The sequence below is a fragment of the Niveispirillum sp. SYP-B3756 genome (genome assembly GCF_009495745.1).
In the GTDB taxonomy this organism is placed as follows: Bacteria; Pseudomonadota; Alphaproteobacteria; order Azospirillales; family Azospirillaceae; genus Niveispirillum.
In genome coordinates this window covers 1-57,671 of sequence record NZ_WIDQ01000021.1, presented here as the reverse complement: position 1 = coordinate 57,671, position 57,671 = coordinate 1, and the positions used below count along the sequence as shown (strand labels likewise).

At 62.8% G+C, this 57,671-nt stretch carries 50 protein-coding genes and 3 pseudogenes; 20 read left to right on the top strand and 33 right to left on the bottom strand.

The annotated features are described in order from the left end of the window. Positions 1–301 precede the first annotated feature (301 nt). The 3 genes from GE253_RS23485 to GE253_RS23475 all read right to left on the bottom strand — a co-directional run bounded on the left by GE253_RS23485 (position 302) and on the right by GE253_RS23475 (position 2,866). Entirely contained in the window at positions 302–1,618 is a 1,317-nt protein-coding gene (locus GE253_RS23485) for a type II toxin-antitoxin system HipA family toxin (RefSeq protein WP_153206588.1), read from the bottom strand. Between the two features lie 3 nt (positions 1,619–1,621). Continuing rightward, positions 1,622–1,864, bottom strand: coding sequence for a helix-turn-helix domain-containing protein (locus GE253_RS23480; protein ID WP_153206587.1), 243 nt, complete (start codon positions 1,862–1,864; stop codon positions 1,622–1,624). Between the two features lie 90 nt (positions 1,865–1,954). Further along, positions 1,955–2,866, bottom strand: coding sequence for a LysR family transcriptional regulator (locus GE253_RS23475; protein ID WP_153206586.1), 912 nt, complete (start codon positions 2,864–2,866; stop codon positions 1,955–1,957). A 105-nt stretch (positions 2,867–2,971) separates the two neighbouring features. Here GE253_RS23475 and GE253_RS23470 point away from each other — a divergent pair, with 105 nt between their 5' ends. From GE253_RS23470 to GE253_RS23460, 3 genes are all read left to right on the top strand, one after another. Further along, complete coding sequence (locus tag GE253_RS23470; protein WP_153206585.1) at positions 2,972–3,883, top strand: NAD-dependent epimerase/dehydratase family protein; 912 nt, start codon at positions 2,972–2,974, stop codon at positions 3,881–3,883. Positions 3,884–4,001: 118 nt separating this feature from the next. Continuing rightward, entirely contained in the window at positions 4,002–4,286 is a 285-nt protein-coding gene (locus tag GE253_RS23465; protein ID WP_173012800.1) for a PqqD family protein, read from the top strand. A 77-nt stretch (positions 4,287–4,363) separates the two neighbouring features. Further along, positions 4,364–4,684 carry a hypothetical protein gene (locus tag GE253_RS23460; protein WP_153206583.1) on the top strand — a complete coding sequence of 107 codons (321 nt, stop codon included), beginning with the start codon at positions 4,364–4,366 and terminating at the stop codon, positions 4,682–4,684. 333 nt (positions 4,685–5,017) lie between these two features. Here the strand turns inward: GE253_RS23460 and GE253_RS23455 are convergent, their stop codons facing one another. The 5 genes and pseudogenes from GE253_RS23455 to GE253_RS23435 form a co-directional block, all read right to left on the bottom strand. Next, complete coding sequence (locus GE253_RS23455; RefSeq protein ID WP_153206581.1) at positions 5,018–5,635, bottom strand: GNAT family N-acetyltransferase; 618 nt, start codon at positions 5,633–5,635, stop codon at positions 5,018–5,020. A 22-nt stretch (positions 5,636–5,657) separates the two neighbouring features. Then, positions 5,658–6,221, bottom strand: coding sequence for a tail fiber protein (locus GE253_RS23450; protein ID WP_153206580.1), 564 nt, complete (start codon positions 6,219–6,221; stop codon positions 5,658–5,660). 12 nt (positions 6,222–6,233) lie between these two features. Further along, on the bottom strand, positions 6,234–6,764 hold the full coding sequence (locus GE253_RS23445; RefSeq protein WP_153206579.1) for a tail fiber protein: 531 nt from the start codon (positions 6,762–6,764) through the stop codon (positions 6,234–6,236). Between the two features lie 32 nt (positions 6,765–6,796). Further along, positions 6,797–7,357, bottom strand: a complete 561-nt coding sequence (locus GE253_RS23440) for a tail fiber protein (protein ID WP_173012799.1) — start codon at positions 7,355–7,357, stop codon at positions 6,797–6,799. A gap of 226 nt (positions 7,358–7,583) precedes the next feature. Further along, positions 7,584–7,733: pseudogene (locus GE253_RS23435) on the bottom strand (integrase core domain-containing protein); the annotation flags it as partial. A gap of 144 nt (positions 7,734–7,877) precedes the next feature. Between GE253_RS23435 and GE253_RS23430 the strand changes: the two are divergent. Both GE253_RS23430 and GE253_RS23425 read left to right on the top strand, forming a co-directional pair. Beyond that, complete coding sequence (locus GE253_RS23430; RefSeq protein ID WP_153206577.1) at positions 7,878–8,039, top strand: hypothetical protein; 162 nt, start codon at positions 7,878–7,880, stop codon at positions 8,037–8,039. A gap of 216 nt (positions 8,040–8,255) precedes the next feature. Beyond that, on the top strand, positions 8,256–9,959 hold the full coding sequence (locus GE253_RS23425) for an asparagine synthase-related protein (RefSeq protein ID WP_173012798.1): 1,704 nt from the start codon (positions 8,256–8,258) through the stop codon (positions 9,957–9,959). Here the strand turns inward: GE253_RS23425 and GE253_RS23420 are convergent, their stop codons facing one another. The 9 genes from GE253_RS23420 to GE253_RS23380 form a co-directional block, all read right to left on the bottom strand. Beyond that, entirely contained in the window at positions 9,960–11,144 is a 1,185-nt protein-coding gene (locus GE253_RS23420; protein WP_153206575.1) for a putative 2OG-Fe(II) oxygenase, read from the bottom strand. Positions 11,145–11,157: 13 nt separating this feature from the next. Continuing rightward, the gene (locus GE253_RS23415; RefSeq protein ID WP_153206574.1) at positions 11,158–12,351 is read right to left on the bottom strand and encodes a cupin domain-containing protein; all 1,194 of its coding nucleotides are present in this window, start codon (positions 12,349–12,351) and stop codon (positions 11,158–11,160) included. Positions 12,352–12,421: 70 nt separating this feature from the next. Continuing rightward, positions 12,422–13,357 (bottom strand): hypothetical protein, encoded by a 936-nt coding sequence (locus tag GE253_RS23410; protein ID WP_153206573.1) that lies wholly within the window; start codon positions 13,355–13,357, stop codon positions 12,422–12,424. A 379-nt stretch (positions 13,358–13,736) separates the two neighbouring features. Then, complete coding sequence (locus GE253_RS23405; protein WP_348770939.1) at positions 13,737–14,510, bottom strand: cyclase family protein; 774 nt, start codon at positions 14,508–14,510, stop codon at positions 13,737–13,739. A 5-nt stretch (positions 14,511–14,515) separates the two neighbouring features. Continuing rightward, on the bottom strand, positions 14,516–14,836 hold the full coding sequence (locus GE253_RS23400; RefSeq protein WP_153206572.1) for a 2Fe-2S iron-sulfur cluster-binding protein: 321 nt from the start codon (positions 14,834–14,836) through the stop codon (positions 14,516–14,518). A 191-nt stretch (positions 14,837–15,027) separates the two neighbouring features. Beyond that, complete coding sequence (locus GE253_RS23395; protein WP_153206571.1) at positions 15,028–16,191, bottom strand: prolyl oligopeptidase family serine peptidase; 1,164 nt, start codon at positions 16,189–16,191, stop codon at positions 15,028–15,030. 2 nt (positions 16,192–16,193) lie between these two features. Further along, positions 16,194–17,096 carry a VOC family protein gene (locus GE253_RS23390; protein WP_153206570.1) on the bottom strand — a complete coding sequence of 301 codons (903 nt, stop codon included), beginning with the start codon at positions 17,094–17,096 and terminating at the stop codon, positions 16,194–16,196. A gap of 26 nt (positions 17,097–17,122) precedes the next feature. Continuing rightward, the gene (locus GE253_RS23385) at positions 17,123–18,244 is read right to left on the bottom strand and encodes an FAD-dependent oxidoreductase (protein ID WP_211101561.1); all 1,122 of its coding nucleotides are present in this window, start codon (positions 18,242–18,244) and stop codon (positions 17,123–17,125) included. Positions 18,245–18,458: 214 nt separating this feature from the next. Further along, the gene (locus GE253_RS23380) at positions 18,459–19,436 is read right to left on the bottom strand and encodes a fumarylacetoacetate hydrolase family protein (protein ID WP_153206569.1); all 978 of its coding nucleotides are present in this window, start codon (positions 19,434–19,436) and stop codon (positions 18,459–18,461) included. 359 nt (positions 19,437–19,795) lie between these two features. On the opposite strand from GE253_RS23380, the gene GE253_RS23375 reads away from it, so the two are divergent. The 3 genes from GE253_RS23375 to GE253_RS23365 all read left to right on the top strand — a co-directional run bounded on the left by GE253_RS23375 (position 19,796) and on the right by GE253_RS23365 (position 24,518). Further along, on the top strand, positions 19,796–20,803 hold the full coding sequence (locus GE253_RS23375) for a TIM barrel protein (protein WP_153206568.1): 1,008 nt from the start codon (positions 19,796–19,798) through the stop codon (positions 20,801–20,803). Positions 20,804–20,815: 12 nt separating this feature from the next. Beyond that, positions 20,816–21,208 carry a DUF6379 domain-containing protein gene (locus GE253_RS23370; protein WP_153206567.1) on the top strand — a complete coding sequence of 131 codons (393 nt, stop codon included), beginning with the start codon at positions 20,816–20,818 and terminating at the stop codon, positions 21,206–21,208. A 349-nt stretch (positions 21,209–21,557) separates the two neighbouring features. Continuing rightward, complete coding sequence (locus GE253_RS23365) at positions 21,558–24,518, top strand: hypothetical protein (RefSeq protein ID WP_153206566.1); 2,961 nt, start codon at positions 21,558–21,560, stop codon at positions 24,516–24,518. 551 nt (positions 24,519–25,069) lie between these two features. Here the strand turns inward: GE253_RS23365 and GE253_RS26375 are convergent. Beyond that, the gene (locus tag GE253_RS26375; protein ID WP_247878836.1) at positions 25,070–25,321 is read right to left on the bottom strand and encodes a hypothetical protein; all 252 of its coding nucleotides are present in this window, start codon (positions 25,319–25,321) and stop codon (positions 25,070–25,072) included. On the opposite strand from GE253_RS26375, the gene GE253_RS23360 reads away from it, so the two are divergent. The 3 genes from GE253_RS23360 (at position 25,295) to GE253_RS23350 (ending at position 28,262) form a co-directional block, all read left to right on the top strand. Then, a complete protein-coding gene (locus GE253_RS23360; protein WP_348770938.1) occupies positions 25,295–26,734 on the top strand; it encodes a carbamoyltransferase C-terminal domain-containing protein in 1,440 nt (479 codons plus the stop codon). The genes GE253_RS26375 and GE253_RS23360 overlap by 27 nt on opposite strands. A gap of 84 nt (positions 26,735–26,818) precedes the next feature. Continuing rightward, complete coding sequence (locus GE253_RS23355) at positions 26,819–27,913, top strand: cupin domain-containing protein (RefSeq protein WP_173012797.1); 1,095 nt, start codon at positions 26,819–26,821, stop codon at positions 27,911–27,913. Positions 27,914–28,022: 109 nt separating this feature from the next. Beyond that, on the top strand, positions 28,023–28,262 hold the full coding sequence (locus tag GE253_RS23350) for a hypothetical protein (protein ID WP_153206563.1): 240 nt from the start codon (positions 28,023–28,025) through the stop codon (positions 28,260–28,262). Here GE253_RS23350 and GE253_RS23345 read toward each other — a convergent pair. Genes GE253_RS23345 through GE253_RS23315 form a run of 7 tightly spaced genes read right to left on the bottom strand, consistent with a single transcriptional unit; the run spans position 28,245 to position 36,316 of the window. Further along, positions 28,245–29,309, bottom strand: coding sequence for a cytochrome P450 (locus GE253_RS23345; RefSeq protein WP_153206562.1), 1,065 nt, complete (start codon positions 29,307–29,309; stop codon positions 28,245–28,247). The genes GE253_RS23350 and GE253_RS23345 overlap by 18 nt on opposite strands. After that, positions 29,306–30,106 (bottom strand): class I SAM-dependent methyltransferase, encoded by an 801-nt coding sequence (locus GE253_RS23340; protein WP_153206561.1) that lies wholly within the window; start codon positions 30,104–30,106, stop codon positions 29,306–29,308. The genes GE253_RS23345 and GE253_RS23340 overlap by 4 nt, the downstream gene beginning before the upstream one ends. Before the next feature lie 27 nt (positions 30,107–30,133). Then, the gene (locus GE253_RS23335; RefSeq protein ID WP_153206560.1) at positions 30,134–31,273 is read right to left on the bottom strand and encodes a cytochrome P450; all 1,140 of its coding nucleotides are present in this window, start codon (positions 31,271–31,273) and stop codon (positions 30,134–30,136) included. Beyond that, positions 31,270–33,267, bottom strand: coding sequence for a hypothetical protein (locus GE253_RS23330; RefSeq protein WP_153206559.1), 1,998 nt, complete (start codon positions 33,265–33,267; stop codon positions 31,270–31,272). Before GE253_RS23330 ends, GE253_RS23335 begins: the two co-directional genes overlap by 4 nt. Further along, positions 33,264–34,187: a hypothetical protein gene (locus GE253_RS23325; RefSeq protein ID WP_153206558.1), complete on the bottom strand. Its 924-nt coding sequence runs from the start codon at positions 34,185–34,187 to the stop codon at positions 33,264–33,266. The genes GE253_RS23330 and GE253_RS23325 overlap by 4 nt, the downstream gene beginning before the upstream one ends. Before the next feature lie 2 nt (positions 34,188–34,189). After that, complete coding sequence (locus tag GE253_RS23320) at positions 34,190–36,016, bottom strand: asparagine synthase-related protein (protein WP_173012796.1); 1,827 nt, start codon at positions 36,014–36,016, stop codon at positions 34,190–34,192. 36 nt (positions 36,017–36,052) lie between these two features. Next, positions 36,053–36,316 (bottom strand): PqqD family protein, encoded by a 264-nt coding sequence (locus tag GE253_RS23315; RefSeq protein WP_153206556.1) that lies wholly within the window; start codon positions 36,314–36,316, stop codon positions 36,053–36,055. 647 nt (positions 36,317–36,963) lie between these two features. Between GE253_RS23315 and GE253_RS26370 the strand changes: the two are divergent. After that, positions 36,964–37,113, top strand: a pseudogene (locus GE253_RS26370) (IS3 family transposase); the annotation flags it as partial. Positions 37,114–37,181: 68 nt separating this feature from the next. Here GE253_RS26370 and GE253_RS23305 read toward each other — a convergent pair. From GE253_RS23305 to GE253_RS23295, 3 genes are all read right to left on the bottom strand, one after another. Next, a complete protein-coding gene (locus GE253_RS23305; protein ID WP_153206554.1) occupies positions 37,182–38,519 on the bottom strand; it encodes a glycoside-pentoside-hexuronide (GPH):cation symporter in 1,338 nt (445 codons plus the stop codon). A gap of 236 nt (positions 38,520–38,755) precedes the next feature. Next, a complete protein-coding gene (locus GE253_RS23300) occupies positions 38,756–39,523 on the bottom strand; it encodes a TIM barrel protein (RefSeq protein WP_153206553.1) in 768 nt (255 codons plus the stop codon). Positions 39,524–39,789: 266 nt separating this feature from the next. After that, positions 39,790–41,025 carry an MFS transporter gene (locus tag GE253_RS23295; protein WP_153206552.1) on the bottom strand — a complete coding sequence of 412 codons (1,236 nt, stop codon included), beginning with the start codon at positions 41,023–41,025 and terminating at the stop codon, positions 39,790–39,792. A 279-nt stretch (positions 41,026–41,304) separates the two neighbouring features. On the opposite strand from GE253_RS23295, the gene GE253_RS23290 reads away from it, so the two are divergent. The 4 genes from GE253_RS23290 (at position 41,305) to GE253_RS23275 (ending at position 45,792) form a co-directional block, all read left to right on the top strand. Then, positions 41,305–42,414, top strand: a complete 1,110-nt coding sequence (locus GE253_RS23290) for an LLM class flavin-dependent oxidoreductase (RefSeq protein WP_348770937.1) — start codon at positions 41,305–41,307, stop codon at positions 42,412–42,414. Next, a complete protein-coding gene (locus GE253_RS23285) occupies positions 42,411–42,968 on the top strand; it encodes an NADPH-dependent FMN reductase (RefSeq protein WP_153206551.1) in 558 nt (185 codons plus the stop codon). Before GE253_RS23290 ends, GE253_RS23285 begins: the two co-directional genes overlap by 4 nt. Positions 42,969–43,198: 230 nt before the next feature. Further along, the gene (locus GE253_RS23280; protein ID WP_153206550.1) at positions 43,199–45,580 is read left to right on the top strand and encodes a glycoside hydrolase family 3 C-terminal domain-containing protein; all 2,382 of its coding nucleotides are present in this window, start codon (positions 43,199–43,201) and stop codon (positions 45,578–45,580) included. 14 nt (positions 45,581–45,594) lie between these two features. Then, on the top strand, positions 45,595–45,792 hold the full coding sequence (locus tag GE253_RS23275; RefSeq protein ID WP_153206549.1) for a type II toxin-antitoxin system ParD family antitoxin: 198 nt from the start codon (positions 45,595–45,597) through the stop codon (positions 45,790–45,792). A 235-nt stretch (positions 45,793–46,027) separates the two neighbouring features. Here GE253_RS23275 and GE253_RS23270 read toward each other — a convergent pair whose 3' ends face one another. The 4 genes from GE253_RS23270 to GE253_RS23255 all read right to left on the bottom strand — a co-directional run bounded on the left by GE253_RS23270 (position 46,028) and on the right by GE253_RS23255 (position 50,942). Further along, complete coding sequence (locus tag GE253_RS23270) at positions 46,028–47,080, bottom strand: sugar phosphate isomerase/epimerase (protein WP_153206548.1); 1,053 nt, start codon at positions 47,078–47,080, stop codon at positions 46,028–46,030. 355 nt (positions 47,081–47,435) lie between these two features. Further along, entirely contained in the window at positions 47,436–48,587 is a 1,152-nt protein-coding gene (locus GE253_RS23265) for a Gfo/Idh/MocA family oxidoreductase (protein WP_153206547.1), read from the bottom strand. A gap of 129 nt (positions 48,588–48,716) precedes the next feature. Then, positions 48,717–50,183, bottom strand: a complete 1,467-nt coding sequence (locus GE253_RS23260; protein ID WP_153206546.1) for an MFS transporter — start codon at positions 50,181–50,183, stop codon at positions 48,717–48,719. Positions 50,184–50,276: 93 nt separating this feature from the next. Beyond that, positions 50,277–50,942 carry a TetR/AcrR family transcriptional regulator gene (locus tag GE253_RS23255; protein WP_153206545.1) on the bottom strand — a complete coding sequence of 222 codons (666 nt, stop codon included), beginning with the start codon at positions 50,940–50,942 and terminating at the stop codon, positions 50,277–50,279. Between the two features lie 225 nt (positions 50,943–51,167). Between GE253_RS23255 and GE253_RS23250 the strand changes: the two genes are divergently transcribed. The 4 genes from GE253_RS23250 to GE253_RS23235 all read left to right on the top strand — a co-directional run bounded on the left by GE253_RS23250 (position 51,168) and on the right by GE253_RS23235 (position 57,433). Then, positions 51,168–53,441, top strand: a complete 2,274-nt coding sequence (locus GE253_RS23250; protein ID WP_153206544.1) for a TonB-dependent receptor — start codon at positions 51,168–51,170, stop codon at positions 53,439–53,441. An 84-nt stretch (positions 53,442–53,525) separates the two neighbouring features. After that, positions 53,526–55,097: a carboxylesterase family protein gene (locus GE253_RS23245; protein ID WP_173012795.1), complete on the top strand. Its 1,572-nt coding sequence runs from the start codon at positions 53,526–53,528 to the stop codon at positions 55,095–55,097. A 27-nt stretch (positions 55,098–55,124) separates the two neighbouring features. Next, entirely contained in the window at positions 55,125–55,751 is a 627-nt protein-coding gene (locus tag GE253_RS23240) for a gluconate 2-dehydrogenase subunit 3 family protein (protein ID WP_153206542.1), read from the top strand. Continuing rightward, entirely contained in the window at positions 55,748–57,433 is a 1,686-nt protein-coding gene (locus GE253_RS23235) for a GMC family oxidoreductase (RefSeq protein WP_153206541.1), read from the top strand. The genes GE253_RS23240 and GE253_RS23235 overlap by 4 nt, the downstream gene beginning before the upstream one ends. A gap of 59 nt (positions 57,434–57,492) precedes the next feature. Here the strand turns inward: GE253_RS23235 and GE253_RS23230 are convergent. Beyond that, positions 57,493–57,671, bottom strand: a pseudogene (locus GE253_RS23230) (IS5/IS1182 family transposase); the annotation flags it as partial.

Here is a 57,671-nt window from a genome sequence, read left to right as displayed (position 1 = left end):
TTCCGGACGTGATGCCGGATTGTTTTCGTTGCAGCCGGTGGGGGATCAGCGGGCAATCATGGCCGGATGCCGACAGGCAGGGAAAAACCCGCCATGCAGCCCCTGGTCATGGATCAGCCATCGGCGGCCCAAGGGTCGCCCGTTCTTCCGGGTTCATACCGGTCATCCTCCCCGCCGCCAGCCTTTGTTGGCTGGTCTGGTCATTTGCAGGGAAAACCATATCAGCGGCCGTACCATCGGCGTAATCGTATTTGCTGATCCGATCTATCGGTTTGGCCGATGGATGCCAGGGTTGGTACCGTTATCCAGCGTCACCAGGTAAAAGCCGCAGCCGGCGCTGGATGCCGGCGGATACCGATTCAAACAGCGCCATGGGAAAACTGGCGGGCAGGTTGGCCGCCAGCTTGTGCAGGGCCGCCGGCATATCCGCCGCCACCTGGGCCAGGGCCGTTTCCGCCAGCATCTTTGGCAGCCCGGCGCGGGCGGCTGTCTGCAGGAAATGCCGGGGGGTAATTTCATCAATGCGGTAATGTCGGTTTTCGCCGACCGACATGGCCAGCTTCATCTGCCGTCGGTCGATCCGGCCGGCATCCAGGCTGGGCTGGGCGGTCAGCACATCGTAAAGCGGGGTCAGGGCATAGCCGCCGCGCGGATGCAGGAACAGGCTGAAATTCTTGGCATGTCCATCCGTGGCGCCGATCAGCCAGAAGGCCAGTTGCGCCTTGAACAGGGTGGCCAGATCGGCCGCAGGATTATCGCCACCCTGCAGCAGGGTGGCAATCTCCACCAGCCCCGGCCCGCCATCGCTTTGATATTTGCGCGCAGGCGGCACTGACAGGGCCTGGCAGCAATCTTCCTGCGGCAGCCGGATCAGGCGGCCATTGATCCAGGCACGGTCGAACCGTTCCACCACCAGCGCGCGGGTGGAGCCAAAAGCCATGATCTCCGCCTGGGCGACCGGCAGGCCCAGATGGTGCAGCAGCCGCAGGCAAAGAAATTCATTTTCCACACTGTCCGACAGATCCAGCCCATTGGACAGATGGCCGATGGGGGGCTTCAGGATATGGGTGGTGGGGGTGGTGCCCAGGGGCTTGATCCATTGGCCTTCATGGCGCAGCAGGGCCGTTTTCTCCTGCGCGCCGGCAACGGAAATGCGAAAATCATCCTCCCGCGACAGGCCCAGCGGGGCGAGGGCCAGATTCCGCAGCAGCTTTTCAATGGCCGGCCCATCCACCCTTTCGCCCGTCAGCGGGGCGTCTGGGGCGGGCCCATCGGCATCATCGGCAATGAACTGCAGGGCGCCCACGCAATCCCGCCCGATGGCGGCCAGCAAATGATAGGCGTCATAGCCGCCCGCCCCCACGCGATCCGCCACCCGGCGGCGCAGCGCATCGGAATCCGGCAGCAGATTTTCAAACACCGCCGCCACCGGCTCCCCCTTCCAGGGATCATCGCGCAGCGGCAGCGACAGGGAGATGGGGAAGGCCCCATCCCGCCCCAGCCATTCGTCGGCGTAATGGAACAGGATGGCGCCCCCCGGCTCCCGGCGCAGATATCCGACCAGACGGTTGTTCTGATAAACACGCAGGGGCGGCGGATGGCGGGGGCGGCGTCCCATGGCTCAGATCAAATCCTCAAGCACGCGGCCTGTGCGCGGGGCCACCTGCAATTCCAGGTCAAGGGCCGCCAGCACGGCCAGCAGCGTATCCAGCCGGTTGGCGGGGTTGCCCGCCTCCATCAGTGAAATGGTTTCCTGGCGCAGGCCCGCACGCTCCCCCAACTGGCCCTGGGTCAGGCCCAGTTTGCGGCGCTGGCGGCGAATGACGGCACCCAACTGCTTGGGCGTGCGGGCAAGTTGGGACATGGGCGACCTCTCCTGCCCACAAATATGCGCTGACCCCGATAAATCGTCAATATCGGGATCAACACATAAACTCATTTTATGTGGTAAACATCATAAATCCTGTTCCGCCACGCATTCCCGCAGCAGCTGGCGGAACCAGAGCAGGGCTGGATCGCGTTGGAAATGCCGGTGCCACTGGATCATTTCCGTCAAGATCGGAAATTCGATGGGCAGCGGCAATATGCGCAGCGGCAGGCGCTGGACATATTGTTTTGCCAGCCTTGCGTGCATGGTGGCCAGCAGGTCGGTACCCACCAGCATGGCCGGCACGGTGGTGAAATCCGGCACGAAGACCGCTGCCTTGCGGGCATAGCCGAAGCGTTCCATAAACCATTGGTCGAAGGAGGGGGAACGTTTCATGCCGAAGCGTACCTGCACATGGTCCATCGCCATATATTGGTCAAAGCTGATCGCGTCGCCCACCTGCCGATTGCCGTCCCAGGCAACGACAACATGTTCGTCGGTGAAGAGTTTTTCCTTCGGATGGTCGGGATGGGTGAAATTATCCGGCGTCAGCAGGAAATCCACCTGTCCGCGCCCCAGCCGGTCCAGCACCATATCGTCCATGAAATCAATCTCCACCCGGATACCGGGGGCCAGCGCCCGCGCCTTGGCGATGGCGCGAGCCAGCAGCACCTCCGTCACATAATCGGACGCGTGCAGCCGGATGGCGCGGGTGGCGCTGGCCGGGTCGAAACTGGGCTTGGTTTCGATGGTGGACTGAATTTGCATCAGGATGTCGCGCACCGGCTGGGCCATGCTTTCGGCCAGCGGCGTCGGCACCATGGCGCGGCCGATCTGGGCCAGCAGATCGTCGTCAAAGAATTCACGCAGCCGGGCCAGATTGCCCGAGACGGCCGACTGGCTGAGGTTCAGCCGGTTGGCCGCGCGTGAGACGCTGCGCTCCTCCAGCAGCACATCCAGCACCACCAGCAGGTTCAGGTCCAGTTTCTGGAACCGCATTATTCATCCTCCCAATCCATCGGTCAGGCCGATAGTTTGGTTCAGTAAATACGATTTTGGTGATGGTGGTCGAGCCCCTATCGTGACGGCATCGGAGGAAATCCCATGCATATCCTTGTTACCGGTGCCGGTGGTTTCGTCGGTGCCGCCCTTGTCCGCCATCTGCTGGCGGGGGCGGGGCCCGCTTTCGCCCGCCTGACCCTCGTGGACCGGCAGTTCAGCGCCCTGCCCGATGATCCGCGTGTAACCCCCGTGACCGGTGATATTGCTGATGCTGGCATCTGGGCCGATGCGCTGGCCTTACCGGCCGATCTGGTCTTCCATCTCGCCTCCGTGCCCGGCGGGCTGGCGGAGCGGGATTTCGATCTGGGCATGGCGGCCAATCTCGGTGGCACGCAGGGGCTGCTGGATGCGCTGCGCCGGCAGAACAGGCCGGCCCGGCTGGTCTTTGCCAGTTCGGTGGCCGTCTATGGCGACCCGCTGCCCGATCAGGTGGATGATGCCACGCCCGCCCGGCCCGGCCTGTCCTATGGGATGCAGAAGCTGGTCGGCGAGTTGCTGGTAACGGATTACAGCCGGCGCGGCTTCATTGATGGCAGCAGCCTGCGCCTGCCCGGCATCGTCGCCCGGCCCCCTGCCCCATCGGGTCTGATCTCCGCCTTCATGAGCGAGGTGATGTGGGCGGCACGGGACCATCGCCCGGTGCGCTTGCCGGTCTCCGAGCAGGGCGTGTGCTGGTGGATGTCGGTTTCGGCTGCCGTGGATGCGCTGCTGCACGCGGCCTCTCTGCCCGGTCAGGGCCGCGTCTGGCTGCCGCCCGTGCTGCGCCTGACCCTGGGGGAACTGGTGTCAGCCCTGACCGACCGGTTCGGCGCATTTGATGTGACCTATGCCCCCGACCCGGCGGTGGAGGCCAAATTCGCCAGCCAGCCGCCCCTGATCGCCACCGCCGCACGGGCAGCAGGGTTCCGCGATGATGGCGACGTGGCGGGGCTGATCAAGGCGGCGGTGGGGTAAGGGGGGATGCTCGTCATCATAAGCGAGTTGCTACTTTCCCGGGCGTGTCGCAAAACGATTGTCATGTATGCTCAGAAAATGATAGTATTGAATGTTTTTGTTGCAAACCGGGGCCATCATGACCATCACGTCCGAGACTCGTATCAGCCAAGCGAGTCCGCCTCCTTTGTTTTCCGAAGTCGATGACGAAGTGGTGATGCTGGATGTCATATCCGGCTGCTATTACAATCTCGACCCGGTTGGCTCGGACATTTGGAAACGTTTGCAGAACGTGATGTCGGTTGGTGAATTATGTGCGGCGCTTCAGCGGGATTATAACGCCGACGCAGAAACCATCCAGCATGACGTCATCCCGTGGCTTGATCAGATGCTGGAGAGGGATTTGATCATTATTATTAATTAGCGTGGTGTCTTTTGTATCTGTGGCGGACTTTCGTAAAAGTTGATATTATCCTATTATCATGATGCGCGAGGATAGTGATGTCTGAAGCAGAATTGCAGGTTGCCGATCTTCGGCTGGAGCATTTTTCCCCGTTGGTCGGCGACACCTTTACCGTTACCCATCCGGATGTGACAGAGGCATTGCGCCTGGATAGTGTTGTTGCCGGCAAGGCGGATACCGATTCGCGCCGGCTGCGTTTGCCGTTTTCGTTGTTTCTTCACGGAACGACTCCGAATTTGGTGCTCAACCAACAGACCCATCCCCTGACTCACGATACGCTGGGGACGTTCGACCTGTTTATGGTACCGGTAGGGCACAATGCCGATGGGACCATCCGTTATCAGGTGGGATTCAACTGATACCAAGCCGCCGAGGGTTTGACCCTTGGCGGACTGGAGACCGGCGACCGCGGGCTCAGCACCTCGCGGCTTGTCAAGCCAAGGGCGCGGAAGCGCCCGCCCGGCGCATGAGGGAACACGAACTCTCCCTGGATCGGTCACGATCAAGGGAGATTGATATGATAACGTCTTGAGCCACTCCGGTTAACCGCACCCGGCTCTAAAAAGCACCATATACTTTCCGGATAAACACATCCGTGAATGTCTTCGTACTTCATGAAGAAGGCGCCGGGACTTTGGTCCACGGCGCCTTGCTTTTTCGGTATTCAGGAAGGTGTTCTCGGGTATGGCTATTCAGATGGCCAGTCGCAAACCTTGCTCCAGGGGGCCATTGTTCCAGCGCATCATCATCATTCCACCTTTCGCCTCTGCACCGACAGGCAGAAAGCCGAAACGGGCGTAAAGCCGCCTTGCTCCATTGATCGGTTCAACGTGCAGACTGACCGACCGTTTCAGCGTTTGGGCCTGCCGCAGCAGTGCGGACAGCAGGGCGCTGCCGATGCCCCGGTTGCGGACGGTAGGGACGAGCTGGAATTCGAACAGCCGGCAGTCACGCCCGCCATCATTGTCCCAGAACAGATAGATCCGGCCGATGGGGCGGTCCGCCATGGTGATGACGGTGAAATCGGCGTTCGTGTAATAGCGGGAGTGATGCAAATATTGATAGCTGAACTGCTTTTCGAGAAAGTCCTTTTTCATGTCTCCGTCCCACGTGTCCAGCATCAGCATCTCAGCCGACCGCGACCGGGCATAGAGTTGAATCAGGAACGGTATGTCGTCAGGCGTTTCAGGCCGCAATTTTACGTTCAGTTGTTGCAATTCGGGCGTTTCGGGCAGTGGAATGCGCAGCGGGCGGGCGGGCCGCCGCGCATTCTGAACGCCCGGCAGGCGAAATGGTGCCTCAGCGGTCATTTCGTCTTCCTTCGGCCAAAGGTTATGGATGCTGAGGCCAAACCGCATCGCTGACGCACATGCACCAGCTCAACGGCAAGACTGGCTGGCGGTTTTCGTGTGCCTGGCCGCCGCCCATACTGGGCGAAAGCGAGGTGGCTGCCATCGGCATCAGATCTCCTTGCGCAACAGGACTAATGTCGAAGGTTTTCTGGTTGGTTGTACCGTCGTTCAGAAGGCTGAGGCACGACAGTGGCGCCGCCGTGTTTGGAGACGCAGTACGCGATGCAGAGGCACCCGACATCGCGGTCACGGCGTGAGTGTGGGACGGGTACATGCTTGAGACGATCGTAACCTGCTCCGACCCCGCAGTCGTTCCCCAAGCCCACGTTGTCAACCCCGGACCTGCGCCGACACCGGCAACGATCAAGCCGTTGAGATTAGGCAGCCCGATTGTCGTCTTGCCGTCACCACCGAACCTGGTGCCCAATATGGCGGCAATAGCTTGATATTGCGCGAAAGACAGAAGGTTACCGTTGCAATAGGCCCAGTTTTCAGGGCAAAAGGAAAAAGGAAAGGCGCGGATCTCGCCATAAAACGCATCCATGATCGTCTCTCCTTAATTATGCATCGGAAAAATGCCGGTTAGGCAGAAAATGTAGTTAAGCCCCATCGTCGGCATGATATTGAGGTGAGGCTGATTTCCGGTGGTCGTACTCACCATGTTGGCGGACATGGGAAAGCTGAACAGGTTGGGCGCATTTCCGGTGATGAACTGCGTGCCCTTGTCCACAGTGGCCAATTGGGCATTGTTCGGCAGTTCGGAATTGGCTTGCGAGGTGGTGGCATTCATCGCATGGGTATGTGCCGGAACCTGGGCGATCGTCAAAGTCACCGTTTCGACACCGCCAATGCTGGCGAGTCCGTGATTGATGGTCAGCCCTGGCCCCTGTCCCATATGAATGGGCACTCGGCTCCGCAAATCGGGAATTTTGAAATCAGTAACAGCATTACCACCATAAGTGGCCCCGATAAGGGCATACAGCGCCTCGTATTGCTTGATCGCAAGTGTGCTCCCGTTACAGAAGCTCCAATCAATTGGCGCGTACGAACCGGCGAAGATCCGGATTTCTCCAAGGAAAGGATCCATTATCGTGCTCCCTCTTTAATCCGGTATACGTTTTATTGACGGGACGGAAAGACGCCGGACGTTGCAATGCAGAAATTAAGCGTCAGGTAAGGCTGCTGGTTTTCATGTGCGCCCCCTCCGCCGACGGTGTCGATGGTTCTGCTATCCAGGGGAGCCGCCGGTGTCGCGGACGTTGACGCTATGAAGTAGTTTGCGATTGAGCCGGCGACGTTGGCATACAGCCCTGACTTTGGCGAAGCGGACTCTGCCGCGCCTTTCGAGGCGTAGACGGTGTGGATGTGTGGAGGAACCTGGGCGGCGGTCAGCTTCACGCTTTCGACACCCGCCTGGCCGGTGATCCCCTGGGGGTACTTGGTGTTCACGTTGACCGGAAGATGCCCGCCGGTATAGGTGCCAACGATGGCGCGTCCGCGCAGATCGGGCACATTGAATTTGGTCCTGGCATCGCCACCGAACTGAACACCGAGCAGTGCATAAAGGGCCGTGTATTGCGCGATGGTCAGTTCCTGGCCATTGCATTGCATCCAGCCAGTCGGAACAGACGTCGGTTGGAAACTGAATATCCTGATCTCGCCGATAAAATAGTCGCCCACGCTTGATGCCCCCCTTGCTGACGCGACATCTATTATCCGATGTACGCGCAATGAAGCGTGAATGAGCATATGACATGTGCACGGATACCGTGTCAATTAAGAATCGATCGAATTTAAAATTCGATCGATTCTTAATATATTGTTTCTCATCCGCAAACTGTCTCCGGCTGTGATCAGGGATATATGGTTTTGCATTGAAATTATCGGATTGAATATTGTTGTATTCTCTATAACAGTCGACCAGAACTTGGCAGGCGCACCGCAGGGCATGAAAGAGGGTTTCAGTCAGGCAATTATGTCGCAAGCCTTCGTTGAAGCTTTCCACGAAGGCGTTCTGGATCGGCTTGCCGAGTTGTACGTAGTGCCACGTAACCCGATCGGGAAATCCAGGCTCCTGCGCTGATTTGGCCCCGATAGCGCTGCAAGCATCGCGTTTTCGATCCCGCTTGCAAACGGATAGGGGCCTGGATACAATTTGACCTCACAAGAGTAATGATATTTACGGCTAAAAAGGGGGGTGATGATGGAGCGAGGTGAGACGAACCGGCTGTCGGCTGACGAGAATTTTTCCGCCCGCAAACCGTGGAACGCACCGGTTTTGAATCAGGTTGATATCGCGGACAATACCTATGGTCCCACCAACAACTCCACGGATGATGATGGTCTGAGCAGCCCTTCCTAAGGGCTGGCGGTGTGTATGATCCATTTTCTGGGTATCCTCCCTTTTGGGGAAGATGCCGTGCTTACGTCGGCGGCTCTGGGGGCGGCCCTTGCGCCGTGGTGTGGTGGGGCGCCCCGCATTGAGCGGTACGCGGGACTGACCATTGCCGCAGCGTCAGTCCGGCTTGCGCAGCGGACTCCGGCTCAACGATTCGTCAGAACGCTTTCGTCAGGGGTGGTGATCGGCGGCGAATGCCGTTTCGCCAACATCGACGACCTGGCCGTTCAGCTGGATTTGCCGCAAGGCCACCGCCGGTCCGAGGATGTTCTGGCTGCGGCCTGGCTGCGGTGGGGTGCCGAGGCGGCAGGTCACCTGCACGGGGAATTCACATTCTTCGCCTATGATCCCACATGTGCAACCGTGTGGCTGTGCCGTGACCAAACCCCGTCCCGGCCCCTGTTCTTTGTCCATTACCCTGGCCGCTTCATCGCTTTTTGCAATCACCCCCGGCCTTTGCTGGCCTTGCCCGGTGTCGATCCGGGCCTGGATGACGTGGCGTTTGCCGCTGCGGTGACCATGACGGCCATGGACGCAACGGAAACCGGCTATAAAGACCTGCGGCGTGTACCGCGCGCCCATGTCCTGACCCTGACCCGCGATGCGATTGTTGACTGCCGGCGCTGGTGGGTTCCCACGGTCCGGGACGCGCCAACGGGATGGTCGGATGATGATTACGTTGAGGCTGCCCGCAACCTTTTCGATCGTGTGGTCAGGGATCATTATGGCGGCGACGGGGAGCGCACCGGCATCCTGCTCAGCGGTGGCCTTGACAGTCTGGCGGTGGCGGAAAGCGTGTTGCGGCAGAAGCTGGGGCCGCTGATCGGCTATGCCGTGTTCGACCCACCGGACCTTTGCGTCTGGCGCCGCCGGGACAAGATCGCCGATCAACGGCCGGTGGTTGACGCTTTTTTGCAGAACCATCCTGATTTCACCGTCAGGTTCATCCCCTACAGGACGGCCCCCGGTGACATGGCCACCATGGACCGGCAGCGCCAGACGGGGCTGTTTTCCACCACCCCTCACCTGTCGGGACTGCTGGAGGATGCCCGCCGGATGATGAAGGCCGACGGCATCACCACCGTGCTGGGCGGCCAGGGCGGCAATCAAACCTTATCGGCTGACGGCTGGCATCATCTCGATGATTTGCGCAATTCCGGGCGCTGGTTCGCGCTGGCCTGGAACATGCTGCATTTTGTCCGGCGGCGGGGGCCGTCCATGATGCGCGCGCTGGCCGGTACGGCGGTGCCGGATTGGGTCTGGCGGCTGCGGCGCCGGCCCCTGGTATGGACAGATCCCCACGGTTCCACGGCTTTTCTGTCGCCGGAGACAGCGAAGGCGACGGCTGAGCGATATGGCTGGAACAGGGCCTGGGCCGTCGCCCGTGACAAGCGGTCGAATATGCTGGAGCCGATGGGGCGTGACCACCCCTATCTTGATGGCCTGTATCTGCCCTGGCGTGCCCATGGCATGAGCCTGCGGACTCCGTTCGCTGACCGCCGGATTGTCGATTTTGCCTTGTCGGTTCCGGCCAGCCAATATTTGCGCCGTGGGCGGACCCGGTGGTTAATGCGCCGGATGCTGGCCGGGCGGCTTCCCGAGGCGATTGTGAACGATCATCGCTTTGGCGACGATTTCTCCAGCTTCCCCATCCGTGCCGAGACTTGGCGGGAGAGTATGCGTGCCGCCTTGCCGGGTCTGCAAAGCTCTGCGTCGGCGCGGCGGATTTTCGATCTGGAAGCAATGGAACGTTTTTTGGGCGATGATTGGCCGGCCATCGACACAGCGTGCTCTACGCTGGATCAATTTATCCGCATTTCCGACTGTGCTCAGGCCTTCATGGCGGCGCGATTCCTTCAGATGACCGACGGCGGAAACGGGTGATCAGCGCAGCGTCATCTCGTTTTCCCCCCGCGGCAGCACATCGAACGCCACGCAGACCCGCTGCTGTTCGCTGCGGTGCGGCAGGGTGTGATGCATGAAATAGGACGGGAAAAGCACCAGCTTACCCGATTCCGGCACCAGGGTGTGGACCGGCCAGACAGGATTCTTGTCATAGGGGATGACCAGAGCACCCGCTGTTTCATCGACGCCCGGCGCTGAAATGTAATAAACACCGCTGAGCCAGCCTGACGGGTGCAGGTGCGCAGCCTGCCGGCCGCCGGGTCCAAGACGGACCATCCAGGCATCCAGCGCCCCGGCTTTCGGTATGCTCCGTGTGAACGGGGAATCAGGCAGCAATCGTGCCACATAACGGTCAATGGCACCGCGGATCGCCGACAACAGAACCGGCATACTGGTGGTGCCATTCAGCAGAACGCTGGTCTGCTGGCCCTTGCGCGTTGCCAGATCGAGCGGTTCGTAACGGAACGATCCGCTCTCGGTGGTTTCCTGCATCAGTGCGTTGTGAAAGGCATCCCTGTCGGTGATATCCGGCAGCGGCAGCACTTCCTGATGCAGAAGGTTGTCCACATCCATCCATTCCAGTGCCTCCGTCCGCCGGTCGAGCGCCAGCAGAGACTGCACCCGCAGCCACGGCGCGATACCGGGTTGAACACGGCCAGGCCAACGGTCGAGAAGTTCCAGCAACTGGGCCGGCTCCTTGCTCCGTTTGAGATGCATACTCATCTGCGGGGTCAGGGACAGGTGGCTTTGCTCCAGCAGCGCCACGATATCCGCTTCCGCCTCGGCGCCCCGGCCCAAGCGGAGCAGAAGCTCGGCCCGCTCATGCACGATCGGCCAGCATCCGGGGGCCATCTTCAACGCCGCGTTGGCATGGGCCAGGGCCTTTTCCTTTTGACCGCTGCCAAGCAGATTATGGATGAGGGCGGCATCCCATGCCGGATCGCAGCCTGGAGGCCGCGGGTTCTCTTCGGAAAAGGCGATGGCCTCGTCGAAATGTGCCATGCGGAACAAGGCTTCCAGGAAAAGCACTCCCGTTGCCGGCGTGGCTCGTCCCGAGGCGAAAGCGGCACGGCAGGCCGCCACCCGCGCTTCAGGAGGCAGGGTCATGGCCAAGGGCGTTTTCCGCCACTGGAACGCCCGCACGGGCATGTTTGTGGTGTTCATGGCGACCCCCTCCCTAATCGCCCATGGGGGGCAAAAGCCAGACCAGGGACTTGTCAGCGAGTGCAGAAACGACCGGAATGATGCCGCCCTGAACCAGCGATGACCATTCCTTGCGAAGATCGCCAAGGCGCGCACCGTCCCGGGCCAAAAGCCAGGACAGAACCCGGCATTCCGCTGCGGTCAGCCGGACCCTGACGGTACCCGCCATGAAATCCGCGGGTCCATCCGCAGGCAGGGACGGGTGACGGCGCAAGGCCGGCAGCACCTCCCAATCGGCGGTCTCCAGATCCTGGCTGAAGCCGAGGTTGCAGGGACGATAGGGTTGCTGGACGGTATCCTCATCGGCAAGAAACGCGTCGAGGCTGGTATTTTCCAAGACTTTCCGCAGCAAGCCACCGATGTCCATCTGCTGATGGGCGCGGGCGTCGGGTGTGGCAAAGGAAGCGATAGGCTGCCGACCCACCTCATGTTCCTCCAGCCGCTCGGCCAGCCAGCGGGCAAAGCTCTGGCCACGCGGACGGTTCAACGCAACGGTCAGATGCAGCGAGGCGCCCTGGGTAACATTGGTTCGGTGAATGTCGCCATTGGGAACGTATAATATATCGCCCGGCTGCAACGTTCCTTCCCATTCCACCGGACCCAGTTCGTCCACATGGTCGAAGACGCGCGAGGTCACAGGATGACGCTGCTTATGATCCCCGTAACACCACCAATGTTTCGTTCCGTGAATTTGCAGCACCAGAACGTCGTGACTGTCCCAGTGCGGCTTGAAGGCGTTTCCCCGCTCAAAAGTGGCGTAGCCGTTGACCGCAATCGGAACACGGTATCGGCGTTCGAGGGCGGCGGCTAGGGCCCCGATCCGCGGCACGTCCAGATTGACGCTGTTGAAGGCGATGCTGACGCCTTGGCGACACAATGCCTGCAACGCCGCCGGTTCCAGCTTGCGGCCGCCGGGTTCCACCCTGTCCGCCTTTCTCATGACCATATACATGTCGGCAGGCAGATCCTGGCTGTTGCGCACGACCCTGCCCTGACCTGTGGCGAACCGTTGCGATGAGAGCAGCCCGTTGAAGGTGGTCCACGGCATCAGCGCGGCGAAGTCGGCACTGCGTCCGGTCCGCAGATGCAGGCGCTTCTCTTCCACGAACGCCCGGTCCAGGTCTGCCGGATCATGGGGATGAATCAGTGCGCGCAATCCGCCGATCATTGATTTGTCCTTTATCCGTCCGTGAACCCGGCGTGAGGGATTGAGGGAAAAATGCGGGCAGACCCTGTGCCTATGGCCCAGCCTCTCTCTGCGCCGTTTCGGCGAGCGCCTCAATGGTAGCGCAAATGTCGTCAAGACCGGCTACGTCATCCGGGCGGCGCAGCACGAAGAATGGGACGGCCCGTGCGATGGCTACGGTCAGATCGAAGGCCGTCCGCGCGCCGTCCAGGGCAAGACCGATCCGGCGCCCCTGGACATGGTTCTGCAATTGTGCGGCGGCTATGGGGGGAGGAACGCGGTGCACGGCCGGTCGGCTGATGCCCAGGTCTTTTTGCAGGGCGATGACCAGACCAAGAGGCAGGGGGGACGTTTGGAAACGGTCAGGCACGGGGACGAAGAACTTGTCCTTATGGGGCGACGACCGCAGATGGGGGTCGAAGGATAGCCCCGGTGCCGCCGCTGTCCAGAGTTTAACCGATGGAAAAGCGGGCCGGACCATCATCGTCTCCGGGTCGATGACGGCCAGATCGTCGCTCATAAGCCGGTGGCCGCGTTGCAGCATCGCCCAGGTGGTCGTCGATTTTCCATTCCCGCTGTTGCCGGCCAGAACCACCGCCCGTCCGCCGACAGCGACGACCGCACCGTGCAAGGGAGGACGGCCCCGGTGATGGCAGACCGAGGCGATTGCCATGTTGAACAGCCAGCTCTGAAGCTCGGTATCCGTATAACCGCCGGGTTCCACGATGATCTGGCTGCCGCTTTCGACCAGAATACGCGGTCCGGCGACAGGCCGGAACACGACGCGGCCACCGGAATGGAGATCGGCGTGATCGGTGGAATACACCGGAACCCCGCCGGGGAACGGAACCGAACCGTAAGCGACCGTGATGGGGGAGGTGGTGTCCTGCCCGTCCCAGTCTGGCAGTAAGGGAAGCGGTCGCCGGCTGCGGATCCGCCAGCCGAAAATCATGGGATCGTCAGCCGTGAGCCTCACGTTCATTTCCATGGTAACCGCGTGTATTCCCCATCTCGTGCCGGCGGCGGAAGCCAACGCCTTCGGACATTGGACCGACCCCAGAACCACTTGCGTTTAGTCGAATGCAAGTGGTTCTGGATGAATCCGCTCTAGCCAATACGCCACAATCCAAGCCCTGTCGAGCATGGGGTCTGCGGCGGATCACCCCGGCTTTGGCCGGTCGCAATTGCTCCACCGCCTTGGCCGGCGACTGCCAGGCTTCCGCGCGGATGGCGCGGCTGATCCGCCCCTGCCCCGACGCCGTGCGCTGGGCAAATGGCGGCGTGACTTAGAACTTTTACCGCCGACAACCCCGGTGCGTGTGTGGAGGCCCCCCAATCGCTTTCCGGACAGACAATCTTCTTCCCCTTCAATCCGGCATGATCGCCACGGCGCGCGTCCAGCCGGCGCTGGCTGCGCGCACCTTCACCGGGAAGCAGGCGACGGTGAAGCCTTGCGGCGGCAGGCTTTCCAGGTTGGAGAGCTTTTCCATGTGACAGTAACCGACATCCTTGCCGACATAATGGCCCTCCCAGATCAGCGACGCGTCGCCGGTCTCCTTGAACTTGGCCGCCGTGAAGGGGAACGGGGCATCCCAGCTCCACCCGTCAATGCCGGTGACGCGCACGCCGCGTTCCACCAGATAGAGCGTCGCTTCCCGCCCCATGCCGCAGCCCTTGGCCAGGAAATTCGGTTGGCCATAGGCGGCACCGGCCGCCGTGTTCACCAGCACGATATCCAGCGGCTGCAGTACATGGCCGATGCGGGCCAGCTCGGCCTCCACCTCTGCCGCCGTGACGACATGGCCGTCGGGCAGATGACGGAAATCCAGTTTCACACCGGGGCGGAAACACCAGTCCAGCGGCACCTCGTCGATGGTGATGGCGCGTTTGCCGCCATCCATCGTGGAATGGTAATGCCAGGGCGCATCCATATGGGTGCCGTTATGGGTGGTCAGCTCCACCCATTCCGCCGCCGGGCCTTCACCATCGGGCAGCTGGTCGACCGTCAGGCCGGGGAACATCTGGCAATATTCCGCCGCCCCCTCGGCATGGCTGGCATAGCGGATCTTGGGCCGCATGAAAGGCGGGTCCGCCGGTACGTCATTTTCCAGATGCACGGAAAGATCGATGATACGGGGCACGGTTTTCACCTTGGTTTGAGGATGGCGACCGACAGGGCGCCGGGCGGATGGGTCTGGCAGGCCAGCCGGATGGCAGGATCGGTGATGGCAAGCTGACGGCGCAACTGCGCTTCCCGTTCCCCCATCGGACCGGGATCGCCATCCACCACCCGCACCCGGCAGGTGCCGCAAATGCAGCAGCCCCCGCACAGGGCGGTGATTATATCACGACCGGCGGGGGTGATGGCGTTGAGCAGGTTCTGGCCGGGGGAAAGCGGCAGGGTCTGCGGCGGGCCGGTATCGGGGAGGATGGTCAGGGTGGGCATGGGGGGAGTAGGGGTTTCCATGGCCTGCCCTTCTCAGGTTTTCATTGCAAACAGCGCCACCCCTTCTACCGTCACCCCGGCGCAGGCCGGGGTCCAGTTTCGTAGAGCAAAGCGTTTGTGGCCCCTGGACCCCGGCCTTCGCCGGGGTGACGGTGGTGAAGCGGCTATGAAACACAAACATTAAGCCTGGAGACATTCAGGAAGACACCCCCCTACCCCAGCCGTCCCCCCAGCGTGTCGGCGAACCAGTCGGCGATGTAATCACGCCCGAACGACATATTGTCCGCCCCGACATGCTCCACCCCGCCTTCACGCTCGGTGAAGATTTTCAGCTCCCGCCGGGGGGAATTGACCAGCTGGTCATAGGTCTGGTGAGCGTAATCAAGGGCGATCTGCCGGTCCTTGGCACCATGCGTCACCAGGAATGGCACCTTGATCCGGTCCAGCACGCCATTCAGATGCATGCCTTCCGCCTTGGCCAGGAAATCATCCATATCCTGGGCACCAAATACCCAACGCACATGGCCCCAGTAATGCGGCACCGGGTTTTCGCCTTCCCGCTTCAGGCGCTTCTGCTGGACTTCGCGCCAATCATGGTTGGCCCCCCAGACAGCGCCTGAGGCAAAGCGCGGTTCAAAGGCCACGGCGCGCGGGGTGAAATAACCACCCAGCGAAATGCCGACCATGCCAATCTTGTCGGCAATCACATCGGGCCGGGCCGCCAGATAATCAAACACCGGCGTCGCCCAGCGTTCGGTTTCATGCGTGGCATACAGGTTGTTGGCGCGCAGCGCCTCACCCGTGCCCGGCTGGTCGATACAGAGCGTGGAAATGCCGCGCTTGGCCAGCGCGTGCGGCAGCCAGGACCAGAATAGCAGCTCCTTGCAGCTATCCAGGCCATTCACATACAGCACGCAGGGGGCGGGACCATCAACGCCCTCAGCCTTGGTGAACAAGGCCGGGATGAAGCTGTCACCAAAGGGGATTTCCACCCGCGTGCAGTTCTCCCGCGCCAGCGCCGTGCCTTTACGGAAAGCGTTCTGGCCCTTGGCAAAGGTCTCCGCCCGGCCGGGATGGCCATGGCCCTGCATCCGCTCTGCGGTGATGTAGTAAAGCGAGGCGCGCTGCAGCTTGGCCCCGGCGGAAAAGGCGCGGCCGCGCGCCTCATCTTCTTCCGCCAGCCCCACCAGTTTGTCGGCCATGGAAACCCACTGGGCCAGGAACTGGCCGGTGCCGGCATCTTCGCCACGGGCCGCCGCATCCAGCAGCGGGCGGCACATATCCTCGATCTCCCCGATCCGCCCACCGCTTTCCAGCGCGATATTGACCGAGAGATTCCAGATGTAATTATTGGGGAAATACTGGAACAACGCCATGATCAGACCTCCACCGCCTGGAACAGGCCGGCATCCGGGGCGGGGTGCGGCATGGTCTGCGGGCCGCCGCTGCCGGCACCCCATTGATCCATCACATCCGGGCTGGGCGCATGGACGGTGGCGACCCAGGTTTCCTCATCCACCCGTTCCAGCTCGGCCGTATATTCCACGGCGAAGCCGGCCGGCGTGGTGAAATAGCTGAAGGTATTGTTGCCGGCCGTGTGGCGGCCGGGGCCCCAGCGCAGATCCACCTCTTTGCGCTTCAGCTTGCCAACGCCGCGCATCATCGCATCCATGTCGGCCATGTCATAGGCGACATGGTTCAGGCAGGGCGGGCCGGGCAGAATGGCGATGCGGTGATGCCATTCATTGCAGCGCAGGAAACACATGAAATCGCCCAGCCAGTCCGACACGCGGAAGCCCAGCACATCGCAGAAGAACTTCACCATCCCGTTATGGTCAGGCGAATGCATGACGATGTGGCTGATCTTCTCCGGCAGCGCCTCCTTGGCGGCGACGGGGCGGAACGGCCCGCGCTCCACCCCGGCGGACACTTCGAACGTCATGCCATCCTTGCCGAAGAAGCGGAAGCCATAGCCGCCGCCGAAGGAGGTCAGGGCACGCGGGGTGAAGATGATGCGGCAACCGGCGGCGGCCACCTTCTCATACAGCGCGTCCACATCATCATTGCTGTCAGCAGCCAGGGCGATGACATCGATGCGGGTGACATCGGCCGGGCGCAGCCGCACAACATACAGTTCCGGATGGCCTTCGGTGGCGAAATAGACCAGGCCATCCTTCTCGGCCACTTCGCGCAGGCCCCACTTGTCGCGGTAAAAGGCGCGCTCGGCCTCCAGATCGGAAACGGCATAGCCGACATAGCGGATATCGGTAACGCGGGTCATGGGGGCTTCTCCCGGTAAATTCTGGTTTAGAGAGGTTGGGCCAAAGCGGCCATGGTGCTGTGCATCAGGCGGGGATGTTCATCGCTGTGAACCCCGCTCTGTTCGATCTCACCCAAGCGGATGGAATTATTCACCACCAGGGCGGCACGGTCGGCACGGCGGGCCATGAAGCCAGCGAAGGCAGCGCCCAGGCTGTCATTCTTGGCCAGCTCATCCCCCAGCACCACGGCATCTTCCATCGCCATGCCGGCACCGCTCGCCAGATGCGGGGTGGTGGCGTGGGCGGCATCGCCAATCAGGATGGCGCGGCCCGTGTGCCAGGGGCCGGGCAGGAGTAGTGCCTCCAGCGGGCGGAAATTCACCACCGACTGGTCGGTGATGGCATCGCGGACATAGCCGATGGCACCCGCAAAGCCGGCCAGCCGCTGGCGCAGCAGATCGGGCAGGTCGGCTTCGTCATGGCGGGTATTGGGGGCGATGGTTTCCAGCGCGAACAGATACATCTGGTCGGGCGAGCAGGGGTTGACCCCCGCCTTGATCGGCGCGCCCAGATACATTTCCACGCCCGTCACATTGTCCGGCCGGGCGGTGGTGACGCGCCAGCAGGCCTGACCGGTGAAGCGCGGCTTGGGCGCATCGGGGAACAGCAGGGTGCGGGTGCGGGAATAGATGCCATCGGCCCCGATCAGCAGATCATAGCGGCCCTGGCTGCCATCGCTGAAGCGGACATCCACCCCCTCGGCATCCTGCGTGATGGCATCCACCATCACGCCCAGCCGCACATTGGCGGCGGCGGTGCGGGTGCGGCTGGCCAGAATTTCATGCAGCACCGGGCGCATGATGCCGCCATCCGACGGCAGGCCAGGGGCGACCGGCGGGCTTGTCACGTCCCCGATCAGGTGACCGGTGGGGGTGAACAGCCGCGTGCTGCCGGCGCAATAACCGACGCGGCGGAAATCCTCCAGAATGCCCAGATGCTGGAAAACGCGCATGGTGGGGCCGGTGATGGAAATGCCGGCGCCATAGACGCGCCAGGCCGGATCCCGATCAATCACATCCACAGCGATACCCAGGCGCGACAGCACCAGGGTAGCCGACATGCCGGCGATACCGCCGCCGATAACAAGCGCATTGCGGATCAAAGCCACAGCTATTTTCCTCCCGGAACAGGCCGGTTCCTTGGCGGCGGAACGGGCTGCCCGTCTGCTGCCCGCCGGTGGCGGCGGGTCATTATTGTGGGGGTGGTTTATCGGGGTACCCCGCGACGGAACCCCATGGCACCAACCATACGGCCTGCAAACCAATCACCAAAACCGTTTGTACGGATACAAGGGATCGGTTTCACCGATACATCACCTCCCCTTAACCTTGCACCACCGGCTGGTCGATGGCGCCGAACAGGCTGCTGCCATCGGCTGCCGTCACCTCCATCCGCACCCGATCACCGAAGCGGATGAAACCGGTACGGGCGGCCCCTTCATCAACAATTTCAATGCCCCGCCGCTCGGCAATGCAACTCGACCCCACCTCGCGGAAATTCTCGTTCGACACGGTGCCGGACCCGACAATGGTGCCGGCGCACAGGCTGCGGGTGCGGGCGGCGTGGGCAATCAGTTCACCAAAGCAGAAGCCCATGGCCCCGCCATTGGCCGCGCCAAAGCGCTTGCCGTTCCAATCCACCAGCAAATCCAGATGCACGCGCCCATCCTTCCAGGCATCGCCCAATTCATCCGGGGTGACGGCGATAGGGGCGGCGGAACAGGCGGGCTTGGCCTGCACCCAGCCGAACCCGGTCAACATTTCCGGCCGGGCCAGGGTGCGCAGCGACCAGTCATTGACCAGCAGCACCAGCCGGATCAGCCCGCGCGCCGTGGCCGCATCGGTGCCCATCAGCACGTCGTCGGTGACGACGGCATATTCACCTTCGAAATCAATGCCATCCGCCTCGCTGGGCAGCTTCACCGGCGCGGTCGGCGCGATGAACTGGTGCGACATGCCCTGATACATCAACGGCTTGTCATGCGGCTGCGGGTTGGTGATGTTGAATACCTTGGCCATCAGCTCCCCATGCGCATGGAAGGCCGAGCCGTCCAGCCATTGCCAGGCGCGCGGCAGCGGGGCCAGCGCCTGGGCCGGATCGAAGGGGAAGCTGCCAGCGGCCGTGCCGGCATTCAGCGCCTCCGACAGGGAGGCCAGCCGGGGGGCGGCGTCGGCCCACTGGTCGAGCGCCTGTTGCAGCGTATCGGCGATGCCCTCGGCCAGCACGGCGCGCGACAGATCGCGCGATACCAGCGCCAACCTGCCATCCCGCCCGCCCAGATCAAGACTTGCCAGCTTCATGATTGCGTTTCCGTATCATTATGGGTTGATCCCGCCTTCAGGCGGTTACTGTTGGTATAGGCCCCGCCGGCAGCCGGGTTTAAGCCGGCAATGCCGATGCCTCCTATCGGCCCCGCCGATGCATCGGCGGTACGGCCCTACCCTCCCCGTGATGCCCAGAAAAAAACTTCTGCTGCCGATTGATTGTCCCATAAAAGAATGATAATTCCAATTATGATTTAACGGCCATCGCGGCCCTGTTGCGGCATCAAGGCCGCCGGGGCCGATGGCCGCCCACCCATCGGGCAATGCCCCGAGACCGCCGCTATCCACCGGCTCCCGGCGGGGCCGTCGCTTGAGCCCAAGAACAGGATAGTTCCATGTCAAATTACGAAATCAAAAGAGGTGTAAGCCTCTACAGCTACCAGGAGGAATATTTCCTTGGCACCAAGTCGCTGGAAGACCTGATCAAGGTCTCCGCCGAGATGGGCGCCAAGGGGATAGAGCTGATTTCAGAGCAGACCTTCCCCCATTACCCCAACCCGCTGGACCAGTCCGTCTATGACAATTGGCACGCGCTGATGGCCAAATATGGCACCACGCCTGTCTGCCATGATTTCATGCTGGATTATAAGAAGTACAAAGACCGGCCGATGCCGTTCGATGAACAGGTGGCCAGTTGCAAGATTGATATTGACCATGCTGCCCGGCTGGGCTGCCCTTATACCCGCGCGCTGGTGTCGATTGACCCCAATGTGCTGGTTGCCTGCGCCGATTATGCGGAAAGCAAGAATGTCCGCATCCTGATCGAGGTGCACGCGCCCCTGCATTTCGACCATCCCTGGATCATCCGCCATGCCGAGGCGTTTGAGAAATCCGGGTCGAAATATCTGGGCTTCCTGCCCGATATGGGCATGTTCCTGTTCAAGTTCCCGCCGGTCTGGAAGGCGAAATTCATCCGCGACGGCGTGCCGCCGCATATCGCCGATTATATCTGCAAGGCCTACGAGGATCGCACGCTCAGCGAATATGTGATCCTGGAGGTGGAGAAGATGGGCGGGGTCGGCCCCGCCATCGGCATGGCCATCACGCTGCGCCACAATGCAGCGTTTGAGCCCAAGCGGATGCTGGACCATATGGACCGCATCTGGAACATCCATGCCAAATTCTATGAAATGACGGAGGATCTGGTTGAGCCCTCCATCCCCTATGATGAGATCATCAAGGTGCTGAAGCAGGGCGGCTACAAGGGCTATATCTGCTCTGAATATGAAGGTAATCGCTGGATTCAGGATGCCTTCCCGGTGGACAGCATCGAACAGGTGCGCCGCCAGCAGGAAATGTTCAAGAAGCTGATCGGCGAAACCGCCACCGCCCCCGCCGCCTGAGGAGCCGCACCCATGTTCGACAAATATATGATCTGTGAGGATGGTTTCGGTAACGTGACCGAGGGTGGCGACACCATCGGTTTCGCCTTCCAGGCCCGCCTGCCCTATTATCGTGGCATTGGCCTGTCCATGGTGGAAGACATCGCCGTCACCATCGACGGGGAGGCCGTGCCGCGTGAGCAGGTCCGGTTCAGCGTGCGCGGCCGCACCTGGACGCTGGAGGAGATGGAAACCGAATATAGCGACCGCTGGAATTTCGGTGAAAAGGCCCTGATCACTGTGCTGCGGGCGGGCGGCCTGCCGCCCGGCAAACATAAGGTGCAGTTGGCCGAACGTATCCGTGTCTCCTACCTGCCCTTTGTGCCGACCACACGCGACACCAAGGAACTGGAGATTGCCGCCTGATCATCCTTCCCCGATCAGTTGGCACTTCGGGCATGGCGGCAGCAGCTGCCATGCCCTTTTTTTGCGCGGGTTAAATGGGGTCGTTCTCTCGTCCCGCATCCCCTCAAGAAGAACTTTGTTCAAGATACGCCAATCCTTTCGGTGTAGCATGGAGATTTTCTTTACCTTAAAGAGAAAAAATGTAATTTTAATTCAATCTATGATCCGTATCGCCTCATGAGGTACAAGGCCAGCGCAGACATGATACCGCAATTTTTGCTGACGCCTGGCAATTCTTGGCCTCAGCAGCGGGGTCTGTCCCGGCCTGAAAACCTCTTAACGACCGATTTGGGGCGCCAGGGAGGTGTATATGGAGATGGCGAAGCAACAACAACGCCCTGCACAGCCCCCAGCGGTGTCGGTTCAAGCTGCGGGGATGAGCCTCCGGTCCCCTCACACGGAACGGATCGTACAACTGGCGGAGGCTGCCAATACTGGCGCGGCGACGAACAGGCTGGCGGGCTTGGCGGTGGCGGCCAATGGCGGCGGAGGGGCCGTCAACCGGGTCATTGTACAGCGGATGCAAACGGGAGACGACCTGGATTCGGTGGGTGCCGGAGAGCAAGTCAGCAACACGATGGCGAGCACGCGTGGCGCGGAGCATGTCGACAATAGTTGCTATGTGGCATCCATCCTCAATCTCGTCGCCGCCACACCGGGGTATCGAGACCTGTTTGATCCTTTAATCACGCCGGTTGCGGAAGATTCCCCCGGCCATCGCCTGCAGGCGGCAATCTCGCCCTTGGTTCAGGTCATCGCCGGTGGTGGCACTGTACGCGCCGAACCCATGCGAGCGGTCATTGGGCTTCTCGCCGAGATGGGCATTATCCAAGGCGCAGAAACGGAACAGCAGGATGCCACGCAAATTTTGATGGGAATTTTGGCCCGGCTCCCGTCATTGGACCAAAGGCTGCGGACGCGCGAAAGCCGGCAATATGATAATGGTGAGACGACTGCGGATGACCAGTCGCACGATATATTGCAGATATTCGCCCACGGGCAACGGACGCTGGAAGAAGCACTGGCGGCAGAATTCGTCTCCAACCGCCCGGTCGTCGATGGCGTCGAGAACCCGCACAATGTGACGCGGCGGGCCATGTCATTCCCACCCGTCCTTTCCATCGCCGTGGGGCGGGCCTCACCCAACGACGCCATCGACATGCCGATGACTTTCACGGTCCCGGCGGAAATCATGCATGATGGACAGCCGGGGCCCCGATACCAGCTTCAGGGATTCATCGCCCGCAATACATTCTCGCACCTGAGCGGCGGGCACTATGTCGCCATTGTGCGCGGTGATCAGGAAAAATGGTTTGAATCAGACGATATGGGGCAGGCGAAGGGAGAGACGGAGCCCGGTATCTTCACCCCCCAGACCCGTGAAATCGATCTGCCCACCCATACGGTAGGTGGGAACCGGGGGGCTGCCTGGACCATGGCCACCCTCTACACCTATGTTCGTGTTGAGGATCAGGATACTGCGCGCGTCAATATCGGCCAATTGCCCCCGCCTATCGTCGACCATCTCGACGCTGATCTTGATTCCGGTAAACAGATTCCGTCCTACATGAAAGACCAGATCAAGGAACTCATGGTGTTCAGCAGCGGGTCAACACGACCGGCCAAAGTGGAGATGCCAGATCATAGCCTGAAGGTAATGAAATACGGTAAGGATGAGGATCACCTCCTCACCGAAGTGCTGTCAAACAAGCTGTACCAGGCTGCCGGTATTGGCACGCTTAAGACCGAGTTGATCCGTGTCTATGAAGACCAGAATGACACGGTGGGCAAGCTTGCCCAGATCACCGACTATGTCGAAAATGTTCAGGCACCCGACATGGTGGATTTGATGCAGTCCCCTGATTTTGCGCGCCATGTCGGCACTGACATGGTGTTCGCGAACTGGGATCTGTTCAAAACCGACAACTGGATGAAGGTCGGTGGGCGCATGGTGCGCTCGGACAATGGCGGCGCGCTGGACCGCCGCGCGCAGGGAGACCTTAAGAGCAAGGAGGAGTGGAGCGGAGAAGACGTGAAGGAATTCAGCTCCATGCGCCAGAAGGAAAATAGCCCCTACCGCAATCTCACAGACAAGGAAATCGCTGATTCAATCCGCACGCTGGCCTTCACCCTAACCCCCGATCGGATTGATCGTGCCATGGCGGCCGCGCATTTCCCGGAAAAGAAACGGGAGGAACTCAAAAAGATCCTGCTCGACCGGATTGATCGCGCCATTGCCTATGCTGATCGGATCTATCCCATGGCCAAGACGATCACGGTGGACAAGGGCTGGAGCATGGTACCGAAACCAAAAGAAGCGGAAACGGATGAGCCCCTCGACCCGATTGAGGAATTGCGCAAGCTGGGTTGGACAAACTTGCCTGGCTTTCCGCTCCTGGAAGGAGAGGCCAAGGGACTTTTCCGGCGTGCGCCATCTTTCGATGCCCCGCATTTCATGTCGTTCGAGCCGTCGGAAACACTCTTCAAGCCACCAGAGGTCAACGGCCGTACCAACAATCCAAACGAGAGATTGCCGCTTGTCGGCCCGGAGGAGTTGTTGAATAAACGTCAGTTCGGGGGTGGCGTACGCGAGAGCCTGGTGAACAGCCTGCCGCGCATCCGCACCGGACGTCTCGTGCGCCGCATGTCGGATGGGGAGAAGGCTGCCTTTGAGAAAGCCGCCAGCGCCAAATCTATTGAAGAGATTGTGGCCCTGCTGTTCCCAACAACCGGAAAGGGGCTCCGGGGTGAGATGGTGCTGTCGGTGAACGAGCCTTACGTATTCGAACGGGAAAAAGCCGCAATGCTGGGCAAGGACTATACCGGGAACGAAGAAAAGCACGACCCCAAGGATTACCACTGGGTGATGGAGATCCCGGTAACAGAGGAGATGTTGCGCTTCCTCACCGATTATTGCCATGTTCAGGCACCCTATGAGGGCGGCAAGCCCGCAGCGTTCATGGGCAACCCCAACCTGAAGAATGAGGGCCAAGCGGGCGGGCGCGGGGGTGAAGGCGGCATTCCCAATGTGGTGCTGAAGCGTGAAGGCTTCGCCAGTTTCTGGCACACAGTGAGCGAAGTCCGCTTCGTTGAAGCCGAGGACCACCTGTGGAAATCACGGAGCAACAATGATGAACTGGTCAGGGCCCGCGAGTCACAAGAACGTCAAAGAAAGATAGAGGAAGCTAAGAAAAATAAAGAAGATAAAAAGAAATTCCAGGAAAACACGGATCCGTACGAGGGTGGACTTGGGTTATTCGGTGACGACTAGTCGTATAATGCCAAAGGTCAGGGTCTGTTGAAAAAGCCGATTGAAGATTTCTGGATTTTCGGGTTTTTCACGCGGCCTGGATGTTCGGCGTGATGTTTGGTTGGAGCAAACATCGCAAGATCAGCAGCAGATTTGATGGTTCGGGTAAAGCAAGGTAAGATTACGGTGGAATTCAAACGTGCGGGAAAGTGGGCAAGTGGCGCTGATTCGCACCGGTTGCGTCTGGCGGGTCGCGCCCCCAATTTTCCGGCTTCAAACGCGGTCATTGCCAACGCTATATTGCCCCTGTTTTGAACTGCAATTGTGATGCTGGTGCCCCATGTTATAATAAATGCCCGTGGGTGTGCAGTTGGTGAATTATTTGGCTTATGTCCAACCCAGATCAGTGACCTCCAATCTCACGAAAGTAGAGCAATGGTTTGCCAATACCGCGCATTATCCCGCACAGGCGGGCTTGTACGCCCGGAGCGCTCCAGCCCTGATCAGGACTGACAATGCCCAAAGCGACTTATGTCTTAGGAACCGGTCTTTCCCATAACGGGTCCGCCTGTCTACTGCGCGACGGTCAGATCATTGCTGCCGTCGAAAAGGAAAGGGTCACCGGCAAGAAAAATGACGGAGGCAATGACCTTGTCACCATCGCTCACTGCTTGGAGACGGCAGGGATTGGCCCGGAAGATCTGGATCTGATCGTACAGAACGCGAATTTCGGCGACTTTCATTACGGCAACAACTGGTACAGGGGTGCCCGACAGTTGCCCGCGGGCGTACCGGTGGTGACCATATCCCATCACCTTGCCCATGCCACGGCAGCCTATTTCCTCAGCCCCTTCGACAATGCTTCCGTCCTGGTCGTCGACGGATGCGGCAGCCCCTATGATGAATGCACCGACCTGGCCGGCAGCTTCATTGCAGAACGCCCGCCAGAAGAGGTTCCCTGGCTTTGGTGCGAAAAGGACAGTTTCTATTCCGCAGCCGGGGGGCGGCTGCGGGCTCTTTATAAGGATTTTTCCCCCTGGGGGCGGCCTTATCAATCCCGTCACCTGCTTCATCCCCCGACCACCCGCCATTCTATTGGCGGGCAGTATATGAGTGCCAGCCACTATTGCCTTGGCGGCACGTCCGACATGGGCAAGCTGATGGGATTGGCGCCTTATGGAAAGGCAAACCCAGGCGAACCGCCAATCTTTCGGTCCCAGGATGGGCGCGTCTTCGTCGATGAGGAATGGGTTCGGGACTATGGGGCGCCCTTCACCGGTGAAGGCGACTTCAAGAATCGCTTCCAATACTTTGCTGACCTGGCGCGCCGGGTGCAGACGCAGGTGGAGGAGTCCCTGCTATATCTGGTCCGCCACCGGCATAGGCTGGCGGATCACCCTGACCTGTGTTTTGCCGGCGGGGTGGCCCTGAACGCCGTGGCAAACCGGCGCATTCTGGAGGAAACCCCCATTTGCCGCCTGTTCGTGCCGCCGGCTGCCGATGATTCCGGACTGGCGATCGGCTGTGCCTTCCATGGTTGGGCCCAGGTGCTGGGCGGCCCCCGGGTTCGCCATGATGGCGGCACCTTCTTCGGTCGGGCCTATGGCGAGCCGGCAATCCTGCGGGCCCTGTCCGGCCTTGGCGATGGGGTGTCGGTGCGACGTCCCACCGATCTGGTGGGAGATGTCGCGGATTTGCTGGCGGGCGGAAGCGCGGTCGCCTGGTTCCAGGGGGGGGCCGAGTTCGGGCCCCGCGCCCTTGGCCACCGGAGCATTCTGGGCGATCCGCGACGGGCCGACCTGCGGGATTATATCAACCTGAAGGTAAAGTTCCGCGAGGATTTTCGTCCCTTCGCGCCGTCCGTCCTGGCAGAGGAAGCGGGCCGCTATTTCGAACTGGAGGGGGAAAGTCCCTACATGCTGCTGGTTGTTCGGGTCCGTGAAGAATGGCATAGCCGTATTCCGGCCGTAACGCATGTGGATGGGACCGCCCGGGTGCAGACGGTCACGCCACGGACCGATGCCCGATACCACGCCCTTTTGACCGAATTTGGCCGACGCACCGGCCTTGGTATGCTACTCAACACGTCGCTCAACCGCCGGGGCAGCCCGATGGTGGAGACACCAGCCCAGGCTGTCACGATGTTCCGTGAGACCGGGCTGCACGCGCTGGCCATCGGCGACTGGCTGGTGACCAAAACGGGGGTGGGAACCGGCAATCCCGCCCCGCAATCCTGAGTGACTGGCAAGACCAAGGGCTGGAAGACGATGCTGGACCGGATAATGGGCAAGACCGATGAAGCCCGGCTGCGGCAGGCCTGGTTGGGCAACACCCGCTGCCACCTGCCCGGCAGGGCCGGCCGATTTCCAGACCTGCTGCCTGCACTTCTGATCCCGCATCTGATCACAGCCGAACGGTTGCTGCGCGGCACCACCCGCGCCAACCAGCAGGGGCGCGAAGTTCCCATGGACATGCTGTTGATGCGAAGGGGGGAGCGGTGGCATCTGCGTACCGATACGCTGGGCTCCCTGTGCGCCCGCGGCCTGAGTTTTGTGCTGAACGGCGTTGACGAGGACGTGCCGGCGATCGGCGCCTTGAATGCCGCCATCGAGCGGGATTGGCGGGTTGACTGCTGGACAAATGCTTATTGGAGCCATGGCAGGGCCAGTGCTTTTGCCCCCCACGCCGATGACCACAACGTCCTCATTCTCCAGCTTTCCGGCGCCAAGCACTGGCGGTGCTGGGGCCCGCTGGAGCCATTTCCGGTCAAGGCGCGCCGCTATGGCCCGGACCAGCTTCAGCAGCCAGAATGGGAGGGTATCCTTCAGCCCGGGGACGTTTTGTTCGTACCCCGGGGGGATGTGCATGTGGCCGAACTGGTGGGACCGTCATCGCTGCATCTGACTGTGGCGGTTCGGCCGCCCTGGGTGCGGGAGCTGCCGGCGATGCTGTGGGCCGGGAAACAGGAGGATGAGTTCAGCCGGCACGACGTTCCTGTCCAGCCCGGTGCAGATTTTACCGCTGTTGAATCCTGGGTCCGGGCGGTTGCGGATACGCTGGATACGGCCGCAGCCCTGGACCGCTGGGACCGGACGCGCGTGCCTTACACCCCCCTTAATCTGGGGGTCGTTGTCCGCGAGGGCACCCTTCTTGCTTCCCCATTCCGACGGCGCATCCCGGCGGAGCGGCAAGAAGACGGCAGTTACCAGATCACGCCGGCAGGCTGGCCCCTGGTCCTTGCGGCTGGGGAATGGCAGGTGTTGGCGTTTCTGCACACCGCTGGCGCCATGACATCAGGACAACTGACCCAGGCGCTTGCGGGGATCGACGCGCGGGCGGCGGTAGACGCGCTGATCCAGAGGGGCCTGCTGTTCGCGCTTGAACCATCCGATTATGGTGTGGCGAGCTGGCAGTAATACCATCGGCACAAAATCATGACCGATGGTCACGCTTTCGTGCCCCTCAATCGCCGGCGCCAGCGGATGCTGGCGCCGGCGATTGAGGCAACTGAGGATAAGGGGCGTGATGATGCAACGGTCCGGCCGCGCGCAGGCGCTGGAATTTCTTCATCGCCTGTTTGCCGACGACGATCTGCGGCGGCCCCTGGGGCACTGCCCGGTGGGGTTGGCGGATCTGGTGGCCTGGGGCGAGAGGCTGGGGCTGGTCTTCACGCCGGCGGACCTGCAGGCGGTCTACAAACAGGAATTCGCCCTTCGATGGGCCATCGCGGAGATGTCGCGCACACCGTCAGCGAAAACGGATTAAGGCCTGCTGCCGACCGCGCAGCACCCGGCTGGTCCCCCAGGCCGGTGTTGCCTGCAACTCCATCCGGGACAGATGGGGCAGGAAAGCCTGCAGCACCGCCATCGCTTCCAGCCGTGCCAACTGTGCGCCCAGGCAAAAGGTGACGCCGGTGCCGAAGGCCAGGTGCGGGTTGGGGGATCTGGCTAAGTCGAGGGTCAAGGGGTTGGCGAACTGGGCCGCGTCGCGGTTCGCTTCTTCCAGGTTCAGATAGACCGCAGCGCCGGCGGGCAGCGCCCGGCCGTCCAGCACCATGGGTTCCCTCAGAACCCGTCCAACCATGCGGACCGGTCCTTCCAGGCGCAGCAACTCTTCCAGTGCGATCTTCAGCGCGGTGGGGCTGGCACCCACCAGACCTGACGCCGCATCCGGGTTCTCCAGCAATCCGACCAGGAGGTTGACCAGAAAGTCCCGCGTGGTCGTGCTGCCGGCATAGAGCAACATGCATAGCCAATAGGTGACCATCGGTGCGGGGATTCCCTCCGCCCTGGCGCAGGCGGCGATCGCCCCTTGCAAGGCCGACGGCGGTCCTTCGGCCCTCCTTGCCTCTACCCAGGTACCGATGGCGTGCAAGGCGAAATGGGCCTTCATCCGGTCCCGGTCGCTATTGCCGACATCATGCCCGGCGGTGATCGCGTCGAATAACGGGGCGAGCGGCGCAATGTCTGCCTCCGGCAAGCCCAGCAACGCCATCATCACGAGCACCGGGACCGGGCCGGCCAGGTCGGCCACCAGTTCCATGCCGCCCCGCCCCAGCCCGTCGGCCAGCCGCTGCCCGACCAGCCGGGTGACCAGGTCCGAAAGCTGGCGGACGTGAGAGGCCGACAGGTGGGTGGCCAAGACCCCGGACAGGGGCGCTATCCGCCGCGACCGCTCGGCCTGCCCTGCCGGCAGGACCGCCTGGCCGTCGGTGCCCATCAGGGGTTTGTGAATGGCGAACCGGGAATCCATCAGCACGGCGCGGACCTGCGCATAGCCGTTCAGGACCGGCGGCCCCTCTGGCGTCATCATGACATTGCTCCGGGCTTCCTGGCCGCGACCAGCAGATATGCCAGTGCTGGCAACTGATCGATCTTGTCGATCCGACGCAGATACTGCGCAAATCCGTCCCCGTCGAGCTGCCCGCTCAGACGGTGGTGCAGCGCCTTGTTTCGGCTGTGGCGGACGAAGCCGCGCCAGACCGGCTCGGTAACGTCCCGCGCGGTCAGGTCTGTGAAGCCGCAAGCGCGCCACAGGCTGCAATACTCCTCCACCGTGCCATAGATCTCCTGGTCAGACAGCACCGCCGTGAAACTCTCCGGCTCCCCATGGAAGGGCATGTCGGCCACCAGTAATTCGCCGCCCGGCTTCAGCACGCGAAACGCTTCCGACAGAAACGCGCGGCGTCCCTTGAAATGCATCGCGGCCTCGATGCAAACCACCACGTCAAACGTCGCATCGGCAAAGGTCATCCGCTCCGCCGGCATCTGCTGAAAGTGGGCGGCGGGCAATCTGCCGCGACAATCCTGCAACTGCATTTCCGACAAGTTGATCCCGTGGATCTGTTCTTGCGCGAAATATTTGGCCAGGCATCGGGTGGTGCCGCCAAGGCCGCAGGCCACATCCAGCAGCTTTCCCCTCGGATGCGCCAGCATTCCCACCATCTGATCAACCAACTGTTCACAGGCTTGGCCGTGGGTCTGGGTCTGCGGGGTAAAATAACCAAGGTTTCTGAACCCGTCCTCGGGACGGCTGTCGGGGGAAAACGCCATCCCGGAGAACTGGGCATCATAGGATGCGATCAGGCGGCTTTGGAATTCTCCGGGCACGGGCAAGTTCCTCGGGTGATGGGCGCGTCAGACGCCTGGGCTGATGGAAACCGGGATGGCGGTGACGTCATGGATCAGCCATCCCTGGGTGCGGGTGGGCGCGGCAGACGCGTGGAACCGGTGCAGACAGGGGGCCAGCGCCTGGAGCAGGCAGGTGATCTCCAGCCGTGCCAGATGTGCCCCAAGGCAGTAGAAAGCGCCGTGTCCGAAGGACAGGTGGGCCATGTTCGGCCGGTCGGGCCAGAAGCGATGCGGGTCTGCAAACCGGTCGGGGTCGCGGTTGGCAGCGGCCGTCAATAACAGCAGTTCCTGTCCCCGGCGCATCTGGTATCCGTCAATCTCAAGATCAGCGTCGATCTTGCGACGAATGCCCAGAATCGGGCTGTCCAGGCGGAGGAATTCATCGGCCCACATGGCCATCGGCCCAACCGGGGCAGGCCCGACACCGCTGGTGTTGTTGGACAGCAGGCGGACCAGGATATTGGCCAGGGCACTGGCAGTGGTCGTCACCCCCGCCGTGACCAACGTTCCAAAAGCATCATGCAGGCTTGCCTCGGGCAATGCATGTTGCACGGCGCACGCGATCATGGCCTGCCGAAGGGGCGGACCTTCGTCGCTGTTACGGGCCGTCAGTTGCTGGCGGAAATAGGCACGGATGAGGGCGCGTGCCACCCTGGCTGCCGATGGCAGCCGCCCCGGCCAGGAAAGGTCATAGCCGCTCAGCACAGCCCGTCCCAATTCAGTCAGCATCGGCAAATCGGCGGTCGGAATCCCCAGCAGCGCTGCCATGACCCGCATCGGGATCCGGTGTGCCAGTGCCGGCACAAGGTCGGCTTCATCGCCTTCCAGGACGGCGGCGACCGCGTCAGCCACGGCCGGAGATACGGCCAGTTGGATGTCATCGGAAAAGGGCGGTTTCAACCAGAGGCGGATTTGGTGGGCAAGGCTGGCCCGGAAGGCCGGTGATCGGTCGGCAAAGCTGGTGGCTCCACCCGGTACGACACTTGGCGACCGCAACAACCGGGACAGTGGCTCGTATCCTGAGACGACCCACATGTTGCGGTCTTCGACGAACCCGATCCCCCCGCGCCGTTGCAGATCGGCCAGGAACGCATGGGGATTGCTGACATAGTCTTCCGGCGGGGCGGTGTTGCCAAACAGGTTCATGGGCGTCCTCCCGGACCTGTGAGTTCGCCCAGGGCGGACAACACTGTGGCGGTGGTGAAAATGCCAGCCCTATCAGTAGCCGGAACCCGTTCCCGTTGCGCGTTGGGGATCAGCATCCGCGCGCTGCCAGGCCAGGAGCCGTCCGGCCGCTGCAGGCGGGCCAGCCTGGCGAGGCCGTCCGCCTGATGCGAGGGCGTGAAGTCAGGGGCCAGACGCGCGGTGCGCAACAGCAGGGCCAGCGTGAAGGCATCCTCCAGCTTTTCCGCCGTCAGGCGCCGAAGGGCCTGGGCCGCCGCGCGATGGGTGGCCTGGAGGGCGGCCGGCTCTGCCCGACCAGCCAGCGCGGCCGTTGCCAGGGCGGTCGGGTATGCGGGGTCCGCCCACCAATATCCCGCCCAGCACCCATCAGCCTGCTGGGCGGCAAGCAACGCCGGCAGCACACTCTCTGCCAGATGGGGCAGGCCAGCGGCCGCGGCCGTCACGCAATCATGCGGCTGCGACCAGTCCGGGTTGACGGCTGTATGATGGCTGCTTTCCAGGTACGTACGGACGGCGCCGTCGGTGCCCACATGCCGGCCCAGGAAGGCCAGGCCCCTGCAGGCAGCCGGGTCATGCGACCGTCCCAACCCTTCTGCCAGCCGCAGGGCCCAGATGGTGCTGTCGGCGTCGGCCGGTTGCAGCAGGTTCCACCCCCATCCCCCGCGTCCCTCATCGGTGCGCGCCGACAAGATCGTCCAGGCACGGCTGGCGGCGGGAACGACACCAGCCGCCAGCAGGGCGCAGCCGACATAGGCCGTCACCCATTCGTCGCTGATTCCTTCACGGAAACCATCGTAATCCAGCCACCAGCCGGTGTGGGTCCGTTGACCCAGCAGGAAATCCAGTGCCCCCTGCCCCATGCCGCCCTGCGGCGACGGTCCCGCCGTGGCAGGTGCCAATGGGGGGACGGGGGCGGCCGATGCGGGGAGGGGGTCGACAGGTGTGGCCCGCCGTTCCTGTTCCACGAACCCGACATAGGCCTTCACCTGACCGCCCTGGTTCACCTTCACATGGCTGATCCTGCAGTCAAGCCAGCCAAGCCGGTCCCGCCCCTTTGCCAGGGCTTGAGCGATCAACGGGCCCGGCCAGCCGCTTTCTACCTGGAAGGGCAGCAGGGGGCCTGGCCAATCCGCCAGCCGGTCCGGGTATTCCGGCAGGCACCGGCCCTGTTCGGCCAGCCGGCGAAAGACGGCCCGCCAGCGCGGATCATCACTGACACTTCTCCCGACGAAGCACTCGAACCCGATCTGGTCTTCCAGGCGGTCGCCCAGGGTCAGCGCCAGCCGGAACCGGTCCACCAGACCGGACAGGATGTCGGCCTGGTGTTGGCGCGCGATGGCGATGTCGTGCCGGCCGACAACGGTCAGGAACGCCCCCACGCTGTCCGCCGGCAGGGCATCGATGATCAGGCGCAGGGGCCGCCCCGGCCGGCCCAGCATCAGGCCCAGATGGGACAGGCGCGATGGCGCAGGCAGGGCCAGCAGGCAACGGTCCAGCGCCTGCAACCTGTCAGCCGTTAAGGCAAGGCCGAAAGCCGCAGCCAATGCCTGAACCGTCTCCGCCGGGTCCAAGCCACCATCTCGCAAGCGCAGGAACACGGACAGGCATGGGGGAGGACTCTCCGCCGACCACTGCGTCAAGGCATCCAGTTCAACCCACAGTTCGTCGGACGCCGTCGTGACGCATTCCGTGTCCAGGGCGGCGCGCAACCCTGACCAGGATGAACCGTCAGGAAGCGACAATCTGTCCAGCCATGTCCGCAGCATGACCATCTCGTCCCCCGGACGGATGCGTTGCTGAAGGTCGGTCGGGCCTTCGGCCCCGAGGGGAAATTCCAGGCCGGCGGAGGCCACCGGCGGTAACTGCCGGGCCAGCGCCGCCAACGGGGCCGGCAAGGGCCAGTGCCGTTGCTGCATCACCATGGACAGGATCGGCAGGAGGCTGGCGTCGGTCATCGCGCCAATATCCGTTCGATGATGGGCAGTTGTTCCCATGCCTGCTCGTAGCGGACCACCCGAACCGGAACCGTCTCCGCCAGACGGGCCATGCCCCCCAACACGCCGCTGGAGATCATCCGGCGCATCATGGGCGGATATGACGCTTCCATCAGCTTTCCCAGCGCAGCCGTCCCCGCCAAGGGGGCGCTGACACAGACACCTTCGCCGGGATTTCCCGGCACCAGCCAGTAAAGTGCCGACAAGGCGCGTCCGGTCCGGGCATATCGATCGTGGCAAGGTGCGTCCACCCGGGACAGATCCCACAAGTATTTATCGGGATAAGGGATATTCGCCAGTCCCTCCGTGTTGGGAAGCAACGCCGCCGCCGTGTCCCGGCACAGCCTGATGCCGGTGGGGCCGGGCTGCACCACCGGCAGGCCGGCGGCGTCGGGCATGATGGCTGTCACGTCATCGGCATAGAGCGTGGCACCGCGCAGCAGCAGCCAGGCGGCCAGCGTCGATTTGCCGGCCCCGCTGTCCCCGATGAGGCCGACCAGCCGGCCATCCACCTCCAGTGTGGCCGCGTGCAGGCATAGGGTGCCGCGCAGGTGCAGTGCTATCCCCAGGATCATGCCGACAGCCAGGGCAGGCAGGAATACCAGCTTCTCTGGCCGGGATTGAAGGTGCACCGCCCGGCCATCACCGGAAATGTCCGCCGTGATTTCTCCGGGCCAGACCAGCCGCACCGCCCCGTCGGGCTGGTGGGACAGCAGCGGCTCCCCAGCCCCTGCCTGGATGCCTTCCGCCTGCCCTGGGGTGGGGGACGCGGCCCAGTTGATCACCAGGTCAGCCGCCAGTCCGACCGGCGCGGGCCTTGCCGCCGGCAGGGGAAAATCACAGCGTATGGTGCAGCCATAGAGCCGATAGAAACTGGACAAGGTCAGGGTGTCCCCGGTTCTTGGTCGGGCCACCGTTCGCTGTGCCATTGGATGAAATGGGCGATCATGCCCCCCAGCAGCACGGAGGCGAACATACCCTGCCTCCAGCCCTCCCGGTTGGTCGGGCTGATCTTGGATAGTTCCGCCAGGAAATCCTCCCGGTCCACCATCTCCCAGCATCGGTGCCCGGCAGTGGCTGTTGCCCAGGCCATAAGTTCACTGCGGGCGGCGGCCAGGCGGGCCGCAATCAGCGGGTCAAAGGCAGGCCCCTTGTCCGGGCGCTGCCGAATGGTCTCTGGCAGGATGCCGGCCATGGCTTGACGGAACAAGGATCGGGGTATCCCATCCTGCCGCATCTGCCGCCCCGGCAGCGACAGCATGAATTCCAGCAACCGGCGGTCCAGCATCGGGAATACCAGCGTCTGACTAAAGGCCTTGGCCGAAACCTGCGTGGCGCCGTTGACGGTCAATTCGATCCGGCTCGGCTCCAGCAGGAACGCCATCTGGCGTCTTGCCGTGGCGATGATTGGGATGCCCTGCCCGAACAGCCGTCGTCGCCGGGTCAGGAAGGGGCGCAATGACGGTCCGACGATGGACGGCACCTGCACGCGCTGGCGGCCGGTTTGCGCCAGCGGGCCCAGTAGTTCCCGGCGCGCCAGAGCCGTCCAACTGGCCCCGTTGCGTCGCATCGCGGCCAGTTCCCGCCATGCGGCCTGCCAATCCCCTTCGCAGGCCAGGGCCAGGGGAAAGGTATTGGGCCGGGAGGAAGCAAAGAAGTCACCCCCGAACCCGCTCAAAACGCGGTCGGCCCCATGCTGCTGGCCTGCTGCCGACAGTGCCGCTTCCATATGCGTGACCGCGGAGTAGGGGGGGCAATTCAAGAGCTCAAAGGTTCGGGAGAGCGCGCCAAAGGGCTGCGTCTGCGGATTTTCGCGCACCCAGTGGATGTCGATATTATCCTCTTGGGCGCGCACCGCTTCGATGTGGTGGCGCTCATCGGTTTCAGGGCCGGTCCAGCCGTCTGGAAGGACAGAACTGATCGCCAGCAACCGGCGACCATCCTGCCGCAACCGCCGGGCGGCCAAACAGGCGATGGCAGAGGAATCGAGCCCGCCGCTTAGCAGGACGGCGCATTGCCTTCCCCCGCGAAGGCGTTCCTCCACCGCAGCGGTCAGCAGGTGGCGAAGCTCGGCAGCCGGCTGCTCGCGGACACGCACGGGCGGCGGACGCCACCAGCGGTGCACCGACATCACCCCGCTGTCCAGCCGCAGCAGGTGGCCAGCCGGCAACAGATCGACGTCCCGATAGAATGAACCGATGCCCGTGAGGCCGGGTGCTCGGCCTAAGATGCCGGCAAGCATCTCTGGCCGCAACCGCGCCCTGCCGGGCTTGCCAACCAGCAGGGCGGCCAGATCGGTGGCAAAGGCGATGCCCGTCCCGTCCTTATCCTTGTGGTAGAAAATCGGGTAGCCGCCGACGGGGTCGCGGGCCAAAATCAAGATGTCGGCGGCGGCATCCCAGGCCATGAAAGCGTAGCTTCCGGTGATGTGCCATGGGAAGGCGGGCCCCCATTGGGCAAACGCGGCTGCCAGCAGTTCCTCGTCACTTGCCGTTTCCGGTTGGCAGAGACCGGTTGCCAGGCGGTCGCGGTCATCCAGGCGACCATCGGAGACGATATGCCAGATGCGGCCCGCAGGATCACGAACCTGCAGCATCCGGGCGGCAGCGCCCTCCACGAACAGGGCTGCCGCTCCGACGGTCTTGGCGGCATTATGGCCCGCATATATCCGGCTATAATGGTCGCTAACGGGGGCAGCGTCCCCACGCACTATGCCGGCGAATGCTGACATCGGTGGCACTGGATGTCAGCATTCGATTTTCTGAACGAGATGGGCCGCCTCAAGGGCGGCGATGAAGTCCCGCACGTCACGCTCGCACTCCGCTGGCTCCACCTCATGCTCGGCAACAATGGCTTCAACAAGTTCAGAGAACGAACGCTGCTGCTCCAACAGTTCCCAGATCAGCCGACCAACCCCTTCGATCTCGAAATATTTGCCGCTACCAATTCCCATGGCAACAACAGCGCCATTGAGCTTGGTCCAGATAACGTCCGGCTCCCGAATGTACACTTTGTTCCTCCACACAGCAGTCCGACGCCAGACACCGGATCCAAATCCCTGCTGCCGCGTATCGAATAAAATTGAAAACACCCCTGGCTTTTAAGGGGCAAGGGTTGAGGTTTGGGGGGCCGCCAAGGGCATGAAACAACCACTTAAGGCTTAATCATAAGGCGGAGATTTCACGTAAAACGCGAATTTGAAAAAATAATAATGACACTAAACATCCGCAATTCAGGAATACATGCTATCACTCCCATCATCATTGCCGTTACTTTGCGTCAAGTCGGACACTTGACCAACCTCAACCAGTCTTGGGGGCACATATTTTTGACGCTTCACCAGCTTTACGCTATTATCGTCTTCTTTTGGTGTGATTTGCATTTCTTTGTATCCAACTTAAAGAGCTTTAGCCACAGTATAGTCTGCGTTATATGCCGTGTCAATTACGTTCAACCGCCTTCGAAAGGCGCTGAAATCCTGATATCGCACAAAAAAGTTGCAAAAAATCGTCGACGGACCGCGCCCTCCCGGCTGGTCGACGCTGGTGCAGGGTGGCCGGTTCACATTGAAGTGGGGCGCGGTTGATTTTTCCCCTACCACGTTCTCGTGTTGGCCGCCAACTTTCTGGTGAAGGTCTCTTGAGGTATGACCCAGTCCAAGCGCTTGCGGGCAGATGGCGGTGGAGTCTGGCCGGCATCCAACCATCGGTCGGCAGCGTCGGCGATTAATACGACAACGTCTTGGCCGCGTCCGTCAACGGCCCCTACAAGGCCGAGGTCATCCACAGGCGAGGGCCATGGAAATCCTGGACTTGCCCTGGAAAAGTGGAGAGCCACTTGCTGGCTATCAGGCGACGGCCTCGAACCGGCCCCCTTTATGCCCGCCGCACCGGACTGCCAGGATAGAAGCCGATGCAGAGGATCTGCGCCAGCAGCACCAGCAGGGCCGGCGCGTAATAGAGCCAATGCACCATCTGCCGTGCCCCGTCGCTGACAGAAGCCGCATCATAGCCGGCCAGCGCCAGCCCATAGGCGACGACCGCCCCGCCGAGGGCCATGCCGATCTTGGTGGCCAGGCTGATACCGGCGGAAAGCAGCCCTTCATGGCGCACGCCGAATTGCGCCTCGTGATGGTCTACCACCTCCGCCGCCATGGCGAAAATCGCCGTCATGGTGACAGAAATCAGGATGGAGGCCAGGATATAGACGGCCAGGAACAGGGCCGGTTGCGCCTCGGTCAGCGGCAGCAGCGCGTAAAGCAGAAGGGCCGCCGCCAGGGCCAGCCGGTTGCCATTGCGCATCCCCAGCCGCTCCAGATAGGGTGGCGCGATGACGGCCCCCAGCAACAGCGTGCCGGAAATGGCCGGCAGCAGGATGGAGATCATCCAGGGCTGCTTCAGCACATTGATGGCGAAATAGGCGGTGACCGACAACACTGCGCCGAAACGAATGAAATTCAGCGTGGTGAACAGGAACACCACCAGCCAGGCCCGGTTGCGCAGCATATTGGCCACAGCCCCCAGCGTGGTCCGCTCCCCGCTGCTGCTGGTGGTTTCCTCGTGAATCTGCTCCCGGCACTGGGCGAACAGGTTCCAGATCAGGGCAACGGAGATCACGGCGGCCAGGATCGCCACCAGCAGGAACCCCTTGGCCTGATCGCCCCCACCCAGCCAGCCGACCAGCGGCATGGTGGCTGCCGTGGCGGCGATGACGGACAGGGCGGTGCCAGCCGATCGCAGGCTGCCCAACTGCACCCGTTCATCCCGGCGCCCCGTCATCATCGGCATCAGCGCGCTGTAGGGGATATTCACGACTGAAAACAGCAGCCCCAGCAGCACGAAGCTGACACAGGCCCATATCAGCTTGCCCGACGCCCCCAGCGGCGGCATCCAGAAGGTGGCAACGACCAGCAGGCCGAAGGGCAGCGCACCAAACAGAAACCAGGGCCGCGCCCGGCCCCAGCGGGACCGGGTACGGTCGACCAGCAATCCCACCACCGGGTCAAACCCGGCATCCAGCAGGCGCGACAGCAGGAACAAAGTGCCGACAATGCCCACCGGCAGCATCGCCACATCGGTATAAAAATACAGCAGAAAGGCCCCGACCATGTTCCAGGACAGGCCAAAGGCGAAATCACCGGCACCATAGCTGAGCTTGGCACGCAGCGGCAGCGGGGCGGCACTGGGGCCGCCCGTTGGGGCAGAATGGGACATGGAAGGCGGCTCCGGTCGTGGGGGGAGGCGGGATTCGGGGGTGGCTTGGCCTTTTAACCAAGGGCCGTTCGCCTTCCGCCCCTCTCCACCGTCACCCCGGCGCAGGCCGGGGTCCAGTTTCGTAGAGCGAAACGCCTGTGGCCCCTGGACCCCGGCCTGCGCCGGGGTGACGGTGAGAAAAACGGCTCTGGAACAAATTCCTTTAAACCGTTGTCCCCAGCCCTCACGGCCCCCTCTTAAACCCCCAACGCCGTGCGCGTTGTCGCCAATGTCTCCAGCGTCGGGCCGGTGGGCTTGTATTCCAGGCCGATGGCGCCGTCATAGCCCAGCTCACGCAGCAGCCCGATATAGCGGCTCCAATCGATAGTGCCACTGCCGGGCTGGTTGCGGCCCGGCACGTCGGCCACCTGCACATGCCCCACCAGATGGAAGCGGCCTGCCAGCACCTGGGCCGGATCTTCGCCCATCACCGTGGAATGGTACATATCGTACAGCAGGCGCAGGTTGGGGCTGTTCACCGCCTCCACCATATCCAGCCCCTCAACGGTGCTGACCAAATACATGCCGGGATGTTCCACCCGGTCATTCAGCGGTTCCAGCAACAAGGTGATGCCGGCTTCTTCTGCCAGTGTGGCGGCCTGGCGCAGAATGCCGACGGCGCAATCATGCTGTTCCTGGCGCGGCACATCGGGCCGGGTGAAGCCTGATGCCACCACCAGGGCCGGCGATCCGGCCTGTTTGGCGGCGACCAGACTGTCGCGCACGGCGGCCAGGAATTCATCGTGTTGGGCCGGATCGACCAGGGAACGGCGGGGCTCCACCACGAAGCTGGCAAGTTGCACCCCGGTTTCATCCAGGGTGCGGCGGATATCGGCCAGCGGCTTTTCCCGCCAGAGATGGAATTCCACCGCCGTCAAACCTGCTGCCTTGGCGGCGCGGATACGGTCGGTGAAATCGGGGTTCTCGGCGGCGAACAGCCATTCAATACAGGCGGCGAGATGCATCACGGTTCTCCCGGTTGCAGCAATCGGACCGGCGGCCATGCAGGATGGCCATCGGCGGCCCGCACCGGCGGACCTGGCGCCGAAGCGCTGAAAGGGAATGGGGGACTTTGCTTGCTCGCTAAACTAAACCGTCACCCCGGCGCAGGCCGGGGTCCAGTATCGTAGAGCGAAGCGCCTGTGGCTCCTGGACCCCGGCCTGCGCCGGGGTGACGGTTGAGAGAGTGGCGATAGCGCGGAAAATCGCTCAAGTCAGCGCAACGCCCCCCTCAATACTTCACCCCCGTATCCGGCTTGACCTTCACCAAAGCCACCAGCGCAACAGCAGCGGCAACCAGGGCGGCGATGCCCATGGTCAGGAAGGCCGCCTGCACCGTGCCGCCCGTGGCCGATTTGGCACCGGCGACAAAGAACGGGCTGGTGAACTGGCCCAGGAAGAAGCAGGAGGCCCAGATGCCCATGCCGCGACCGCGATGGGCAAAGGGCAGCTTGCTCTGCGCCCAGGCGATCAGGATCGGGATGGTCATGCCGGCCCCCATTTGCTGGATCACCAGCAGCGCCATCATGGATTTATATTCCGTTGCCAGCCCGATCCCGGCCAGCCCCACGCCCAGGAAGGCGAAGAAGCAGAAGATCTGCAGCGCGGTGGCCTTCTTGCCAATCCAGCCGAAGATCAACGCGCCCACCGGCACGCCCAAACTGGCCAGCGCGATCAGCGATCCGACATGTTTGGGATCATTCACCCCGACCTCGCGGAAGGCCAGACCGCCCTGGATGATGAACACGTAATAGAGCGTGGAGGCGAACAGGGTGACAGCACCATAAAGCGCCACCGCACGGGTGGGAAAAGGCGGGGTGGGGCCGCGATCGGCCTGCGGGGCGACGGGCGCCCCCTGCTTGGTCCGGCCCGGTTCAAAAATCATGAAATGGGTGCCGACGAAAATCGGCAGCGCGATCAGATAGATCAGAAACACGCCGTTCCAGCTGACCGCCGTCAACATGCCCGACGCGGCGATGACGCCTGACGCCATGGCCGGCCCGGCCAATCCCTGCGCCATCAACAGCTTACGCCGCCCTGCCGCATCATAATAATCGGCGATCAGCGTATTGATGATGGTCAGGATGGCCGCCTCCGTCACCCCCAGCAGCAGGCGGGACGCGATCACCGCGTAAAGGCTGTCCAGGAAGAAGGGCAGCGACCCGGCAATACCATAGAAGAAGGTGGCCCAGACCAGCAGCGGCCGACGGCCGAACCGGTCCACCAATATGCCGGCAAAAGGGGCCAGGATGGCGATGGCCAGACCGGGGGCCGACACCAGAACCGGCACCAGCAGAGAGGCATTGGCGACATCGCGGAAATGGTCCAGGATTGTCGGCACCGCCGGCGTCAGCGAGACAATTGCCAGAATCGGCAGGAAACCGCTGATCACCAGGATGATGCCCTGGGCGAGCCCTGCCCTTCGCGCGCCGCCTGCAATCGGCGACGCCACGGCCTGATCCACCATCGAACGTTACTCCCGTTTCAGCGCTGGGAAGCGCCATATAAGAATTATTATTCTAATTATGATGATCGGGATGGGCGGGTTTTGTCAATGCGGTAAACGCACTATCCAGCGCGGAAATTGCTTGGCGAAAAATCGGATGGCTCACCACTGCTTTCGGTTGACACCCGGCGGTTCGCTCCGTTAGCTATTCAGAATAGCAATTCTAATTCGAAAGCCAAGGCCGGGCGATTGCCGGGGGCATCGCATCAGGACCGGGGCGGCGAGCAAGGAGGAATCCCCGTGCGTTTTTCAACTTTTCTGAATTCCCGCACCATGGGTGAGGAACAGGACCGCGACCTGATGCTGGACCTGATCGATCATGTCGATCGGGCGGAAGCCGCCGGTCTGGACGCGGTTTTCCTGCCCGACCATCATTTCACAGGCTATATGCCGATCGCATCCGACCCGATGATGTTCGCGGCCTATCTGGCGGCCCGGGTGAAGCGGATGCATTTCGGCTTTTCCGTCACCACGGTGCCGCTGCACCACCCGGTTCGGTTCGTGGAACGCATCAATATCCTGGATCAATTGACCGAAGGCCGCCTGCTGGTCGGCGTGGGCAGCGGCACCACGCCAGAGGAGATGATCGGCTTCGGGGTCAATTACAAGGAAGCCTCCCGTCTGGCGGAAGAGAATCTGGCCATTGCCGAACAGCTTTGGGCCAAGAAGCCGGAAGACCCGACCATCCGTTTCGACAATGGCCATTATAAGGGTGAGGTGGTGCAGCGCATAGCACCCGTCGCCTATACGCCGGGCCACGCAAAGTTGATGCCGGTGGCGATGAAGGAAAGCAGCGCCCGCCGCGCGGCGGAATTCGGCTGGCCCGCCTTCATCCCCGCCTTCACCCCGCCGCAGATCGGCGGGACGGAACCGTTCAAGCATGTGGAAAAGTTCTTCACAATTTACCGCGACCTGCTGCTGGCCGCCGGCCATTCGGCGGAACGCGTGGCCGACGCCCTGTCCTGGACCACCCATACTTATCAGTGCGTGCATATTGCCGAAACCGATGCGCAGGCGCGGGCGGAACTGGAAGATATCCTGACCGATTATCAGGCCGCCGTGGAACGCGAAGCCGCCTTCGCCGCCAAGGCGGAATCCAACGAAGCCAACACGAAAACCGACCGTACGCCTAACGCCCTGACGGAGGACTGGATCGGCACCTGGTGCCTGTATGGCAGCCCGGAAACGGTGATCGAGCATCTGAAGCCCTATGCCGAGCTGGGCATCGGCAATGTGCTGTGCGGTATGTTGACCGGTCCGCTGACGGCCAAGCGCAAGGCCTATGCCAACCAGACGCTGGACCTGCTGGCCCGCCATGTCATCCCCGCCTTCAAGGACAAGACGGCATGAGCCGGCCGCTGATCGTCGGGTTCGGCGGCACCACCCGGCCGGGGTCATCGGGTGAACGCATGGTGGCGGCTGTTCTGGCCGCCACCGCCGAACTGGGGGCGCAAACGACGCTGTTTGGTGGGGCGGCACTCGCCGCTCTGCCGCATTTCGCCCCGGAAAATCCCGACCGCACGCCCGAACAGCGCGAATTTGTCGAGGCGGTGCGCGCAGCGGACGGGCTGGTCATCGGCTCCCCCGGCTATCATGGCGGGGTGTCGGGGCTGGTGAAGAACGCCATCGATCTGCTGGAAGATCTGCGCAGCGACGCCCGCGTCTATTTCGATGGGCGCGCGGTGGGACTGGTGGTGACGGCGGCAGGTTGGCAGGCCGGTGGCGTGACGCTCTCCGCCCTGCGCGGCATTGTGCACGCCATGCGCGGCTGGCCGACCCCGTTGGGCATCGCCGTCAATACGGTGGCGCAAAAGCCGTTTGATGCGGAAGGAAGGCTGGTGGATGCCGACATTGCCGCCCAGGTAAAGGCGCAAGCCGAACAGGTGATGCGGCTGGCGCGGTGAGGGGTTTTGCTCCACCAGCGTGTTCATCTGTACCGTAGTGCCCTTCTTCCACCGTCACCCATGCTGCGGCCGGGGTCCAGTTTCGTAGAGCGAAGCGCCTGTGGCCCCTGGACCCCGGCCTACGCCGGGGTGACGGTTGAGGGGGCGGTGATGGCGGAACAAACCCGATCGCGCCGCCTCTCGTAAATCTCTCCAAAACCAACCAAAAACCAACCCCAGGGAGTACCCCCATGTCCCTCACGCTTTCCCAACAGGCAACCCTGACCTCTGGCCGTGACATGTGGTCAACGGCGGAACTGCCAGGCGTCCGGTCCATTCAGATGGCCGATGGGCCGATGGGCATTGCGTCCGGCCGGGTGGATGAACGGGATGTGGCGGTGCTCACCCCCTGCGGCACGGCGCTCGGTGCCAGTTTCGACCCGGCCCTGGTGGCGCAGGTGGGGGCCATTGTGGGGATGGAGGCGCGGCGGCTGGGCGTGGATGCCGTGCTGGCCCCGAACCTGAACCTGCAGCGAAGCCCGCTTTGTGGCCGGGGGTTTGAGCTTTATGGCGAAGACCCGTATCTGGCCGGCACGCTGGGGGCCGCCTGGATCAGCGGCTTGCAGGGCCAGGGTGTTGGCTCCGTCGCCAAGCATCTGGTCTGCAATGACAGCGAAACCGCCCGCGACAGCATGAACGCCGTGGCCAGCGACCGCGCCCTGCGCGAGACCTATCTGCTGCCATTTGAAATGGCAGCCGCTGCAGGTTGCGTCGGCATCCTGGCCGCCTATAACCGGCTGAACGGGGATTATTGCGTTGAACATCAGGGGCTGCTGACCGGCATCGTCAAGGGCGACTGGGCCTTCCCCGGCTTCATCGTGTCCGACTGGTTCGGCGCCCACAATACACTGCGCTCGGCCAATGCGGGGCTGGACCTGGATATGCCGGGGCCGGACCGGGTGCTGGGGAAGAAATTCGCCGCTGCCGTGGAAGCCGGCGAGGTGCCGGCGGCCCGGCTGCAAGATGCGGCGGGCCGCGTGGCCAAGGCCGTGGCCCGCATCGACGCAATGCCCCGCCAGCCCGCCCCGACCGATGTGGATGGCACGCTGGCGGAGGCAGCCGCCGCGGGCTTTGTGCTGTTGAAAAACAGCCAGGATATCCTGCCCATTCTGCCAACCCGCGCCCGACGCATCGCCGTGATCGGCCCCAATGCCACGGCCCCCTGCCTGCAAGGCGGCACCTTCGCCAAGATTGCCGTGCGGTCAGATTTCATCAATCCGCTGCAGGCCATCCGTGACCAGTTCGGCGATCGGTTTGAGGTGGGGTATGAACAGGGCGTGGAGCCAGAGTACCGCCTGCCGCCCCTGTCCGCCCGCCCCGCCCGCGATCTGGGCGATGGGGCCACGCGCGGCCTGACGGTGGAATGGCTGGCCGGACACGAGGGGGAAACGGAACCCGTTCATGCCGAAACCCGCGACACCAATTCCCTGACCTGGTTTGTCGGCCTGCCCGGCACCGATGCGCTGAAACAGGCAGGCCGCATCCGCGCCACCGGCTGGTTCACCCCGGAACGTGACGGGCCGCACCGCGTGCATATCGGTGGTACGGGGGCCGTCACGCTGTATATCGATGGCAAGCCAGCCTTCCAGGGTGGCGGGCCAGTTTCCCCGTCCGACCTGATGGGCATCCTGAAGGGCGGCGACAGCGAAAGCGTGCTGGTGGAGATGCAGGCGGGCAAGCCGGTGCTGCTTTGCTTTGAACTGGCCTATACGCCCGCCCGCGCCCAGGGCCTGTGGTACGGGATGCGCGGTCCCGACCGCCCGGCGGACATGCTGGACCGCGCGGTTGCCCTGGCGGCCCAGGCTGATCTGGTGCTGCTGATGCTGGGGGAAACGGCGGATTCCGGCGTGGAAAGCAAGGACCGCCAAGGCACCCGCCTGCCGGAAGCACAGTTGGAATTGCTGCGCCGGGTGCGGCATGTGAATGCCAATCTGGTGGCCATCTGCAATGTTGCCCATGCCTTTGATATTTCCTGGCACGATCAGGTGCGCGGCCTGCTGATCACCTGGTTCCCCGGTGAACAATATGGCCCCGCCCTGGCCCAGGTGCTGGCCGGCGACCGCGAACCGGGCGGGCGCCTGCCGGTCAGCGTCGCCGCCCAGGATGCGGATTACCCCGCCTTCGGCCTGACGCCGGATGAAAAGGGCGACCTGCCCTACCGTGAAGGCCATCTGATCGGTTACAAGGGGATGCAAGCGGCGGGCACCGCCCCGCTTTACCCGTTCGGGGCCGGTTTCGGCTATGCCCGGTTCGGGCTTTCCGATGCGCGTCTGACGCCAACCGCCGATGGCGGGGCAGACGTGACGGTGACGGTACGCAACCTGTCCGACCGCGCCGGCAAGGTGGTGCCGCAGCTTTATGTGGCCGGGCCGGATGGCATCCGCCACCTGCGGGGCTTTACAGCATTGACCATCGCGGCCGGGGCAGAACAGCAGGCCCGCTTCACCCTCCCCCCTCGCGCCTTCCAGCATTGGGATGAACAGGCCGGCGGCTGGCAACGCGCCGCCGGCCCCCATCAGCTGCTGCTGGGCTGGAACAGCGCCGACCTGCCGGTAACCCTGTCGGTGGGCTGAGGGCAAAGGGGGCCATGAGCAGGAATAACGGACCTATCCCCAGCGAAAATTCCAGCGCGCCCATAAAGAATTCAGCCGTCACCAGGCACTACAACAGCGCCCGTGACGATATGCGGGCCGCCCTCATTGCCGGTGAGGTAAGCGGCAATGCTGACGGCTTCGATATTGAGGCCTTCATTGCCCGAAAGCGTGCCGAATACCCGACCGCATGACCTGATGATCGCTTATCTCTCAGTGTCTGTCTGGAAAGTTATCCCGCCTTTCGAAGCCTTGCCCTTTCTCTACCGTCATTCCCGCGAAGGCGGGAATGACGGTTAAGATATTGACAAATAATTGAAAATTCTTGGACGGACTCTCACCGACCTGACAATCGTTGGTCACGCCCATATGGTGTTGTACAAACGGCTGACCCTTGGCCATGTAGCCCAAGGATCAGCTGTATCCTCCTCAAATCCCCAGCAACCGCCGGTTCAGCCCTGCATCCACGCCCGCATCGGCGAAATCGTCGAAGGCGCGGTCGGTGACGCGGATGATATGGTCGCGGATGAAGGGGGCCCCTTCGCGCGCGCCATCTTCGGGGTGCTTCAGGGCACATTCCCATTCCAGCACGGCCCAGCCGGGATAATCATACTGCGCCAGTTTGGCGAAGATCGCCTTGAAATCGACCTGCCCGTCGCCCAGCGAGCGGAAGCGGCCCGGCCGGTCCACCCAGCCCTGATAGCCACCATAAACACCCGACCGACCATCGGGCCGGAACTCCGCGTCCTTCACATGGAAGGCGCGGATGCGATCATGATAGCGGTCGATGAAGGCCAGATAATCCAGCTGCTGCAACACGAAATGGCTGGGATCGAACAGGATATTGGCGCGGACATGGCCGTCCACCGCCTCCAGAAACCGTTCGAAACTGGCCCCGTCATGCAGGTCTTCGCCTGGATGCAGTTCGAAGCAGAGATCGACACCAGCCTCCTCAAACGCATCCAGAATCGGGCGCCAGCGCCGGGCCAGCTCGGCAAACGCCTCTTCCACCAGCCCGGCGGGGCGCTGCGGCCAGGGATAGATATAGGGCCAGGCCAAAGCGCCGGAGAAGCTGGCATGGGCCGTCAGCCCCAGATTGGCGCTGGCGCGTGCCGCCAGATGCAACTGCTCCACCGCCCATTGCTGGCGCGCCGCCGGGTTGCCGCGCACCGATGGATCGGCGAACCCGTCAAACAGCGGATCATAGGCCGGGTGGACGGCCACCAGCTGGCCCTGCAGATGGGTGGAAAGCTCCGTCACCGCCAGTCCCTTGGCGGCCAGCATCCCCTGTATCTGCTGGGCATAGTCGCGGCTTTCGGCGGCCAGCCGCAGGTTGAACAGGCGGGCATCCCAGCTGGGGATCTGCACGCCCTTGTAACCCAGGCCCGCCGCCCAATCGGCAATGCTTTCCAGGCTGTTGAAGGGGGCGGCATCACCGGCAAACTGCGCCAGGAAGATGCCGGGGCCTTTGATGGTGCGCATGGTTGGGTTCCTCCGGATGGTCTTGTGTTTTAACGTTCATTGGTGATGAGAAACGCTGCCTCAATCAATAGATTGCCTCCCCCGCGTGAAGCGGGGGTCCAGGGGTGCCAAGAACCACGCCTTAGCGTTTGTCGGATTTAGGTTTCAGCCTCTTTTCCCGTCATTCCCGCGAAGGCGGGAATCCATAACCCGTTGCGTTGCTTGGATTCCCGCCTTCGCGGGAATGACGGTAGAGAAGGCCCACCCGCTTCCATTTCCCCTAATCCCTTGGCCCTGGTTCCCCGCGTGAAGCGGGGGAGGCAATGAAGGGGCGCGCGCCCTTGTTCGCCTTCGTCGCTGAGCGCCTTCCTCCGCGCTACACCCCCAGCCGGCTCCACCCCGCCCGCGCCTGGCTGTTGGCTACAGCGGTTTCAATAAACGCCATGCCGCGCAGGCCCGCCTCCACCCCCGGCAGGCAGCCATCCGCCGGCATCGCGCCCGCCCGGATGGCGGCGGCGAAATCGCGGTAGAGATTGGCGAATGCCTCAATATAGCCCTCCGGGTGGCCGGTGGGCAGGCGGGTGGCGCCGCGCGCCGCCGGGCCCAGATTGCCGGCCCCGGTATGCAGAACCTCCGTGCGGCCATCCAGCCCATGGATGGTCAGGATGTTGGGCACTTCCTGCGACCAGTCCAGCCCGGCCTCTGTGCCGAACACCCGCAGGCGCAGCCCGTTGCGGTCGCCCGCGGCAATCTGGGAGGCGTGCAGCACACCCGGCACGCCCTGCGCCGTGCCGTCATCGAAGCGCAGCAGGATGTTGCAATCATCATCCAGCCGCCGCCCCGGCACCATGATGGAGAGATCGGCGCACAGTTCCCGCACCGGTGCCCCGGCAACATATTCGGCCAGATTGAAGGCGTGAACACCGATATCCCCGATGCAGCCGCCCAGTCCGGACAAGGCGGGATCGGTGCGCCAGCCAGCCTGCTTGCTGCCCGTCTGTTCCAGCGCGGTGGATAGCCAGCCCTGGCTATATTCCACCACCACCTTGCGCAGGCGGCCCAAGCGTCCAGCGGCCACCAGGGCGCGGGCTTCGCGCACCAGCGGATAGCCGGTATAGGTGTGGGTCAGCGCATAAAGCCCCCTGGCATCGGCCACCACCCCGGCCAGCCCCTGCATTTCCGCCAGCGACAAGGCCGCCGGCTTGTCGCACATCACATGCAGACCGGCGTTCAGCGCGTCCAGGCTGGCCGGCACATGCAGATGGTTGGGCGTAACGATGGCCACCAGATCAATGCCATCCGCCCGCTGGCGCTCGGCGGCGATCATCGCCTGATGGCTGGGATAGGCGCGGGCGGGATCGATGCCGTAACCGGCCCCGGCCTGGCGCGAGCGCTCGGCATCGCTGCTGAAGGCCCCGGCCACCAGCCGGATGCGCCCGTCCAGCTCCGCCGCCATGCGGTGGACGGGCCCGATGAAACTGCCCGGCCCGCCGCCAATCATGCCCAGACGCAGAATAGGGTCGCTCATACTGTCCTCCCGTTGGTTTTTCTGAGTGCTGGTTGGTGTAAAGGCAGCGGATTTCACGGTTTCACCACCGTCATTCCCGCCTTCGCGGGAATGACGGTATGAGAGGCTTTGACGAAAAGCCCCGCCCCCTCACTTCCGAAAAATCCGCAGATCACGCGGCAGGCGCGTCACCAGGAACGCCACCATCAGCAACATGGCCGCCAGCAGAGGCAGGGTCAGCAGAAAGGCCGACCGCGCCGCGCCATTCGCCAGATCGCCCGCCAGCATGAAGAACACACCGCCGATCAGCGCCGCGCCGCCGGCAGCGCCCAGCTGCTGCACCGCCTTCATGCTGCCCGATGCTGAACCGGCATGGGCGACATCGACATCCGACAAGGTGACCGGCCCCAGCGGCCCGCCCACCATGCCCATGCCCGTGCCGGTCAGCAGCAGGGCCGCCCCCAACGGCACCAGCCCGCCCCCGCCGGCCACCAGCGCGGCCAAGGCCGCCAAGCCGGCCAGCATCAGCACCACGCCGATCAGGATCAGCGGCAAGCCGATGCGCGGCAGCGCCCGCCTTGCCACAAAGCCGATGGCCACCGACGCCCCCAGCGCATAGGGAATATGGACCAGCGCAGTTTCCAGCGGCGTGCAGCCCAGCCCATATTGCAGCGTCAGCGTCAGGATGAACAGCAGCCCCGCCGTGGTGGCCTGAAAGCAGAGCGACAGGGACAGGCCGACGCTGAACCCCCGGTTGGCGAACAGTACCGGGTCCACCAACGCCCTGCCGTGCGGGGCCTGCCGGCGGATATGGGCGATGAAGGCCCAGGCCAGCAGCGGCGAGGCCGCCAGCAGCGCCAGACACCAGAGCGGCCAGCCCGCCTCCCGCCCCTGCAGCAGCGGCAGCAGCAGGGCCAGCAGGGTGGCGGCGATCAGGCCCGTACCGACCAGATCGACCGCGCCGCCATGGGCCGACCGGCCCGGCGGCAGCAGGCGCCAGGCGGCGATCAACCCCACCACGCCCAACGGCCCATTGATCAGGAAAATCGGCCGCCAGCCCAGGCCGAACAGGTTGGCCTCGATCAGAATGCCACCGATCACCGGCCCCAGCACGGCAGCAATGCCGCCCAGCACCCCAAACACGGCCAGCGCGCCGATCCGTTCGGCAGGCGGATACATCACCTGGATCAGCGACATGACCTGCGGCAGCATCATGGCCGCCGTCGCTCCCTGGGCCAGCCGCGCCAGCACCAGCATTTCCGCACTGACCGCCGCCCCGCAGAGCAGCGAGGTGGCAGTAAAGCCGGCCATACCCAGCATGAACAGCCGGCGATAGCCCTTGGTGTCTCCCAGCCGGCCGCCGGTGATCAGCAGCACGGCAAAGGCCACCGCATAGCCCGCCACCATCCATTGCATCGCCGCCGTATCGGCCCCCAAATCGCGCTGGATGGAGGGCAAGGCGACATTGACGATGGTGAGGTCGATCAAATCCATCATGAAGGCGCCGGCAACCACCACCAGCGCCTGTTTGCGCCGCTGCGGCGTCATGGCGGCGGCATGGTCGATGGCGTGCACGCTGGCGGCCCGCCCGCTGGCGGGGGCAGCATCGGATGCCATGGCGGCAGACCTTTCCGTTTGGAGATTCGGTCAGCATCGACCGAATAAGAATAATAATTCTATTTATAAACGGAAAGGCGCGCCGTCAATGTCTCATCGATGGGCGTTGCGCAGATATGTCGAACACATCACCCCCACCTCCGTCTTCAGGTTCTTCCAGTCGGCCTTGTTATAATTACCGCCGGTCATGCCGAAGCCCAGATGGCGGGCGAAGGTGGAATAGGCGACGCGCAGGATGGTATCGATGGCCAGTTCGGGCAGATTGTGGCCAATCTCCTCCCGCCGGGCCAGCAAGGCCGTCTGCACCTTGTCGGCCAGATCCTGATAGCCGCGCTGCCCCAGCGCGCTGACCACCGGGTCGCTGGCGGCGCGCTGCATCATCGGGCGCATCACCGGGGCATTGCGCTTCAGGAACTCGGCCAGTTCCTCCACAAAGGAACGGACCAGGCTGTCCAGGTCGCCGGCCTTCGCCGTCATCCTCTCCACCATGTCGGTCTGTTCCAGGATCATCCTGTCGATGAAGCGGTGCTGCACCACCTGGATCAGATCATCCTTGCTGTCGAATCGGCAATAGATCGATCCGATGGAGACTTTTCCCCGCTTCGCCACGTCGGTCAGGGCGAAATCATCATTGCCGCGTTCCATCAACAGATCGGTGGCGGCGGCCAGCATCCGCTCAAAAGAAGCACGGCTGCGCCCCTGTTTGGGCTCCCGCCCCGCGGGGTTCAACAACGGCTCGCTCTCCGGCGCCTCATCCATGCTCGACACTTCCACGCCCTTAAAAAATTAAAACCCTGATTCTATTGACATCATTCTAATCCGTGGTGCCCACCGAGCCAACCCCTATTACCATTGTATTTCCATGTGTCACGGAACGGCTTGACGCCCGAACCATCCGGGGGTTAAATGTTTTCAGAATTAGGGTTCTAGTTTTAGAAAAAGAGCCCAGGCCCTGACCAATCGGGCTCTCAAGGGAGGACATCAATGCGTACCCGTTCCAAGCTCCTGCTGGCCGCAGGAGCGGTCGCCCTTTTTGCGACCTCCGCCCAGGCGGCTGACAGCGACTTTACGCTGGATGAAATCGTGGTGACCGCGACCAAGCGCGCCACCAACCTGCAGGACACGCCGATTGCGCTGCGGGCGTTCAGCGCCGATGATCTGATCAAATCCGGTGTGACCGATGTGAACGGGCTGACCCGGCTGGCACCCGACCTGAACATCACCAGCGACACGATCTTCACCAAAATCAGCGTGCGCGGCGTTTCCAGCCAGGATGTCTCGGAAGCCTCCGACCCCGCCCTGACCATCGGCATCGATGGCGAATATATCAACCGCCCGGTGGCCTTGAATGCCAGCTTCTTCGATCTGGAACGGATTGAGGTGCTGCGCGGCCCGCAGGGCACGCTTTATGGTCGCAACGCCACGGCGGGCGCCATCAACATCATCGCCGCCAAGCCCATCCTGGGCAAGACCACCGGTTTTGCCACCCTGGGCTATGGCAATTTCGACGCCAAGAAGGCCGAGGGTGCGATCAATGTGCCGCTGGGCGACACGGTGGCCGTGCGTCTGGCCGGGATGCACACCTCCCATGATGGCTACCGCAAGCATGGTGCCGTCGGTCGCGGCGAGGACCAGAATGTCGATGCCGCCCGCCTGTCGCTGGCCTGGGAACCGACGGAGAATATCCGCACCTATATTGCCGGCGAGTATGTCAATGTCGACCAGTTGCCGCCCTCGCAGTACGGTGTATTGGTCGCCCAGAATGGCGTGCTGACCAACCCGGCCTATGCGGCGGGCATTGTGGATGCCATCCCCTCCACCCCGGCCATGGAAAATAACGGCATCCCGTCCAATCTGACCTTCAGCGGCATCAACCCGCATCGTTTCCCGCTGGGCGATCTGGGCAATTTCGATAGCGAGCAATTCGCCCTGCGCGGCCGGATCGAGGTGGATTTCGATCTCGGCACCCTGGCCTATCTGGGTGGCTACCGCGACAATAAGACGGACAGTGTGCTGCCGCTGAACGGCTATCTGCCGGCCACCTTCACCTTCCGCAACAACAAGCTGAATTCGCAGACGCAGAGCCATGAAATCCGCCTGTCCAAGACGCTGGACAGCGGCCTGTTCTATCAGCTGGGCGGTTTCTATTTCCGCGAAAAGGTGGATCTGTCGCGCGGGCTTTATCTGGAACTGCCCAAGGCCTATCTGAATTATTTCTACCGCCCCGACATCCTCTCCACCTCCAAGGCTGCCTTCGGTCAGGTGAGTGTACCGCTGATGGGGCCGGAACTGATGGTGACCGGCGGCCTTCGCTATACCGATGATGCCAAAAGCGGCACCTTCTATAATTATGGCCCGCGTTTCGGTCGTGGTGAGGGTCCGACCCCGCCGGCATTCGGTTCGCCCGGTGCCAGCATCCTGACGCCGCGCTCCTCCTCCGATCAGGTCACCGGCAATATCGGTATCGACTGGAAGCCGGCGCGCGACAGCCTGGTCTATGCCAAGGCTAGCACCGGCTATAAGAGCGGCGGCTTTGACAGTGTCGGCTCCTATGAACCGGAAAAGCTGACCGCCTATGAAATCGGCACCAAGAACCGTTTCAATAACGGTCGCGTGCAGTTCAATGCCTCCGGCTTCTATTATGATTACAAGGACCAGCAGATCCAGGTCTTCGTTGATAATAATGTCGGCGCCCGTACCCTGAATGCCGGTAAGTCGCGCGTCTGGGGTATTGAAACTGATACAAGGCTGTTGTTGAGCACGGTGGATGAGCTGTCCTTCACCATCAATTACCTGGATGCCAAGGTGCAGGACTTTGCCACCTCGCTGGTGGGCGTCAATGGCAATCCCATCAATGACAGCGACCCGGCAACACCCGGTGCCCAACCCTTCAATCTGGCCGGCAACCGCCCGCCGCAGGCCCCGAAATGGACGCTTTCGGCCGGTTACAGCCACACGTTTGAAATCGGCGATGGCTCCAACATCGTGGCCGGTGCCTTCAGCCGTTACAAATCCGCCCATTACCTGTCGGTGGTGAACTGGGCCGGGATGCGGCAGAAGGGCTACATCATGACCGATCTGTCGCTGGAATATAATTCGGCGGAGGGCGACTATTCCATCCAGGCCTATGTGCGCAACCTGGAAAACAAGCAGCCGCTGGCCTTTGCCAACTTCAACGCCGCCGGCGGCTCGCTGATCTATAACGCCATCTATGCCCCGCCGCGTACCTTCGGCATCCAGGGCACCTACCGCTTCTGATGCAAAGCCCTTATGACAGCCGGGACCTGCTTTGCCGGTGCCGGCTGTCGTCAAGGACATGATTTCAGAATAGGGAGAGCTGGGATGGGCCGACAATTCCGTTTATTGGCGCAGGCTGCCTGCCTGTTATCGCTGCTGGCCGGCGTGGCCACGGTGCAGGCGGCGGCACCGCTGGTCGACACGAATGCCGGCCCGATCACCGGCAAATCCACCGATGGGGTGGATGCCTTCCTGGGCATTCCCTATGCCGGCGACACAGGTAGGGCCAACCGCTGGCGGGCCCCACAGCCGGTGCCGGCCTGGACAGTCGTGCGGCAGGCCACGGATTTTGGGGCTGATTGTTTACAGGAACCACCGCACAATCCGCCCGGCGGCTCTCCCTGGACGGCAGAATATTTCCCCATCGGCAAGGCGAGTGAGAACTGCCTGTTTGTGAATGTCTGGCGACCGGCGGGGGCTGCGACGGCCGGAGGTTTGCCAGTCATGGTCTGGATCCATGGCGGGGCCTTTGTTGGCGGATCCGGCGCTGTGCCGCTTTATGATGGCACGGCCCTGGCCCGTCAGGGCATCATCGTTGTCTCGTTGAACTATCGCCTCGGAATCTTCGGTTTCCTCGCCCACCCTGCCCTGTCGCGGGAGGCGGGTTCATCGGGCAATTACGGGCTGATGGACCAGATCGCCGCGCTGCGCTGGGTAAAGGAGAATATCGCCCGGTTCGGGGGCGACCCGACGCGTGTGACCGTGGCTGGTCAGTCGGCGGGGGCTGCGTCTGTCCATGCCCTGCTGGCCGCCCCTTCAGCCGCCGGCCTGTTCAGGCAGGCTATCGCGCAGAGCGGTTCCGGCATGGGCATCCCCATCATGCCCCATGCCGCAGCGGAGGCCATGGGCGAAAAGCTGCTGGCCGCTGCTGGCGTTGAGAGCATTGAAGCCCTGCGCGCCTTGCCGGCGGATGCCGTTGCCAAGGCCGGCAAAGACCCGTCCCTGGGACCGCCCGGCCTGCGCTTCGCCCCGATTACGGAGCCGGCCATCCTGCCGGACCCGGCAAAACAGCGGTCGAATGTGCCGGTGCTGACCGGGCTGACCGCCGATGAAGGCAGCACCGGGCGGGACTGGTCACTGGCCAGCGTGGCGCAGTTGGAAGATCTGCTGGTCCGCCGTTTTGGCGACAAGGCCGTTCATTTCCGCCCCTTTTACACGGCGTCGGACGATGCAACGGCGTCGGTTGCCGTAAAGCGGCTGCTGCGCGAACAGGCCATAGCCTCCATGCTGGCCTGGGCGCAGACACGGCCAGCAGATGCCGCCCCGGTTCACGCCTATCTGTTCAACCACACCCAGACCGGCACGCCGGCGGAACGGTTCGGCAGCTTCCACAGTGTCGAACTGGCATATGTGTTCGGCACGCTGGATAAATCGGGCCGCGCCATTCAGGAAGCCGACCGGGCGATTGCCGCCAGCATGATGGGCTATTGGGTGAGTTTCGTGCGCGATGGTGATCCCAATGCGAAGGGCTCTCCAGCCCCACTCTGGCCCCGCCTGTCCAGCGGCAAGATCATGGGCCTGGGCGATAAGACGGAACCGGTGGAATCGTTGCAACCAGACACATGGCGCGCCTACCGGGACTTTGCGGCCAGCGGCGGCAAGCTGGGCCTCTTCTGACACCGTCAGATCACAAGGATAGTGCAGATGCCAAACATCGATAGTCCTCCTATTGCCAGTCGCCGCCATTTGCTGCGCGCCGGTCTGGCGCTGGCCGGGGCGGCGGTGACACCGGCCCAGGTTTGGGCGCAACTGGCCCAGGCCGGCGCGCCGCCCCCCCTGCCCGCCCGGATGCGGCAATTGCTGGAACGCGTCTGCGACCTGACCATTCCTGATACGGCCACGCCAGGGGCGGTGAAGGCCGGGGTGCCGGATTTCATCATCCTGGCGCTGCAGCATGGGCTTTCCCACACCGACCGGCCGCCGCCGGCTGACCAGTTCAGCGGCGGTGCCGCCCCGGCCGGGGCCGGCTGGCTGGATTGGCTGAGGTTTGAGCTGGACCTGAAGGCCGGTGGCAACTTCCTGGCCGCCAAACCGGCGGTCCAGGCCAAGGCCCTGGCCGACCTGGATGCGGCCGCCTATGCCAAGGGCGGTGAAAAATCGCCCTGGCGCACGCTGAAGGGCCTGATCGTCACCGGCTATTATACCTCCGAAATCGGGGGCAGCCAGGAACTGTTCTTTGAACTGGTGCCGGGCCGTTTCGACCCGGATGTGCCCGTCGGCCCCAATGATCGGGCCTGGTCGAACGACTGGACAGCGGTGGATTTCGGATGAACACAGATTTCGATGCAATCGTCGTCGGCTCCGGCATCACCGGTGGCTGGGCGGCAAAGGAACTGACCGAAAAGGGCCTGAAGGTTCTGATGGTCGAACGCGGCCGTCACATCGAACATGGCACCGATTACGTCACCGAGATGAAAGCCCCCTGGGAAATGCCGTTCCGGGGCGAAGGCGATCCGCAGCTTTATGAACGGGATTTTGCCGTTCAGTCGAAGAACCGGCATTTCACCGAATATACCCAGAACCATTTCGTCAATGACCGGGAAAACCCTTATGCCGTCGCGGACGGCACCCAGTTCAACTGGTGGCGCAGCTATCAGTTGGGCGGACGGTCGCTGACTTGGGGCCGCCAATCCTATCGGATGAGCGATCATGATTTCGGGGCCAACAAGAAGGATGGGCACGGGGTCGACTGGCCCATCCGCTATGCCGACCTGAAGCCCTGGTACGATCATGTGGAAAAATTCATCGGCGTGTCGGGGCAGAATGAGGGTCTGTCCTCCCTGCCCGATGGCATTTATCAGCCGCCCATGGCCTTGAATGTGCTGGAAAAGCACGCCAAAGGGGTGATTGAGGCGCAATGGCCCGACCGGCGGCTGACCATCGGCCGCACCGCCAACCTGACCCAGGAAAAGGAAGGGCGCGGCGTCTGCCAGAACCGGATGATCTGCCCGCGCGGCTGTTCCTATGGGGCCTATTTCAGCACGCAGAGTTCCACCCTGCCCGCTGCCCAGGCCACCGGCAACCTGACCCTGATCACCGATACGGTGGTGGAGACGGTAGATTACGACGCCAAGGCCAAGCGGGCGCGCGGCGTGTCGGTATTGAATGTAAAAACGGGGGAGCGCCGCCGCTATACCGCCCGCATCATTTTCATGAATGCTGGTGCCTTCAACACCAACCACATCCTGTTGCGCTCCCGGTCAGACGCCTTTCCCAACGGGTTGGGCAACAGCAGCGGCCGGCTGGGCACCCATATCATGGACCATGCCAGCACGGTGGGCGCCATCGCCCTGTTCGATACGTTCCAGGACCGCACCAGCTATGGCAACCGGCCCACGGGCGTGATCATCCCGCGCTTCCGCAATCTGGCCGACCAGCCGGAAACGGATTTCGTGCGCGGTTATTCTTTCCAGGGCGGTGCCCTGCGCAGCACCTGGACACGCGGCAAGCGCGAGGCCGGCATCGGCGAAGCCTTCAAAAATAATCTGCGCCATGTCGGCCCCTGGCGCATGGTCTTGGTCAGCTTCGCCGAAAGCCTGCCGCGCGAAAGCAACCGCCTGCGCCTGGACGCGGTGAAGGTCGATCAATTCGGCGCCCCGCTGCTGCAGATCGACTTCACCCATGGGGAGAATGAGCGCAAGGCCCTGACCGATGCCGGCAAGGAGGCCAGCGCCATGCTGAAAGCCGCCGGTGGCAAGGTCATCCTGTCCTTGAACCAGCCCGGCATCGGCGGCAGCGCCATCCATGAAATGGGCGGGGCGATGATGGGCCATGACCCGCGCAGTTCGGTCACCAACCGCTGGAACCAGTTGCATGATGTGTCCAACATATTCGTGACCGATGGGGCGGCCATGGCCTCTTCCGCCTGCCAGAACCCGTCCCTGACCTACATGGCCATGACGGCGCGGGCCTGCGACAATGCCGTGACGATGTTGAAACAGGGCCGGATCTGATACCAACGGTCAGGGCCTGTTGAAGAAGCCGATTGCTGATCTGATGATTTGCAGTCTGGTCAGACGGTAAATGTGTTCAGAGTTCTGTTTGGCAGGAGCCAACAGCGCAAGATCAGCAGCAGATAAGCGGCCAGGCGCTTGAGGTTGACCGCAGCGGCGGCGAGGTATGCCTGGATTTGCATGTTGTCGAGACCGCGGCGGACGGCGCGGCCCAGTCCGTGCCAGGTCTTGGCCTCAC

Coding starts and splice junctions, on each gene's coding strand:
- GE253_RS23275 (WP_153206549.1), top strand. CDS start 45,595: ATGAGCAGGAATAACGGACCTATCCCCAGCGAAAATTCCAGCGCGCCC.
- GE253_RS23395 (WP_153206571.1), bottom strand. CDS start 16,191: ATGGCGTTGTTCCAGTATTTCCCCAATAATTACATCTGGAATCTCTCG.
- GE253_RS23400 (WP_153206572.1), bottom strand. CDS start 14,836: ATGGAAACCCCTACTCCCCCCATGCCCACCCTGACCATCCTCCCCGAT.
- GE253_RS23255 (WP_153206545.1), bottom strand. CDS start 50,942: ATGGATGAGGCGCCGGAGAGCGAGCCGTTGTTGAACCCCGCGGGGCGG.
- GE253_RS23370 (WP_153206567.1), top strand. CDS start 20,816: ATGTTCGACAAATATATGATCTGTGAGGATGGTTTCGGTAACGTGACC.
- GE253_RS23480 (WP_153206587.1), bottom strand. CDS start 1,864: ATGTCCCAACTTGCCCGCACGCCCAAGCAGTTGGGTGCCGTCATTCGC.
- GE253_RS23335 (WP_153206560.1), bottom strand. CDS start 31,273: ATGAACCTGTTTGGCAACACCGCCCCGCCGGAAGACTATGTCAGCAAT.
- GE253_RS23415 (WP_153206574.1), bottom strand. CDS start 12,351: ATGATCGGCGGATTGCGCGCACTGATTCATCCCCATGATCCGGCAGAC.
- GE253_RS23300 (WP_153206553.1), bottom strand. CDS start 39,523: ATGCATCTCGCCGCCTGTATTGAATGGCTGTTCGCCGCCGAGAACCCC.
- GE253_RS23345 (WP_153206562.1), bottom strand. CDS start 29,309: ATGATGACGCCAGAGGGGCCGCCGGTCCTGAACGGCTATGCGCAGGTC.
- GE253_RS23470 (WP_153206585.1), top strand. CDS start 2,972: ATGCATATCCTTGTTACCGGTGCCGGTGGTTTCGTCGGTGCCGCCCTT.
- GE253_RS23240 (WP_153206542.1), top strand. CDS start 55,125: ATGCCAAACATCGATAGTCCTCCTATTGCCAGTCGCCGCCATTTGCTG.
- GE253_RS23270 (WP_153206548.1), bottom strand. CDS start 47,080: ATGCGCACCATCAAAGGCCCCGGCATCTTCCTGGCGCAGTTTGCCGGT.
- GE253_RS23465 (WP_173012800.1), top strand. CDS start 4,002: ATGACCATCACGTCCGAGACTCGTATCAGCCAAGCGAGTCCGCCTCCT.
- GE253_RS23280 (WP_153206550.1), top strand. CDS start 43,199: ATGTCCCTCACGCTTTCCCAACAGGCAACCCTGACCTCTGGCCGTGAC.
- GE253_RS23295 (WP_153206552.1), bottom strand. CDS start 41,025: ATGGTGGATCAGGCCGTGGCGTCGCCGATTGCAGGCGGCGCGCGAAGG.
- GE253_RS26375 (WP_247878836.1), bottom strand. CDS start 25,321: ATGGGCAAGGTGATGGGATATGGTCACCACCGGTACGCCCGCGGGCAA.
- GE253_RS23390 (WP_153206570.1), bottom strand. CDS start 17,096: ATGACCCGCGTTACCGATATCCGCTATGTCGGCTATGCCGTTTCCGAT.
- GE253_RS23475 (WP_153206586.1), bottom strand. CDS start 2,866: ATGCGGTTCCAGAAACTGGACCTGAACCTGCTGGTGGTGCTGGATGTG.
- GE253_RS23365 (WP_153206566.1), top strand. CDS start 21,558: ATGGAGATGGCGAAGCAACAACAACGCCCTGCACAGCCCCCAGCGGTG.
- GE253_RS23420 (WP_153206575.1), bottom strand. CDS start 11,144: ATGAACACCACAAACATGCCCGTGCGGGCGTTCCAGTGGCGGAAAACG.
- GE253_RS23250 (WP_153206544.1), top strand. CDS start 51,168: ATGCGTACCCGTTCCAAGCTCCTGCTGGCCGCAGGAGCGGTCGCCCTT.
- GE253_RS23450 (WP_153206580.1), bottom strand. CDS start 6,221: ATGGATGCGTTTTATGGCGAGATCCGCGCCTTTCCTTTTTCCTTTTGC.
- GE253_RS23330 (WP_153206559.1), bottom strand. CDS start 33,267: ATGACCGACGCCAGCCTCCTGCCGATCCTGTCCATGGTGATGCAGCAA.
- GE253_RS23410 (WP_153206573.1), bottom strand. CDS start 13,357: ATGGAAATGAACGTGAGGCTCACGGCTGACGATCCCATGATTTTCGGC.
- GE253_RS23235 (WP_153206541.1), top strand. CDS start 55,748: ATGAACACAGATTTCGATGCAATCGTCGTCGGCTCCGGCATCACCGGT.
- GE253_RS23260 (WP_153206546.1), bottom strand. CDS start 50,183: ATGGCATCCGATGCTGCCCCCGCCAGCGGGCGGGCCGCCAGCGTGCAC.
- GE253_RS23350 (WP_153206563.1), top strand. CDS start 28,023: ATGATGCAACGGTCCGGCCGCGCGCAGGCGCTGGAATTTCTTCATCGC.
- GE253_RS23430 (WP_153206577.1), top strand. CDS start 7,878: ATGATGGAGCGAGGTGAGACGAACCGGCTGTCGGCTGACGAGAATTTT.
- GE253_RS23265 (WP_153206547.1), bottom strand. CDS start 48,587: ATGAGCGACCCTATTCTGCGTCTGGGCATGATTGGCGGCGGGCCGGGC.
- GE253_RS23460 (WP_153206583.1), top strand. CDS start 4,364: ATGTCTGAAGCAGAATTGCAGGTTGCCGATCTTCGGCTGGAGCATTTT.
- GE253_RS23445 (WP_153206579.1), bottom strand. CDS start 6,764: ATGGATCCTTTCCTTGGAGAAATCCGGATCTTCGCCGGTTCGTACGCG.
- GE253_RS23305 (WP_153206554.1), bottom strand. CDS start 38,519: ATGTCCCATTCTGCCCCAACGGGCGGCCCCAGTGCCGCCCCGCTGCCG.
- GE253_RS23245 (WP_173012795.1), top strand. CDS start 53,526: ATGGGCCGACAATTCCGTTTATTGGCGCAGGCTGCCTGCCTGTTATCG.
- GE253_RS23285 (WP_153206551.1), top strand. CDS start 42,411: ATGAGCCGGCCGCTGATCGTCGGGTTCGGCGGCACCACCCGGCCGGGG.
- GE253_RS23375 (WP_153206568.1), top strand. CDS start 19,796: ATGTCAAATTACGAAATCAAAAGAGGTGTAAGCCTCTACAGCTACCAG.
- GE253_RS23380 (WP_153206569.1), bottom strand. CDS start 19,436: ATGAAGCTGGCAAGTCTTGATCTGGGCGGGCGGGATGGCAGGTTGGCG.
- GE253_RS23485 (WP_153206588.1), bottom strand. CDS start 1,618: ATGGGACGCCGCCCCCGCCATCCGCCGCCCCTGCGTGTTTATCAGAAC.
- GE253_RS23455 (WP_153206581.1), bottom strand. CDS start 5,635: ATGACCGCTGAGGCACCATTTCGCCTGCCGGGCGTTCAGAATGCGCGG.